The 57,671-nt window shown below is 46.4% G+C and carries 49 protein-coding genes, 7 tRNA genes, 3 rRNA genes and 1 pseudogene (1 of these 60 running past the window's edge); 54 read left to right on the forward strand and 6 right to left on the reverse strand.

Translation table 11 applies throughout. From position 1 onward, the window contains the following. Window positions 1-32 precede the first annotated feature (32 nt). From dnaA to priA, 26 genes are all read left to right on the forward strand, one after another. Complete coding sequence (gene dnaA, locus A8O14_RS00005; RefSeq protein WP_068949628.1) at window positions 33-1,460, forward strand: chromosomal replication initiator protein DnaA; 1,428 nt, start codon at window positions 33-35, stop codon at window positions 1,458-1,460. Window positions 1,461-1,724: 264 nt separating this feature from the next. Next, a complete protein-coding gene (gene dnaN / locus A8O14_RS00010; protein WP_068947653.1) occupies window positions 1,725-2,840 on the forward strand; it encodes a DNA polymerase III subunit beta in 1,116 nt (371 codons plus the stop codon). Window positions 2,841-2,851: 11 nt separating this feature from the next. Further along, complete coding sequence (gyrB, locus tag A8O14_RS00015) at window positions 2,852-5,350, forward strand: DNA topoisomerase (ATP-hydrolyzing) subunit B (protein WP_068947654.1); 2,499 nt, start codon at window positions 2,852-2,854, stop codon at window positions 5,348-5,350. Between the two features lie 2 nt (window positions 5,351-5,352). After that, window positions 5,353-5,847 (forward strand): SET domain-containing protein, encoded by a 495-nt coding sequence (locus A8O14_RS00020; protein ID WP_068947655.1) that lies wholly within the window; start codon window positions 5,353-5,355, stop codon window positions 5,845-5,847. A gap of 14 nt (window positions 5,848-5,861) precedes the next feature. Beyond that, a complete protein-coding gene (locus A8O14_RS00025; RefSeq protein ID WP_068947656.1) occupies window positions 5,862-6,086 on the forward strand; it encodes a DUF3717 domain-containing protein in 225 nt (74 codons plus the stop codon). Between the two features lie 93 nt (window positions 6,087-6,179). Next, the gene (locus tag A8O14_RS00030; RefSeq protein ID WP_191904663.1) at window positions 6,180-6,947 is read left to right on the forward strand and encodes an ABC transporter ATP-binding protein; all 768 of its coding nucleotides are present in this window, start codon (window positions 6,180-6,182) and stop codon (window positions 6,945-6,947) included. Continuing rightward, a complete protein-coding gene (locus A8O14_RS00035) occupies window positions 6,944-7,645 on the forward strand; it encodes an ABC transporter ATP-binding protein (protein WP_068947657.1) in 702 nt (233 codons plus the stop codon). The genes A8O14_RS00030 and A8O14_RS00035 overlap by 4 nt, the downstream gene beginning before the upstream one ends. A gap of 22 nt (window positions 7,646-7,667) precedes the next feature. After that, a complete protein-coding gene (locus A8O14_RS00040) occupies window positions 7,668-8,891 on the forward strand; it encodes an ABC transporter substrate-binding protein (RefSeq protein ID WP_068947658.1) in 1,224 nt (407 codons plus the stop codon). A 17-nt stretch (window positions 8,892-8,908) separates the two neighbouring features. Beyond that, window positions 8,909-9,829: a branched-chain amino acid ABC transporter permease gene (locus A8O14_RS00045; RefSeq protein WP_068947659.1), complete on the forward strand. Its 921-nt coding sequence runs from the start codon at window positions 8,909-8,911 to the stop codon at window positions 9,827-9,829. A 2-nt stretch (window positions 9,830-9,831) separates the two neighbouring features. After that, on the forward strand, window positions 9,832-10,761 hold the full coding sequence (locus A8O14_RS00050; RefSeq protein WP_068947660.1) for a branched-chain amino acid ABC transporter permease: 930 nt from the start codon (window positions 9,832-9,834) through the stop codon (window positions 10,759-10,761). 122 nt (window positions 10,762-10,883) lie between these two features. After that, a complete protein-coding gene (locus tag A8O14_RS00055; RefSeq protein WP_068947661.1) occupies window positions 10,884-11,621 on the forward strand; it encodes a sulfite exporter TauE/SafE family protein in 738 nt (245 codons plus the stop codon). A 106-nt stretch (window positions 11,622-11,727) separates the two neighbouring features. Continuing rightward, window positions 11,728-13,647, forward strand: coding sequence for a tRNA uridine-5-carboxymethylaminomethyl(34) synthesis enzyme MnmG (gene mnmG / locus A8O14_RS00060; protein ID WP_068947662.1), 1,920 nt, complete (start codon window positions 11,728-11,730; stop codon window positions 13,645-13,647). Beyond that, a complete protein-coding gene (rsmG, locus tag A8O14_RS00065) occupies window positions 13,644-14,312 on the forward strand; it encodes a 16S rRNA (guanine(527)-N(7))-methyltransferase RsmG (RefSeq protein WP_068947663.1) in 669 nt (222 codons plus the stop codon). Before mnmG ends, rsmG begins: the two co-directional genes overlap by 4 nt. 19 nt (window positions 14,313-14,331) lie before the next feature. Next, window positions 14,332-15,102, forward strand: coding sequence for a ParA family protein (locus A8O14_RS00070; protein ID WP_068947664.1), 771 nt, complete (start codon window positions 14,332-14,334; stop codon window positions 15,100-15,102). A 21-nt stretch (window positions 15,103-15,123) separates the two neighbouring features. Further along, window positions 15,124-16,017, forward strand: coding sequence for a ParB/RepB/Spo0J family partition protein (locus A8O14_RS00075; RefSeq protein ID WP_068947665.1), 894 nt, complete (start codon window positions 15,124-15,126; stop codon window positions 16,015-16,017). Continuing rightward, window positions 16,004-16,528: an ATP synthase subunit I gene (locus tag A8O14_RS00080; RefSeq protein ID WP_145915325.1), complete on the forward strand. Its 525-nt coding sequence runs from the start codon at window positions 16,004-16,006 to the stop codon at window positions 16,526-16,528. The genes A8O14_RS00075 and A8O14_RS00080 overlap by 14 nt, the downstream gene beginning before the upstream one ends. Window positions 16,529-16,559: 31 nt before the next feature. Then, window positions 16,560-17,450, forward strand: coding sequence for a F0F1 ATP synthase subunit A (atpB, locus tag A8O14_RS00085; RefSeq protein ID WP_068947667.1), 891 nt, complete (start codon window positions 16,560-16,562; stop codon window positions 17,448-17,450). A 42-nt stretch (window positions 17,451-17,492) separates the two neighbouring features. Continuing rightward, entirely contained in the window at window positions 17,493-17,759 is a 267-nt protein-coding gene (gene atpE, locus A8O14_RS00090; protein WP_028818346.1) for a F0F1 ATP synthase subunit C, read from the forward strand. A 63-nt stretch (window positions 17,760-17,822) separates the two neighbouring features. After that, entirely contained in the window at window positions 17,823-18,293 is a 471-nt protein-coding gene (locus tag A8O14_RS00095; protein ID WP_068947668.1) for a F0F1 ATP synthase subunit B, read from the forward strand. 1 nt (window position 18,294) lies between these two features. After that, window positions 18,295-18,831, forward strand: a complete 537-nt coding sequence (locus tag A8O14_RS00100) for a F0F1 ATP synthase subunit delta (RefSeq protein WP_068947669.1) — start codon at window positions 18,295-18,297, stop codon at window positions 18,829-18,831. 45 nt (window positions 18,832-18,876) lie between these two features. Further along, window positions 18,877-20,418: a F0F1 ATP synthase subunit alpha gene (gene atpA / locus A8O14_RS00105; protein WP_068947670.1), complete on the forward strand. Its 1,542-nt coding sequence runs from the start codon at window positions 18,877-18,879 to the stop codon at window positions 20,416-20,418. A gap of 15 nt (window positions 20,419-20,433) precedes the next feature. Beyond that, window positions 20,434-21,303, forward strand: a complete 870-nt coding sequence (gene atpG / locus A8O14_RS00110; protein WP_068947671.1) for a F0F1 ATP synthase subunit gamma — start codon at window positions 20,434-20,436, stop codon at window positions 21,301-21,303. 54 nt (window positions 21,304-21,357) lie between these two features. Then, window positions 21,358-22,758, forward strand: coding sequence for a F0F1 ATP synthase subunit beta (gene atpD / locus A8O14_RS00115; RefSeq protein WP_068947672.1), 1,401 nt, complete (start codon window positions 21,358-21,360; stop codon window positions 22,756-22,758). A 12-nt stretch (window positions 22,759-22,770) separates the two neighbouring features. Beyond that, window positions 22,771-23,187: a F0F1 ATP synthase subunit epsilon gene (locus tag A8O14_RS00120; protein WP_068947673.1), complete on the forward strand. Its 417-nt coding sequence runs from the start codon at window positions 22,771-22,773 to the stop codon at window positions 23,185-23,187. A gap of 9 nt (window positions 23,188-23,196) precedes the next feature. Next, complete coding sequence (hemE, locus tag A8O14_RS00125) at window positions 23,197-24,315, forward strand: uroporphyrinogen decarboxylase (RefSeq protein ID WP_068947674.1); 1,119 nt, start codon at window positions 23,197-23,199, stop codon at window positions 24,313-24,315. 267 nt (window positions 24,316-24,582) lie between these two features. Continuing rightward, a complete protein-coding gene (priA, locus tag A8O14_RS00130; protein WP_068947675.1) occupies window positions 24,583-26,721 on the forward strand; it encodes a replication restart helicase PriA in 2,139 nt (712 codons plus the stop codon). Between the two features lie 3 nt (window positions 26,722-26,724). Here priA and gcvH read toward each other — a convergent pair whose 3' ends face one another. Beyond that, entirely contained in the window at window positions 26,725-27,117 is a 393-nt protein-coding gene (gene gcvH, locus A8O14_RS00135; RefSeq protein WP_068947676.1) for a glycine cleavage system protein GcvH, read from the reverse strand. A gap of 70 nt (window positions 27,118-27,187) precedes the next feature. Between gcvH and A8O14_RS00140 the strand changes: the two genes are divergently transcribed. Then, window positions 27,188-27,826, forward strand: coding sequence for an MBL fold metallo-hydrolase (locus A8O14_RS00140; RefSeq protein WP_068949630.1), 639 nt, complete (start codon window positions 27,188-27,190; stop codon window positions 27,824-27,826). A 19-nt stretch (window positions 27,827-27,845) separates the two neighbouring features. Here the strand turns inward: A8O14_RS00140 and A8O14_RS11885 are convergent, their stop codons facing one another. The 3 genes from A8O14_RS11885 to A8O14_RS00150 form a co-directional block, all read right to left on the reverse strand. Then, on the reverse strand, window positions 27,846-28,031 hold the full coding sequence (locus tag A8O14_RS11885) for a hypothetical protein (RefSeq protein ID WP_143070006.1): 186 nt from the start codon (window positions 28,029-28,031) through the stop codon (window positions 27,846-27,848). 41 nt (window positions 28,032-28,072) lie between these two features. Beyond that, window positions 28,073-29,215: a fatty acid desaturase gene (locus tag A8O14_RS00145; protein ID WP_071608661.1), complete on the reverse strand. Its 1,143-nt coding sequence runs from the start codon at window positions 29,213-29,215 to the stop codon at window positions 28,073-28,075. A gap of 82 nt (window positions 29,216-29,297) precedes the next feature. Beyond that, a tRNA-Arg gene (locus A8O14_RS00150) sits at window positions 29,298-29,373 on the reverse strand. A 102-nt stretch (window positions 29,374-29,475) separates the two neighbouring features. Between A8O14_RS00150 and A8O14_RS00155 the strand changes: the two genes are divergently transcribed. Then, entirely contained in the window at window positions 29,476-29,967 is a 492-nt protein-coding gene (locus tag A8O14_RS00155) for a c-type cytochrome (RefSeq protein ID WP_068947677.1), read from the forward strand. A gap of 44 nt (window positions 29,968-30,011) precedes the next feature. Here the strand turns inward: A8O14_RS00155 and rsmI are convergent, their stop codons facing one another. Continuing rightward, window positions 30,012-30,911, reverse strand: coding sequence for a 16S rRNA (cytidine(1402)-2'-O)-methyltransferase (gene rsmI, locus A8O14_RS00160; RefSeq protein WP_068949632.1), 900 nt, complete (start codon window positions 30,909-30,911; stop codon window positions 30,012-30,014). Window positions 30,912-31,017: 106 nt separating this feature from the next. On the opposite strand from rsmI, the gene A8O14_RS00165 reads away from it, so the two are divergent. Genes A8O14_RS00165 through A8O14_RS00175 form a run of 3 tightly spaced genes read left to right on the forward strand, consistent with a single transcriptional unit; the run spans window position 31,018 to window position 32,671 of the window. After that, entirely contained in the window at window positions 31,018-31,620 is a 603-nt protein-coding gene (locus A8O14_RS00165) for a phosphoheptose isomerase (RefSeq protein ID WP_068947678.1), read from the forward strand. A gap of 28 nt (window positions 31,621-31,648) precedes the next feature. After that, entirely contained in the window at window positions 31,649-32,299 is a 651-nt protein-coding gene (locus A8O14_RS00170; RefSeq protein ID WP_068947679.1) for a BON domain-containing protein, read from the forward strand. Window positions 32,300-32,317: 18 nt separating this feature from the next. Further along, on the forward strand, window positions 32,318-32,671 hold the full coding sequence (locus A8O14_RS00175; RefSeq protein ID WP_068947680.1) for a c-type cytochrome: 354 nt from the start codon (window positions 32,318-32,320) through the stop codon (window positions 32,669-32,671). A 19-nt stretch (window positions 32,672-32,690) separates the two neighbouring features. Here A8O14_RS00175 and A8O14_RS00180 read toward each other — a convergent pair whose 3' ends face one another. Next, window positions 32,691-33,347: a GNAT family N-acetyltransferase gene (locus A8O14_RS00180; protein WP_068947681.1), complete on the reverse strand. Its 657-nt coding sequence runs from the start codon at window positions 33,345-33,347 to the stop codon at window positions 32,691-32,693. 477 nt (window positions 33,348-33,824) lie between these two features. On the opposite strand from A8O14_RS00180, the gene A8O14_RS00190 reads away from it, so the two are divergent. From A8O14_RS00190 to rpsJ, 23 genes and pseudogenes are all read left to right on the forward strand, one after another. Beyond that, a 16S ribosomal RNA gene (locus A8O14_RS00190) occupies window positions 33,825-35,356 on the forward strand. A 59-nt stretch (window positions 35,357-35,415) separates the two neighbouring features. Continuing rightward, window positions 35,416-35,492, forward strand: a tRNA-Ile gene (locus tag A8O14_RS00195). A 32-nt stretch (window positions 35,493-35,524) separates the two neighbouring features. After that, window positions 35,525-35,600 (forward strand) — tRNA-Ala (locus A8O14_RS00200). Window positions 35,601-35,869: 269 nt separating this feature from the next. Next, a 23S ribosomal RNA gene (locus tag A8O14_RS00205) occupies window positions 35,870-38,743 on the forward strand. A gap of 106 nt (window positions 38,744-38,849) precedes the next feature. Further along, window positions 38,850-38,963 (forward strand): 5S ribosomal RNA (gene rrf / locus A8O14_RS00210). The 16S, 23S and 5S rRNA genes sit together here with 5 tRNA genes alongside, the layout of an rRNA operon. Before the next feature lie 104 nt (window positions 38,964-39,067). Continuing rightward, window positions 39,068-39,152: transfer RNA gene (locus A8O14_RS00215), tRNA-Tyr, on the forward strand. Window positions 39,153-39,157: 5 nt separating this feature from the next. After that, a tRNA-Gly gene (locus tag A8O14_RS00220) sits at window positions 39,158-39,231 on the forward strand. 19 nt (window positions 39,232-39,250) lie between these two features. Continuing rightward, window positions 39,251-39,325: transfer RNA gene (locus A8O14_RS00225), tRNA-Thr, on the forward strand. 65 nt (window positions 39,326-39,390) lie between these two features. Continuing rightward, window positions 39,391-40,581 carry an elongation factor Tu gene (gene tuf, locus A8O14_RS00230; protein WP_068947683.1) on the forward strand — a complete coding sequence of 397 codons (1,191 nt, stop codon included), beginning with the start codon at window positions 39,391-39,393 and terminating at the stop codon, window positions 40,579-40,581. 13 nt (window positions 40,582-40,594) lie between these two features. Further along, window positions 40,595-40,670, forward strand: a tRNA-Trp gene (locus A8O14_RS00235). A gap of 20 nt (window positions 40,671-40,690) precedes the next feature. Continuing rightward, window positions 40,691-41,068 (forward strand): preprotein translocase subunit SecE, encoded by a 378-nt coding sequence (gene secE, locus A8O14_RS00240; RefSeq protein ID WP_068947684.1) that lies wholly within the window; start codon window positions 40,691-40,693, stop codon window positions 41,066-41,068. Between the two features lie 7 nt (window positions 41,069-41,075). Continuing rightward, window positions 41,076-41,648: a transcription termination/antitermination protein NusG gene (nusG, locus tag A8O14_RS00245; RefSeq protein ID WP_068947685.1), complete on the forward strand. Its 573-nt coding sequence runs from the start codon at window positions 41,076-41,078 to the stop codon at window positions 41,646-41,648. A 165-nt stretch (window positions 41,649-41,813) separates the two neighbouring features. Further along, entirely contained in the window at window positions 41,814-42,245 is a 432-nt protein-coding gene (rplK, locus tag A8O14_RS00250; protein ID WP_011901890.1) for a 50S ribosomal protein L11, read from the forward strand. Between the two features lie 2 nt (window positions 42,246-42,247). Then, window positions 42,248-42,949: a 50S ribosomal protein L1 gene (gene rplA / locus A8O14_RS00255; protein WP_068947686.1), complete on the forward strand. Its 702-nt coding sequence runs from the start codon at window positions 42,248-42,250 to the stop codon at window positions 42,947-42,949. A gap of 237 nt (window positions 42,950-43,186) precedes the next feature. Further along, window positions 43,187-43,714: pseudogene (gene rplJ, locus A8O14_RS00260) on the forward strand (50S ribosomal protein L10); the annotation flags it as partial. A gap of 156 nt (window positions 43,715-43,870) precedes the next feature. Further along, on the forward strand, window positions 43,871-44,248 hold the full coding sequence (gene rplL, locus A8O14_RS00265; RefSeq protein ID WP_068947688.1) for a 50S ribosomal protein L7/L12: 378 nt from the start codon (window positions 43,871-43,873) through the stop codon (window positions 44,246-44,248). Between the two features lie 227 nt (window positions 44,249-44,475). Next, the gene (gene rpoB, locus A8O14_RS00270) at window positions 44,476-48,576 is read left to right on the forward strand and encodes a DNA-directed RNA polymerase subunit beta (RefSeq protein WP_068947689.1); all 4,101 of its coding nucleotides are present in this window, start codon (window positions 44,476-44,478) and stop codon (window positions 48,574-48,576) included. A 1-nt stretch (window position 48,577) separates the two neighbouring features. Beyond that, on the forward strand, window positions 48,578-52,840 hold the full coding sequence (gene rpoC / locus A8O14_RS00275; protein WP_068947690.1) for a DNA-directed RNA polymerase subunit beta': 4,263 nt from the start codon (window positions 48,578-48,580) through the stop codon (window positions 52,838-52,840). Window positions 52,841-53,017: 177 nt separating this feature from the next. Then, window positions 53,018-53,398 (forward strand): 30S ribosomal protein S12, encoded by a 381-nt coding sequence (gene rpsL / locus A8O14_RS00280; RefSeq protein ID WP_068947691.1) that lies wholly within the window; start codon window positions 53,018-53,020, stop codon window positions 53,396-53,398. A gap of 158 nt (window positions 53,399-53,556) precedes the next feature. Continuing rightward, on the forward strand, window positions 53,557-54,027 hold the full coding sequence (rpsG, locus tag A8O14_RS00285) for a 30S ribosomal protein S7 (RefSeq protein WP_068320103.1): 471 nt from the start codon (window positions 53,557-53,559) through the stop codon (window positions 54,025-54,027). A gap of 27 nt (window positions 54,028-54,054) precedes the next feature. Then, entirely contained in the window at window positions 54,055-56,157 is a 2,103-nt protein-coding gene (gene fusA, locus A8O14_RS00290; protein WP_068947692.1) for an elongation factor G, read from the forward strand. 50 nt (window positions 56,158-56,207) lie between these two features. Beyond that, window positions 56,208-57,398 (forward strand): elongation factor Tu, encoded by a 1,191-nt coding sequence (tuf, locus tag A8O14_RS00295; protein ID WP_068947683.1) that lies wholly within the window; start codon window positions 56,208-56,210, stop codon window positions 57,396-57,398. Between the two features lie 134 nt (window positions 57,399-57,532). After that, window positions 57,533-57,671, forward strand: the start of a protein-coding gene (rpsJ, locus tag A8O14_RS00300; RefSeq protein WP_011901899.1) for a 30S ribosomal protein S10. The gene runs 173 nt beyond the window's last position; only the first 139 of its 312 coding nucleotides appear in the window; the start codon lies at window positions 57,533-57,535; the stop codon falls past the right edge of the window.

A 57,671-nucleotide genomic window follows, 5' to 3' on the forward strand; every position in this document is an offset into this window, starting at 1 on the left:
TGGGGGATGGCTACAATGGATCCTCCAAAAATATGAGCAACTTACAAAATCCCGCCGCCTTGAATTCAACTAGCCCTTTGGGTTTTTGGGATAGCGCTTTAGGCGCCCTTTCCCGTGAACTGTCGCCCCAGCAATTTAAAACCTGGATACAGCCTTTGACGCTAGTATCTTTTGAGGAGAGTAATCACTCACTAACCTTGGGCGCTCCCAACCGATTTAAGCTGGATTGGATTAAAAAAACATTTGCAGATCGTTTTCACGAGCTTGCATCACAGTATTTTGGTGTTCCTATTAATGTTGGTTTTGTGCTTGCTATAGATGGCACATCAGCGCCCATAACGGGCACAGCCCCAAAAGAGGCTCAGTCTAGCGAACCAGAAATGGCAAATGAGGCTGAGCCTGTTGTTTCAACAGAAGATCAATCCTTTGAGATTGAGGATCACTCAAAACTCAACCCAAACCTTACATTTGAAACCTTTGTTACTGGCAAGGCCAATCAACTTGCTAGGGCAGCCTCTATTCAGGTTGCCCACAACCCAGGAACCTCTTACAACCCCATGTTTTTGTATGGCGGCGTTGGTTTGGGCAAAACCCATTTAATCCACGCTATTGGTAACCATCTGTTAAAAGAAAAGCCCAACGCTCGGATTCGATATATACATGCCGAACAATATGTATCCGATGTGGTTAGGGCTTATCAACAAAAGGCATTCGATCGCTTTAAGCGCTACTACCACTCCTTAGATCTCCTACTAATTGACGATATTCAGTTTTTTAGTGGCAAATCTAGAACCCAAGAAGAGTTTTTTTATGCTTTTGAGGCTTTACTGAGCAACAAGTCTCAAGTCATTATTACTAGCGATACCTACCCCAAAGAAATGGCTGGGATCGATGATCGTTTAATTTCCCGGTTTGACTCTGGACTCACGGTAGCAATTGAGCCCCCTGAGTTGGAGATGCGGGTGGCTATTTTGATGAAAAAAGCCGCAAGCGAAGGAATACCAATGAGCGAAGATGTTGCTTTCTTTGTGGCTAAACACCTACGCTCAAATGTTCGAGAATTAGAGGGGGCTTTACGGAAGATTTTGGCTTTTGTCCGCTTTCATGGCCGTGATGTGACGATTGAGGTAGCTCGAACAGCTCTAAAAGATTTGCTTTCCATCCAGAATCGCCAAATATCGGTTGAAAACATCCAAAAGGCAGTTGCTGATTTCTACAGTATTAAGGTTGCCGACATGTACTCTAAGAAGCGGCCCGCCAATATTGCTAGACCACGCCAAATTGCTATGTTTATGGCCAAGGAGTTGACGCAAAAAAGCCTCCCTGAGATTGGTGAGTTGTTTGGCGGTAGAGACCACACAACTGTGTTGCATGCTGTTAGAAAGATTGCTGACGAGCGTGCGCATGATAGTCAACTGAACCACGAAATTCACGTTATTGAGCAAACCTTAAAAGCTTAGGTTTTTGCCTGTGGATAAGGTTGTGGGTAACACTGGGGATAAGTTTGGGGATTAAGTGTGGATAAATTGTGGAAAGTCTGCGCTTCATGCAAAAATAGGGTGTTACACAAAGGTTATCCAGTTTTTATGCAGGGCTTATACATAAGTTCTCCACAGGTTTTTAGACGTTTAATGTGTTGTTTTGTTTGAGGTTTTTGAGTTATCCACGGAAAAACGAAGCCTTATTACTATTACTACTAAGATATATACAAGGATTTAAAAGCAATGCAACTTGTTAACACCTCGCGCGATAATTTATTGAAACCACTACAGGTGGTAAGTGGGATTGTTGAGCGTCGACACACACTGCCAATTTTGGCCAACCTTTTGTTTAAAAAGGTTGGTGAAAAAGTATCTTTTGTTTCTACCGATATTGAGATTCAAATTACTACCAATGCGAACTTTGGTGTTGGTAGCGAGGATGTCACAACTACAGTTGCAGCGAGGAAGCTGCTTGATATTCTGAGAGCTTTACCTGAGGGGCCAGTCTCTTTAAATCTTAAAGATAACAAGATGGTTGTTCAGAGTGGTAAAAGCCGTTTCTCTTTGCAAACTTTATCTGCTACAGAGTTCCCAGTAATGCAGGGCGTTGGTGAGGTTACTGCAGCTTGGAAGATGTCTCAAAAAAGTTTCCGCCAGCTGATTAGTCAGGTTCACTTTTCAATGGCTCAACAAGACATTCGTTATTATTTAAATGGAATGTTGCTTGTTGTTGAGGGTAAAGAGGTGGTTGCGGTTGCAACAGATGGCCATCGTTTGGCGTTTTCACAAGTAGAGCTTACCGAGCCACCATCTGGTTCAGGTCAGAGACAAGAAATCATTATTCCCCGTAAAACCATCCTTGAGTGCCAACATTTACTTGAAGACTCAGATGAACCGATAGAAATTAGTTTGACTGCAAATCAAGTGAAATTTGCTTTTGGTGATATTGAGCTCATTTCTAAATTGGTTGAAGGTAAGTTCCCAGACTTCCAAAGAGTTATTCCAAAAGGACATAAAAACTCCCTAACGGTTGGTCGTGACGTTTTGCAAGCAGCACTACAACGCGCCGCAATTTTGACTACCGATAAGTTCAAGGGTGTACGTTTTTCGCTGTCTCCAAATCGCATTACCGTTCAATCAACCAACGCCGAGCAAGAAGAGGCGCAGGAAGAGATTGAGACCGAATACGGCGGAGATGCGGTTGAGATTGGTTTTAATGTGAGCTATTTGTTAGACGTTCTTGCCAACCTAAAAAATGAAAAAATTCAAATCAGCTTGGGTGATGCAAACAGTAGCGCTGTTATTACATTACCAGGCTCAGAAAGCTTTAAGTATGTTGTAATGCCAATGCGCATTTAATTTAGAAAAAAATGACTGAAGAAAAAAAAGTGGTTGAGCAGTACGGTGCCGCATCGATTCAAATCTTAGAAGGTCTTGAGGCTGTTCGTAAACGTCCTGGTATGTACATTGGAGATACCTCTGATGGTACGGGTCTTCATCATCTTGTATTTGAAGTTTTAGATAACTCTATTGATGAAGCATTAGCAGGCTATTGCTCTGAAATTACCGTTGTTATTCAAACAGACAACTCCATTTCTATTGTTGATAACGGGCGCGGTGTTCCAACCGGCATTAAGTACGACGACAAACATGAGCCAAAAAGAAGTGCGGCTGAAATAGTGATGACCGAGTTACATGCCGGAGGCAAGTTTGATCAAAACAGCTACAAAGTGTCTGGTGGTTTGCATGGTGTAGGTGTTAGTTGTGTAAATGCGCTTTCAAAATGGCTAAAACTAACCATTCGTCGCGACGGTAAAGCACACTACATGGAGTTTGCGCGCGGCGTTATACAAAACCGCAACATTCAAGAGGAGAATGGCGTTGCTATTTCCCCCATCACCGTAACCGGCGACACAGAACTCTCTGGTACAGAGGTTCACTTTTTAGCTGACGAAGAGATTTTTGGAAATGTAGAATTCCATTACGAGATTCTTGTAAAACGTATCCGCGAACTCTCGTTCTTAAATAACGGCGTACACATTAAGTTAATTGACCAACGCACTGGTCAAGAAGAAGACTTTGCTTTCTCTGGCGGCGTTAAGGGATTCGTTGAATACATAAACCAAACGAAAAATGTTTTACACCCAAATATTTTTTATGCTGAAGGGGTTCGTCCATCAGACTTAGGTGGACAAATTACTGCTGAAGTATCAATGCAATGGAATGATAGTTTTAGTGAACAAGTGCTTTGCTTTACAAACAACATTCCTCAGCGCGATGGTGGCACCCATTTAACGGGATTACGCGCCGCGATGACGCGCGTTATTAATAAGTATATTGATGAAAACGAAGTTGCCAAGAAAGCCAAAGTAGAGATTTCTGGTGACGACATGCGCGAAGGCCTTGCGTGCGTTTTGTCAGTAAAAGTACCTGAGCCAAAATTCTCCAGCCAAACAAAAGATAAGCTGGTTTCTAGCGAAGTACGTGGCCCCGTAGAAGAGATTGTTGCCGAAGCACTATCCGCTTATCTTCAGGAGCGCCCGGCAGATGCAAAAATCCTTTGTGGAAAAATCGTCGACGCTGCACGCGCTCGAGAGGCTGCACGAAAAGCTCGTGATATGACAAGGCGTAAGGGTGCTTTGGACGGCTTGGGCTTACCTGGTAAGTTAGCAGACTGTCAAGAAAAAGATCCAGCCAAATCTGAATTGTTTATTGTCGAGGGCGACTCCGCAGGCGGCTCTGCAAAACAGGGACGCGACAGACGCTTTCAAGCAATTCTTCCTTTAAAGGGAAAAATTCTCAATGTTGAGAAAGCGCGCTTCGACAAGATGCTGGCCAGTCAAGAGGTGGTGACACTCATTACGGTTTTGGGTACTGGCATTGGCATTGAAGAATACAAGGCCGACAAACTACGTTATCACCGCATCATTATTATGACCGACGCGGACGTAGACGGAAGCCATATTCGCACCCTCTTGCTAACCTTCTTCTATAGACAGATGCCGGAGTTGATTGAGCGTGGCCATATTTACATTGCTCAACCGCCGCTTTACAAGGTGAAGTTTGGTAAGAGCGAGCAATATATTAAGGACGACGCTGAACTTAACCAGCTTTTGTTAAAGATTGCGCTTGAAACCGCCTCTTTACAGACACCAAACGGTGAATTGATTGAGGGTGAGTCTTTAAATGAGTTGGCAAAACACTATCAAGTGATTCAATCTATTGTTGATCGCCTGTCTCGCACAATTGATGAAGATGCGTTGCGTGCAATTGCCTCTGGAACCCAATTAAATTTAGATACAGAAAAATCTGCCAACGAATCCGCCGATCGCTTAAGGCTGGCTCTCGCCGACTCTTTAAATCCATTGGCACTACCACCAGAAATCATTGTGCAAAAGGAAGACCGTACGGAGCGATTCCGTTTGTTGTTGTCGCGTCGAATCCACGGTAATCTTAAGTTATCAACCATTAACTCTGATTTCGTTCATGGCGACGATTATCAGAGTCTTGCTAATGCCGCAGCCGTTTTGTCTGGCAAAGTCTTGTCTGGCACAAAGGTTCGGCGAGGTGATCCAGATAAAAACCAAAAAGAGCAAACCATTAATGACTTTAGGGGCGCATTCTCCTGGTTGTTGTCCGAAGCCGAGCGTGTATTGAGTCGTCAGCGTTACAAGGGTCTTGGTGAGATGAATCCATCGCAGCTTTGGGAAACCACAATGGATGCCGGTTCGCGCACCTTATTGCAGGTAAAAATTGAAGATGCAATTGCTGCAGACCAAGTCTTCACAACGCTAATGGGTGATGAGGTTGAGCCCCGTCGCGCGTTTATTGAAAAGAATGCACTTATTGCTCGTAACCTAGACGTATAAACATGGCATCCAAAAAACTCAAACCACCAAAGGTGGACAGATCTTCTATTGTTGTTAAGTCTTCGCCAATTCATGGCAAGGGCGTGTTTGTTGCTAAGCCAATTAAAAAAGGGCAAGCCATTATTGAATACAAGGGTGAGCGAATTAGCTGGAAGCTTGCACAGAAGCGTCACCCACACGACCCCAAAGATCCAAACCATACTTTTTATTTTTCTTTGGATGATGGTCGCGTTATTGATGCCAAATACGGCGGTAATGCTGCTCGCTGGATTAATCATTCCTGTAAGCCAATCTGTGAAACCCGCGAAGATACTTTTGGTGGCAAACCTCGCGTCTTTATTTATGCCAAGCGCAATCTCAAGGTTGGCGAAGAGTTGTTCTATGACTACTCTTTGGACATTGAGGGCCGCATTACCAAGCAAATGAAAAAAGATTACGAGTGTCGTTGTGGTGCCAAGAAGTGCCGCGGCACGATGCTTGCGCTTCAGGATAAGTAAACCAAACACTTCTAATGCTGTACGTCACAATTCAAGAACTTGAGGCCGCCATTAACTATTGGCGCAATCAATCTCCAGCTGAAGGCGACGAGTTGCGTTTGTGTGCCGAGGCCTCGGCGCTTGCAAAACCTTATGCCTTAATGATTGTTCAAGGGTCACAACGAATACCCATGGATGTTTTGGACGATCTTGCTAAAACAGCCATTCAAAAATTTATTAAAGCCTCACAAAATCCTTAGGCTATAAACACCCTCAATTTAGGGTTATCGCTATATATAAGGCAGGCATCTTGAGTTATCCTCAATGTCTTGCCCCAAGAGGGGGTAGAGGGTATGAGCTTGCAAGAAAAAATCTTAAAAACAATTGGACTCGGAAAGTCTTTTAAAGGATTTTCGGCGGTAAGTGACGTTAACTTAGACGTCACCAGAGGAACCATTCACGCTTTAATTGGCCCTAATGGCGCTGGCAAAACAACTTGCTTTAATTTACTAACAAAATTTTTGGAGCCCAGTAGCGGCCAAATTCTGTTTAATGGGATTGATATCACCAAAGAGGCTCCAGCTCAAATTGCGAGACGCGGCGTTATTCGCTCATTTCAAATTTCCGCAGTTTTCCCGCACTTAACGGTGTTGGAGAATGTTCGTGTTGCACTGCAGCGAGGATTGGGCACGGAGTTTCATTTTTGGAAGTCCGGTGACTCCTTAAATGTCCTCAATGATCGTGCATTAGCGCTTTTGCACGAAGTGGGGTTGGAAAGTTTTGCCAACGAAGACACAATGAATCTCGCCTATGGCCGAAAAAGGGCCCTTGAAATCGCCACTACATTAGCGATGGAGCCAGAGTTGATGCTCTTGGATGAGCCCACCCAGGGCATGGGCCATGAGGATGTGGAGCGCGTTACGGAGTTAATTGATCGTGTAGCCAAGGGCCGCACGATTCTCATGGTTGAACACAATATGAAGGTGGTTTCTTCAATTGCAGACCGTATTACCGTATTGCAGCGTGGTTCCGTATTGGCCGAGGGCTCATATACCGAAGTCTCAAACAACCCCTTGGTTGTTGAGGCTTATATGGGTAGTCATGGGGGAGATGCACTATGACCATGGCGCTTGAAGTAAAGAATTTAGAGTCCTGGTATGGTGAGTCACACATTTTGCATGGCGTGAATTTTGCTGTCCGTGATGGTGAGGTGGTTACCTTATTGGGTAGAAACGGCGCGGGTCGTAGCACCATCCTGAAAACGATTTTAGGCTTGACCAGCAAAAGAACTGGTTCGATAGAAATATATGCAACTGAAACTATTGCAATGCCTACATACAGAATTGCTCGCCTCGGCGTAGGTTTTTGCCCAGAAGAGCGCGGCATTTTTGCAAGCTTAAGTACAGAAGAAAATTTATTGCTTTTGCCAGAGATTGCATCGGGCGGCATGGGTTTGGACGAAATCTACGAGATGTTTCCAAACCTATACGAAAGACGCAACAGTCCGGGTACACGCTTATCTGGTGGTGAGCAGCAAATGTTGGCCATGGCGCGCATCTTGAGAACAGGCGCAAAACTGTTGCTATTGGATGAAATTACCGAAGGTTTGGCACCAGTCATTGTGCAAAAGCTGGGTGAGGTTGTTACAAGCCTACGTAACAAGGGTTTCACGATCGTATTGGTTGAACAGAATTTCCGCTTTGCTGCACCACTGGCAGATCGGCATTATGTGGTTGAGCACGGTAACGTAGTTGAAGTGGTGCAACAAAGTGAGCTTGCTGAAAAAGCGGCTCTATTAAATGAGTATCTTGGTGTTTAGTGGTTTTCTATAGGAGATAGGAATGAAGTTAAAGCAAATAACCGCATCACTGGTTGCCGCGACGATGTTTGCGTCAAACCCAGTTTTTGCACAAGCAGGATCCAAGGTAAGTGGTGATGTAGTCAAGATCGGAGTGTTAACTGATTTGTCTTCCACCTATTCTGATTTGGCTGGTCCGGGCGCAGTGATTGCTGCAAAAATGGCAATTGCTGATTTTTCTAAAGACGGGACCGTCATTGGCAAAAAGATTGAGCTTGTAAGCGCTGATCATCAGAACAAAGCTGATATTGCCGCCAATAAAGCGCGCGAATGGTATGACAAAGACGGCGTTGATGTAATTGTCGAGTTAGTTTCTACCAACGTTGCGCTGGCCGTAATGGAAGTTGCTGAGCAAAAGAACAAAATCACTTTGGTTTCTGGGGCTGGATCTTTACCAATTACCAATGAAAAATGTACTGCCAACAACGTGCATTGGGCATATGACACTTATGCCCTATCAAATGGTACGGGTAAGGCGGTTGTAAAGCAGGGCAAAAAGAATTGGTACTTCATTACCGCTGACTATGCTTTTGGCGCAGCACTTGAAAAAGATGCAACAGCAGTTGTTACCGCTAATGGCGGTAAGGTATTGGGTACTAGCAAGCACCCATTCCCCAACAGTGACTTCTCTTCATATCTTTTGAAGGCACAAGCTAGCGGTGCAGACGTAGTTGCTTTGGCTAACGCCGGTCAAGATACCATCAACACGGTAAAGCAAGCTTCTGAGTTTGGTATCAACAAAAAACAAACCGTTGTTCCTTTGTTGATGTTTATCTCTGACGTGCACTCCTTAGGCTTGCCTGCTGCACAGGGTATGTACCTTACAGAAGGTTTTTATTGGGACAAGGATGACAAGACTCGTGCATTCTCCAAACGCTTTATCTTGCAACACAAACGCATGCCAACCATGGTTCAAGCCGGCGTTTACTCATCCGTTCTTGCTTATTTGAATGCGGTTCAAAAGGCTGGCACAGACGATACACAAGCTGTAATGAAGGCGCTTAAATCGACCAACATTGATGACGGTCTCTTTAAAGGCAAGATTCGTGCCGACGGTAAGTTTGAACATGATATGTATTTGCTTGAGGTGAAGAAGCCTGCGGACTCTAAGAGCCCATGGGATTACTACTATGTTCGCGCGACGATCCCTGCCGCCGAAGCTACTTTGCCGCTTTCACAATCGAAGTGCAAATTAGTTAACAAGTAAGTAAATAGAAATCAAGAATGTTTGAACTTCTCGGAATTACCCCTCAAGGGCTGGTGGCCCAGCTCTTGGTGGGGCTTATTAATGGCTCGTTCTATGCCATATTGAGCTTGGGATTGGCCATTATTTTTGGCCTTCTCAACATCATTAATTTTGCCCATGGTGCCCAGTACACCATGGGTGCTTTTATTGCGTGGATTGGTTTAACTCAGATTAGTCAATGGCTGGGCTTTCCAGACCTAACAATTAATTATTGGTTTGCATTAATTGTTGTACCGCTAGTACTGGCGGGCTTCGGTTTAATTCTGGAGCGCACAATGCTACGACGCCTTTATCACCTAGACCATTTGTATGGCCTACTGCTCACCTTTGGTTTGGCATTAATTATTGAGGGCATGTTCCGTCATTGGTATGGCATCTCCGGTGAGAGCTATCCAGCCCCAGAGTTGCTTCAAGGCGCTATCCCACTGGAGTCCATTGGAATCATCCTTCCTAAATACCGTTTATGGGTGGTGGTAATTTCTTTGGCCGTTTGTTTCTCCACCTGGTATGTGATTGAGCGAACCAAATTGGGCGCGTATTTGCGCGCAGGAACCGAAAATCCAAAATTACTCCAAGCATTTGGAATCAATGTTCCGTTGATGATTTCTTTGGCTTACGCCTATGGCGTTGGCTTGGCTGGTTTTGCCGGTGTATTGGCCGCACCAATTTTCCAAGTAAATCCGTTGATGGGCTCAAACCTCATCATCGTAGTTTTTGCTGTGGTGGTTATTGGCGGCATGGGCTCTATCATGGGCGCGATTTTGACTGGCTTAGCCTTGGGCTTAATCGAGGGCCTTACTAAAGTCTTTTACCCAGAGGCGTCAGGGGTTGTGATTTTTGTGATCATGGCAATTGTTCTATTGCTTCGTCCTGCTGGACTTTTTGGGCGGGAAAAATAATCATGAATTCAAAAACAAAGCTGCTTTACGGTGTCTTGGTTTTAATCGCCCTATTATTGCCGTTCCAGGATTTTATTTATTTAGTGTTTGCAATGAAGGTGCTGTGTTTCGCCCTTTTTGCTTGCGCATTCAATCTGCTTTTGGGTTTTACTGGCTTGTTGTCTTTTGGACATGCAGCGTTCTTTGGAACCGCGGCGTACATAACCGCATACTTTTGCAAAGAAGCTGGCCTCTCCCCTGAGCTAGGAATTTTGTTTGGTGTTGCGGGCTCCGGCGTGCTCGGCTTTTTGATAGGCTCCTTGGCGATTCGTCGTCAGGGCATTTACTTTGCGATGGTTACTTTAGCGCTCTCGCAAATGGTGTATTTCTTGGCAGTTCAGCTTCCCTACACGGGAGGCGAGGACGGCATTCAAGGTGTTCCTCGTGGTATGTTGTTTGGTCTGATTGATCTAAAAGATGATGTTGCCATGTACTATTTTGTCTTGGCCGTTTTCTTATTTGGGTTCGCTCTTATCATGCGCGCTGTGAACTCCCCTTTTGGGCAGGTCTTGAAAGCCATTCGTGAAAACGAGCCCCGTGCGATTTCTTTGGGCTATGACGTCGATCGATTTAAGCTCATGTCTTTTGTAATTTCTGCTGCTCTATCTGGTTTGGCAGGATCAATGAAGTCCTTGGTATTCCAGCTAGCAACCTTGACTGATGTTCATTGGCACATGTCTGGTGAAGTTGTATTGATGACTTTGCTTGGCGGCATGGGAACAATTCTTGGTCCAGTAGTTGGCGCTGGTATCGTCGTTGGTTTGCAAAACTATCTTGCGAACATTGGCTCATGGAGCACTATTGCAACAGGATTTATTTTTGTAATTTGTGTTTTAGCATTCCGTCGCGGGGTTGTTGGTGAAATCGCTGCGCACTTTAAAAACAAAAACTAGTTTTTGTTTTCCTTTTATTATTTGATTTTAGTACGGCGCCAATTTTTAATTGCGCCGTACTCATTTAAATAAAAGAGACTCTCATCGAATTTTCAATATATATCTGGCCACTGCTTTTGGCGATGGCTTTTTTTGCCGGCCTAGTTGATGCTGTTGCTGGCGGCGGCGGCCTGATACAGGTGCCTGCATTGTTTGCCGCCTATCCTGAAGCGCCTCCCGCAACCCTGCTTTCAACCAATAAAGTATCGGCGGTTGGCGGAACTTTAAATGCCGCACGCAGATATCTGCGCCATGTCTCTCTTCCATGGGCTATTGTCGGCCCTGCAATTGTTGCTGGTTTTATTGGCTCTCTAATGGGTGCAAATGCAGTCAGCAATTTTCCAGCTGAGCCCTTGCGGAAAGCCTTACCTTTTGTTTTGTTATTCCTATTGCTATATACCTGGTTTCAGCCCTCACTTGGAGAGGTCCATGCTCCCAAAGCGGTTGGTCGTCATCAACAATTTAAGGGAATTGTTCTCGGCTTAACAATAGGCTTTTACGATGGCTTCTTTGGGCCTGGCACTGGCAGTTTTTTATTGTTTGGTTTTGTGCGCTTTTTTGGCTTTGATTTTTTGCACGCCTCTGCTGCAACGAAGTTGGTGAATGTTGCTACGAATTTAGCGGCAATCCTGATGTTGGCAAGTCTTGGCCAAATTAATTGGTCCCTAGGTTTTGCCATGATGGTGGCCAATATTGCGGGGAGTCAATTCGGTAGCCGCTTGGCGATTAAGCATGGCAGTACTTTTGTAAGAAAAGCTTTCTTGGTTATTGTGACTACGCTGATTCTGAAGTCCGCATGGAACGCGTATTTCATCAATTAAATCAATTACTTATAAAAAAATAGTTAGCTTTTCTAAGAATTTCTTAAGTTTTGTTTCACGTGAAACAAACAAAATGCTATGATCATCGCCCTATCTAAGGCAAATCATGCGTTATTCCAAAAGTTTCGATGTCATTGTTGTCGGTGGCGGCCACGCTGGGACTGAGGCTGCCCTCGCATCGGCACGCATGGGTTGTGACACTCTATTAATTACTCATAGCATTGAAAATTTAGGGGCAATGAGTTGCAACCCCTCAATTGGTGGCATTGGTAAAGGCCACTTGGTTAAAGAGATTGATGCCATGGGTGGCGCCATGGCAGCTGCGACTGATGAGGCGGGAATCCAGTTCCGAATTCTGAACTCAAGCAAAGGACCTGCGGTCCGTGCGACTCGCGCCCAAGGGGATCGTGTCTTATATAAGGCAGCAATTCGTCGTCGTCTAGAAAACCAGCCTAATTTGAGCCTTTTTCAGGCTGCTGTAGATGACCTTTTGGTTAAGGGCGATGATGTTTATGGGGTAGTCACCCAAATGGGCCTGAAGTTTATGGCCAAAAAAGTAGTTCTGACTGCAGGAACCTTTTTGGACGGCAAAATACATGTTGGCTTAAATAACTATGCTGGTGGTCGTGCAGGTGATCCTGCCGCTATATCCCTTTCTGCCCGCTTAAAAGAATTAAAACTTCCCCAGGGAAGACTAAAGACGGGAACTCCCCCGCGCATTGATGGCAGAACAATTGATTTTTCAGTCATGCTCGAACAGCCTGGGGATCTAGACCCAGTGCCGGTATTTTCATATCTGGGGCGCCCAGAGCAACACCCAAAGCAGGTCCCTTGCTGGATTTCTCATACAAATGAAAAGACGCACGACATTATTCGTGGTGGTTTAGATCGCTCTCCTATGTATACGGGCGTAATTGAAGGTGTTGGCCCCCGCTACTGCCCTTCCATTGAAGACAAAATACACCGCTTCGCCTCTAGAAATAGTCACCAAATCTTTTTGGAACCGGAGGGCTTAACGACTAACGAGTTTTATCCCAACGGGATTTCAACTAGTCTGCCCTTCGATGTTCAATGGGACTTAGTCCGTAGCATCCGCGGCTTAGAGTCCGCCGTAATTGTGCGTCCTGGCTATGCCATTGAATATGATTTCTTTGACCCACGCCAGCTTCGCCATAGCCTAGAGACTAAGGTTATCGGCGGACTATATTTTGCTGGCCAAATTAATGGCACAACCGGATACGAAGAGGCCGCTGCTCAGGGCATGTTGGCCGGTATTAATGCTGGATTAGCGGCCCAAGGTAAAGAGCCATGGATGCCAAAGCGCAGCGAATCTTATATAGGCGTCTTGGTTGATGACCTCATTACTAGAGGCGTCCAAGAGCCCTATCGCATGTTTACTAGTCGTGCAGAATACCGCTTAAGCTTGCGTGAAGATAATGCTGATATGCGCTTAACAGGCATTGGGCGCGAGCTTGGTTTGGTTGACAACCATCGCTGGGAAGTTTTTTGCAGAAAACAAGAGGCTGTTTCACGTGAAACAGCCCGCCTGGAAGAGATCTGGATTGGCCCAAAGCATGAGGCTGCGCCATTGGTTTCTCAATTACTAGGACAGGATTTGTCGCATGAATGCAATTTAACCGAGCTATTAAGGCGTCCCGGAGTTACTTACGAAGCAATTACTTCCTTGGGTAAGGGTTTGTGGTCACCGGGTATTTTGGACGAAGATCTTGGTTTAGCGGCGCAAATTAGCGATCAAGTAGAGATTTCAGTGAAATACCAAGGCTATATTGATCGCCAGGCTGTAGAAATTGCCCGTCAAGAACATAACGAGAGCTTTCCGCTCCCAGAGTCTCTTGACTACACTCAGGTTCTTGGTTTGTCTAAAGAGGTTCAGCAAAAACTCAATCTACATAAACCTGCAACTTTGGGCCAGGCCGGCAGGATTTCTGGGGTAACTCCAGCAGCGCTTTCCCTGCTCTTAGTGCATCTCAAAAAAGGTTTGGGGCGCACCCAAGAGCCAGCATGACCGAAGCCCTGCTTTCTATGGGAATTGAAGAGCTTGGACTTAATTTAAGCGAAGCCAATATTGCCGGCCTTGAGCTTTTTTTGCAGGAAATGGGTCGCTGGAATCAGGTCCACAACCTTACTGCAATCGAGGGCGAAAAAGAGTCCATTCGCCTACATCTGATTGATTCCATTGCGGTTTTGCCAGTTTTGAGAGAGTTTTTAAAAGCCCAAAATCCAGCGATAGCTGATCTGGGTTCGGGCGGCGGTCTCCCGGCAATTCCGATTGCTATTGTCCAGCCAGAATGGCGCTTAACCTTGATTGAGGCTATCCGCAAGAAAACGGCTTTTTTGCAGCATGTGCGAGGCAAGTTGAAGCTGAAAAACATTGAAGTGCTTAGCGAACGAGTCGAAAATGTTGCGCTGCAGCAAACTGGCCAATTTGATGCTGTTATTTCACGAGCGTTTACGAATTTAGCGCGATTTTTGGAGTTATCACTTCCATTGCTAAAGCCCGGTGGGCTGGTATTCGCAATGAAATCAAAGCGCGCAGATGAAGAAATGAAAGATGTCTGCAAAGACGACTGGCGTTTATTGGCAGACGAGGCCTTATTTATACCCAACCTATCGGTGGAGAGACGCCTTTTAGTCCTGACCCCCGTGAGAAAATCGTTAGTTACCCCTTAAGTAAATTAAAAAAGTAGCCATGGCAAAAATATTCTGTATCGCAAATCAAAAAGGCGGTGTAGGCAAGACCACCACAGCGGTGAACTTGGCTGCAGGCTTGGCAGGCCTTCGTCAACGTGTTTTGCTAGTAGACCTTGATCCTCAAGGCAACGCCACCATGGGGTCGGGAATTGAAAAGGCGGACTTAAATACTAGCGTCTACCAAGTGTTGATTGGCCTTGCTTCTGCAAAAGATTGTGCACAGCGTTGCGAGAGCTCTGCTTACGATGTGCTGCCAGCAAATCGCGATTTGGCTGGCGCAGAAATTGAGTTGGTGGATATTGATGCGCGTGAATCTCGTTTGAAAGATGCGCTTGCAGAAGTCGCTGATGATTACGATTTTATTTTGATCGATTGCCCTCCTGCTCTGTCACTGTTAACGCTTAATGGTTTGTGTGCGGCCAATGGTGTAATCGTGCCAATGCAGTGCGAGTACTTTGCATTGGAGGGTCTCTCGGATCTCGTGAATACCATCAAGCAAGTGCACGCAAATTTAAATCCAGATCTTGTCATCATTGGTTTGTTGCGCGTGATGTTTGATGCACGCATGACATTGCAACAACAAGTATCAGACCAACTGCTTGAGCACTTCGGCGACAAAGTATTTAAGACCATTATTCCGCGCAACGTACGCCTTGCAGAGGCCCCATCATACGGGCTTCCTGGTGTGGCTTTCGATAAATCATCACGTGGTGCAAAAGCCTATTTAGAGTTTGGTGCAGAGATGGTTGAGCGTATCAAACAAATGTAATTTTTTGGAAGAATAAAGAACATGGTTGCAATTAAGAAAAAAGGTTTAGGTAGAGGGTTGGAAGCGCTACTCGGTGAGAAAGCTCAACAAGCAAATTCAAGCGCAGAAATAAATCGTTTGCCATTAACAGCATTGCAGGCGGGCAAATATCAACCGAGACAAAAAATGGAAGCGGGCGCTCTGCAGGAATTGGCGGAGAGCATTCGCGAGCAGGGAGTAATGCAGCCATTGTTGGTGAGACTGGTTGCGCCTGGTAAGTACGAAATTATTGCTGGCGAAAGACGCTTTCGTGCAGCCACTATTGCCGGCCTGAAAGAGGTACCGGTTTTAGTTTCTAGCGCTGATGATCAGGCCGCTGCGGCTATGGCTTTGGTTGAAAATATGCAGCGCGAGGATTTAAATCCTCTGGAAGAGTCTCAAGGTCTGGCTAGATTGATTGAAGAGTTTGGCTTTACTCATGAGCAAGCTGCAAAAGCGGTAGGAAAATCCCGCAGCGCCATTACTAATTTATTGCGCTTAGCGCAGCTGGCAAAGCCTGTACAGGCAATGCTTTTAGCTGGTGATATCGATATGGGCCATGCTCGTGCCTTATTACCTTTACCTGGTGCTAGCCAGGTTGCTTTGGCCCAAAGAATTGCCGCTCAAGGCCTTTCTGTGCGTGAGGCAGAAAAAATGTCAGCAGCATTGGCTATCGCTGGTGGTCATATTGGGGACAAAAAGTCGAAAACCCAGGCAGGCACTAGTGCGCCAAGCCGCGACCCCGATATGCGCCGCCTTTCTCAGGAAATCGCCGATTTGATTGGTTTAAATGTGGAATTTAAGTTCAAAGGCAAAGGTGGCGAGATCCGAATTGGCTTTAGCCAGTTTGACGAGCTAGATTCCTTATTAAAAAAGTTGGGTATTGCTGCCGATTAACACCCCTTGTGGAATGAATTTTGTGAACAAACAGCAGCAGATAAGTACTCGTGAGTGGGATGAAATCGAGGAAGACACCTTTAAATCTCTCACCAAAGAGGAAATGGATGCATTGCGTAAAGCAAAGCCACGCAATTTTGCTTCCATCAATTCATGGTGGATTGTTTTAAGTCAGGTGGTGCTTACCCTAGCAATTGCAGGCGCTTGCTTCGTTTTTTCAAGTCAGGACGACAAAAGCGTTTATACTTATTCGGCTTTAGTAGGCGGTTTGATTGGATTTTTGCCTTCCGCGTTGTTTTTAATGCGCATAGAGGCGGCGAAAAAAAGTGTCAAATCCAGCCCCGGCGGCTTTTTGGCGGCAGTGGTTTCTGGCGAATTTATCAAAATCCTAGCAACTATTGTTTTGTTCATAGGCTTTGCCCTAAAGCAGCCTGATTTGAAATGGATCCCGTTGCTTGTTACTTATTTGGCTACCCTCAAATGTTATCTGTTGGGGTGGTTTTGGAAGTAGCAAGAAGCAAATAAACAAGGACAAGTAAGAGATGTCTAGCGAAGTTAACGCAGCAGCAGAAGTAGGCCACCACGCGGCCACCGAAGCGCTTACACCGACCGCTTATATTGCAGAGCATCTGCAAAACCTCAACAATATTGGGGGGCCACAGGCATCCATTATTGACTTCAGCGTTATTCACTTTGACACCATGTTTTGGACCACCTTGATGGGTTTGATAACGGTCCTTTTGTTGGTGATAGCTGCTCGTAGAGCTTCCCCTGGCGTACCCGGCCGCTTTCAGTGCTTGGTTGAAATGCTGGTTGAAATGGTTGAGACCCAATCAAAGGGAATTGTTCACGGCGACAGATCTTATATTGCGCCTTTGGCACTATTCGTTTTTTGCTGGATCATTCTTTTAAATACACTTGATTTAGTTCCAGTAGATTGGATCGTTGGCGTAAACCACTTCATCGAGGGTTATGGCGTGCATGTGCCACACCATAAAATTGTTCCAACTACTGATTTGAACGCCACCCTAGGCATGTCTTTCTCAGTGCTGTTATTGGTCTTCTTCTACAGCTTTAAGGTAAAAGGCTTTGGCGGCTTTATGCATGAGCTAGTCTCAGCCCCTTTCGGTGCAAAGTGGTATCTAGCCCCATTTAATTTAATCCTCAACATCATTGAGTATGTTGCTAAAGGCGTTTCTTTGGGAATGCGACTTTTTGGAAACATGTATGCGGGCGAATTGATCTTTTTGTTGATCGCCCTCTTAGGAAGCATGTGGACCTTTAATTTAGATTTGTACATGCTTGGCTTTGTGGGCAATGTGCTCGCTGGCTCTGCTTGGGCAATCTTCCACATCTTGGTCATTTTGTTGCAAGCTTTTATTTTCATGATGTTGACTTTGGTTTACATAGGCCAAGCTCATAGTCACCATTAACTTTTTTATTTTTAACCTCACCTTCAATACTTAGGAGTAAACATGCAAGCATTCTTAGCCAACATTCAAGGACTAACCGCTATCGGTATTGGCCTCATCATCGGCCTTGGCGCATTAGGAGCCTGTTTGGGCATTGGCCTTATGGGTGGTAAGTTCATTGAGGGCGCTGCCCGTCAACCAGAGCTCATCAACGAATTGCAAACCAAAATGTTCCTTTTGGCTGGTTTGATCGACGCTGCGTTTTTGATCGGCGTTGGTGTTGCAATGTTGTTTGCTTTCGCAAACCCACTGCTCGCAGTTATTAAGTAATTGTTTTGGCGTGGATGACCACCGGGTCATCCAACCGTACTCAACAATACTGAAAGGAATATCGTGAATCTGAACGCGACCCTATTCGCGCAAATGATCGTCTTCTTCGTCTTATGGTGGGTTGTTGCACGCTTTGTGTGGCCACCGCTGGTTAAGGCGCTAGATGAGCGTTCAACCAAAATTGCTGATGGTTTGGCTGCTGCCGAGCGTGGAAAAGAAGAATTGGCACTCGCTAACAATGCTGCTGAATTAGAGCTCTCAAAAGCTCGCCAAGAAGGCGTCCTGAGGGTAGCTGAGGCAGAAAAGCGCGCACAAATGTCAGCTGATGAAATCCGTGCTAACGCACAAGCTGAAGCAACGCGCATTATTTCTCAAGCTAAAGAAGATGCAGACCAACAGGTTACTCGTGCTCGTGAAGTTTTGCGTGCTGAAGTTGCTGTATTAGCCGTCAAAGGCGCCGAGCAAATTTTGCGTCGGGAAGTTGACGCTAAGGCTCACGGCGCATTGCTTGATCAACTTAAGGCAGAGCTTTGATATGGCTGAGTTAGCCACGATTGCTCGCCCTTATGCTGAGGCGCTTTTTCAAAGCGCTAAGCCTGCCGAACTTGCTTCAATATTGGAGCAACTAAATGAGTTGGCTCAGCTTGCTGCGCTACCTGAAGTTGCTGGTTTATCCAACAACCCCAAAGTTTCTGCAGATGACTTGACCAAGCTTTTATCTGGCATGGTGAAGACAAAGTTAGATGGAAAAGTAGCGAGCTTTTTAAGTCTTGTGAATCAAAGCCATCGCTTAGCAGCCATCCCTGAAATTGCTCATCAATTTGAAGCAATGAAGAATAAGAGCGAAGGCGCAGCAGAAGTAAACATTACCAGCGCATTCCCTTTAGAGGGTTCTGCGTTAAATGATTTGTTGTCAAGTTTGAAGAAGCGCTTTGGGGGTAAAGAATTGCGCCCAACTATTCAAGTTGACCCAACATTGATTGGCGGAGTTCGCATTCAAGTTGGCGACGAAGTAATGGATAGTTCTGTGAAAGCACAGTTAGCTCAAATGCAAGTAAGTCTTGGCGCATAAGTTATCCCTATTAAGAACATACGAAATAAGACCCAGGAGTAAGTAATGCAACTCAACCCTTCCGAGATCAGCGAACTGATCAAAAGCCGAATTAGCGAATTGGGCGTTGACTCCCAAGTTCGCAACGAAGGCACTGTTATTTCAGTGACCGACGGTATTTGCCGCGTACACGGTTTGTCTGGTGTGATGCAGGGCGAAATGTTGGAATTCCCAAACAACACTATCGGCCTCGCTTTGAACCTTGAGCGTGATTCTGTTGGTGCTGTGGTGTTGGGTGAATACACCCACATTAAAGAAGGCGACTCAGTGAAATGTACGGGCCGCATTTTGGAAGTTCCAGTTGGGCCAGAATTGCTTGGTCGCGTAGTAAACGCGCTCGGCCAGCCAATTGATGGCAAAGGCCCAATCAATACCAAGTTAACTGACTTTATTGAAAAAGTTGCTCCTGGCGTTATCGCACGTCAATCTGTTAGCCAGCCAGTTCAAACTGGTTTGAAGGCGATTGATGCGATGGTTCCAATTGGCCGTGGTCAGCGTGAGTTGATCATTGGCGACCGCCAAACTGGTAAGACAGCAGTTGCGGTTGACGCGATCATTAACCAAAAAGGTAAGGGCGTTTATTGCGTTTACGTTGCGATTGGTCAAAAAGCTTCCACTATTGCTAACGTTGTTCGCAAGCTCACAGAATTGGGCGCGATGGAGTATACCGTTGTTGTTGCAGCGAGTGCTTCTGAGTCTGCAGCGATGCAGTACCTCTCTGCCTACGCAGGTTGCACCATGGGTGAATACTTCCGTGATCGTGGCGAAGATGCATTGATTGTTTACGATGACTTGACCAAGCAAGCGGTTGCTTATCGCCAAATTTCCTTGTTGCTCCGCCGCCCACCAGGCCGCGAAGCTTATCCTGGCGACGTGTTCTACCTCCACTCACGTTTGCTCGAGCGCGCTGCTCGTGTAAATGCCGAGTATGTTGAGAAGTTCACTAATGGTGCAGTAAAAGGTAAGACAGGCTCATTGACAGCATTGCCAATTATTGAAACTCAAGCTGGTGACGTTTCTGCATTCGTTCCAACCAACGTGATTTCGATTACTGACGGTCAGATCTTCTTGGAAACAGACTTGTTTAACGCTGGTGTACGCCCTGCGATTAACGCCGGTATTTCTGTATCCCGTGTTGGTGGTGCAGCACAAACTAAGGTCATCAAGAAACTGTCTGGCGGTATTCGTACCGACTTGGCGCAATATCGTGAATTGGCAGCGTTTGCTCAGTTCGCATCTGATCTTGACGAAGCAACCCGTAAACAGCTCGAGCGCGGTCGTCGCGTTACCGAATTATGTAAGCAAGCTCAATACAAGCCGCTCCAAGTTTGGGAAATGGCTGCCTCACTCTATGCAGTTAATAATGGCTTCTTCGACGACCTCGAAGTGAAGAACGTATTGGCATTCGAAAAAGGCTTGCAAGATCATTTGAAATCTAAATATGCAGACTTAGTTGGACGCATTGAAGATACTAAAGATTTGAGCAAAGAAGACGAAGCCGCTTTGCGTGCTGCGATTGAGGACTACAAGCGTTCAGCAGCCTTCTAAGGACGCATAGAGATCATGGCCGGCACAAAAGAGATACGATCAAAGATCAAGAGCGTGCAAAACACGCGCAAGATCACGAAGGCAATGGAGATGGTCGCCGCATCCAAGATGCGTCGCGCCCAGGAGCGCATGCGTAATGCGCGACCATACGCTGAAAAAATTCGTGAAATTGTTGCCAATCTTTCTAAAGCAAATCCTGAGTATCGCCCTGCTTACATGGCGACTCGTGAAGTGAAGAAGGTTGGCACGATCTTGGTTACTACAGACAAGGGCTTGTGCGGCGGTTTAAATACCAACGTACTGCGTTTGGTCGCTAACCAAGTGCGCGAATTGCAAGAAAACAATGTTGAGATTGCGTATACCGCAATTGGTTCAAAAGGTTTGCAATTTTTGAATCGCTCAAAAGCAAAACTCATTTCTCAAACTATCCAAATTGGTGACACACCACATTTAGATGTGTTGATTGGTGCGATTACTGCCCAATTAGAAGCGTTTGAAAAAGGCGAGATTGATGCTGTTTATTTGGCATACACCCGCTTTGTAAATGCAATGAAACAAGAGCCTGTTTTGGAAAAGCTTTTGCCTTTGGAGCCAGCTGCTTTGACTCCAGAAGACAAATCAGGCCCATCTTGGGATTACATTTACGAGCCTGATGCTGAATCCATTTTGAATGGCTTATTAAAGCGTTACGTTGAGGCAATGATTTATCAGGCGGTTGCTGAAAACATGGCTTCCGAGCAATCTGCACGCATGGTCTCAATGAAAGCTGCGTCAGACAATGCTAAGAATGTGATCGGCGAATTGCAATTGGATTACAACAAAACACGACAAGCTGCTATTACCAAAGAGTTGTCTGAAATTGTTGGTGGAGCGGCTGCGGTTTAAGCGGTCAGCATTTAGGAATACGAAAGAATTCAAGAATTAAAAGCGGAGAAAGCGATGAGTAACGGAAATATCGTGCAATGTATCGGTCCAGTGGTGGACATTCAGTTCCCACGCGACAAAATGCCAAACATTTATGATGCGTTGACATTAGTTGAAAGTAACGAAAAATCATTTGCTGAAAAAGGTTTGACCTTTGAAGTTCAGCAACAAATCGGTGATGGCGTAGTTCGCGCTATTGCTATGGGTGCGAGCGATGGCTTGCGTCGTGGCATGGAAGTGAAATCTACCGGTAAGCCTATTTCTGTGCCAGTTGGCCCGGCAACACTTGGCCGCATTATGGACGTTTTGGGCCGCCCAATTGATGATGCTGGCCCGATTGCCACTGAAGAGCGTCGCGCTATTCACCAACCAGCTCCAAAGTTTGATGAACTCTCCCCATCCGTTGACTTGTTAGAAACAGGCATTAAGGTTATCGACCTAGTTTGCCCGTTCGCTAAAGGCGGTAAGGTTGGCTTGTTCGGTGGCGCGGGTGTTGGTAAGACCGTGAACATGATGGAATTGATTAACAACATTGCTAAGCAACACTCAGGTTTGTCAGTGTTTGCAGGTGTTGGTGAGCGTACTCGTGAAGGTAATGACTTCTATCACGAGATGAAAGAATCTAACGTTATCGACAAAGTGGCGATGGTGTTTGGTCAGATGAACGAGCCTCCTGGCAACCGTTTGCGCGTTGCATTGACTGGTTTGACAATGGCGGAAGCGTTCCGTGACGAAGGTCGTGACATTTTGTTCTTCGTTGATAACATCTACCGTTATACATTGGCTGGTACTGAAGTTTCTGCGTTGCTCGGTCGTATGCCTTCTGCCGTAGGTTACCAACCTACCTTGGCTGAAGAGATGGGTAAATTGCAAGAGCGTATTACCTCTACTAAGACTGGTTCTGTTACATCTATTCAGGCCGTTTACGTTCCTGCCGATGACTTGACCGATCCGTCACCAGCGACAACCTTCTTGCACTTAGATTCCACTGTTGTGTTGTCACGTGACATCGCTGCATTGGGTATTTATCCAGCAGTTGATCCATTGGATTCAACCAGCCGTCAGCTCGACCCACAAGTGGTTGGCCAAGAGCATTATGAAGTGGCACGCGATGTACAGATGACATTGCAACGTTACAAAGAATTGCGCGACATTATTGCGATTTTGGGTATGGATGAATTGTCACCAGAAGACAAATTGGCTGTATCACGTGCTCGTAAGATTCAACGTTTCTTGTCACAGCCTTTCCACGTTGCTGAAGTGTTTACTGGTTCACCAGGCAAATACGTTCCATTGAAAGAAACTATCCGTGGTTTCAAAATGATCTGCAGCGGCGAATTGGATCACTTGCCAGAGCAAGCGTTCTACATGGTGGGTTCAATTGATGAAGCCATCGAGAAAGCCAAGAAGCTTTAATCTAGGGAAATTATGTCAACCATACGCGTCGATGTAGTAAGTGCTGAGCGATCCATTTTCAGTGGAGAGGCTAAATTTGTAGCCCTTCCTGGTGAAAGCGGCGAGCTCGGCATCTTGCGCGGCCACACTCCTTTGATTACACGCATTCGTCCGGGCTCAGTTCGTATTGAAAAGGCTGATGGTGATGAAGAGTTTGTTTTCGTTGCGGGTGGCTATTTAGAGGTTCAGCCAGATCACGTAACTGTATTAGCCGATACTGCTATTCGCGGCCATGATCTTGATGAAGCAAAAGCGATTGAAGCCAAGAAGCGTGCTGAAGAGGCTATGCAAAATCGTGGCACTGACTTTGATTTGGCCTTAGCCCAATCTGAGTTTGCAATGGCAGCGGCTCAGCTAGCCGCTATTGCACGTTTCCGTCGTAAAAAGTAATAGCCGGTCATCTCCTTGTTGTTAAATGATCGGTTTTTGAAGGCCTGCCTGGGCGAAGCGGTTGATCAAACACCGCTTTGGCTCATGCGACAAGCTGGACGTTATCTCCCAGAGTACAACGCTACTCGTGCCAGAGCCGGAAGTTTTCTCGGGCTCGCAAAAAATCCCGCATACGCTACTGAAGTAACTCTTCAGCCTTTGGATCGCTATCCATTGGATGCCGCAATTTTATTCTCTGATATTTTGACGATTCCCGATGCCATGGGATTGGGCTTGAAATTTACTGCTGGCGAGGGCCCAAGCTTTGATCACCCTCTTCGTACCGAAGATGCGGTCAAGAAATTACGGATCGCCGATATGAGCGAGCTGAAGTATGTATTTGAGGCGGTATCAGAAATTCGTAAGGCGCTAATACAAGATGGCAAGCAACGCATTCCATTGATTGGTTTCTCTGGAAGCCCATGGACATTAGCTTGTTACATGATTGATGGCTCTAGTTCGGATGATTTTCGTCATGCTAAAACCATGATGTTTAGTCGCCCAGACTTGTTGCAACATATTTTGGATATCAATGCCCAATCAGTTGCTGCGTATTTAACTGAACAAGTAAAAGCCGGCGCTCAAGCGCTGATGATTTTTGATACTTGGGGTGGCATGCTGCCAGACGGTTGGTATCAAAAGATGTCTTTGGCCTCTATGCAAAAAGTCATTGGCTTGTTACCAAGAGAGCACGAAGGCAGAAAAATTCCGGTGATCATGTTCACCAAGGGCGGCGCTATTTGGCTAAACGATATGGCTCAAGTAGGTGCTGATGTCATTGCAATGGATTGGACGATGTCGCTCAGTCGCGCACGCAAACAATTGCTTGCATTAAATAAGCCGCTGGCATTGCAAGGCAATTTAGATCCGCTGATTCTCTTTTCGGGCCCTGCAGAGATTGCAAAGCAAACAAGTATGGTTTTGGACGACCTTGCCAGTGCGCCGGCCTTAAAATCAGGCCTGCATCCTTTGGATGGCCACGTATTTAACCTGGGGCATGGAATTTCTCAATTCACGCCCCCAGAAAGCGTCACCGCTCTGGCCGAAACGGTCATTAACCACTCTAAGGCTCTTAGATCAAAGCAATAAAACTGAGTGATTGCTAGCTTGCATTTGAAAACCCTGGCAAAAGTTATGCACAGTTTTGGTTAAAAATGAAAATTCAGTGAGATTCCGATTAAAGATGAACTTTAACTTTCGGAAGACGTTGTAAGTAATTGATTTAAATAAATATTTATCAATAATGCTTTAAAAGAAGGTCTAAGCAGTTTACTGGTAAATTAGCTTATAAATCAGAGTTCTTGGATGATATCCACAGACTTATCCACAAGCAAAATAGAAAACACGAAGTAGATCATGGCCCCACCTATATTGGTTCAAGTAGTTGTTGATAAGCCCTTGGCACAGGGTTTTGACTATTTGTGGGACCAAGAAGCGCTGGGAGTAGCCCCTGAAATTGGGCATGTCGTTGAGATTCCTTTTGGCCGCTCAACGCTGGTCGGATTAGTAATTAAAGTAAGCGATCACTCTGAATATGAGATCAATAAATTAAAGTCAGTAACGAAGTTAGCCCCGTTACCGCCAATGGATGCAGCAGCACTTAGGCTAATGAATTTTGCAAGCCAGTACTACATCCATGGTCTTGGGGAAACGATTATTCCCACCATTCCACAGATGTGGAAAAAGTCATCGGACTGGGAAAAGACTCTGGAAAAGATAAATCCCTCCGAAGTAAAGAAACCCCAAAAGAAAAAAATTGAAGAGCCAGCGCGTAGCGAGGGCTACATCGATGAATCACAATTGAATGAGGCTCAAGAGAATGCCTTAAATCAACTCCGAGTGAGTGGCGTAGAAAACGAATTCAAGGCCACCCTATTGCAAGGGCAAACTGGCAGCGGCAAAACGGCTGTTTTCTTGAATTGGTTAAAAACTATTCTGAACGTTGAGGGTTCTCAAGCACTTATCTTGGTGCCAGAAATTAATTTGACGCCGCAATTAGAGCGCAGAGTACGCGCCTATTTCCCAAATAAAAAAATGGTGGTTCTGCACAGTGGCGTTAGTGAAAAAAAACGTGGGGTTGCTTGGTATGAAGCCATCACTGGAAAAGCACAAATCGTTTTGGGAACAAGATTGGCCGCTCTAACGCCAATGCCTAATCTTCGCGCGATTGTGGTTGATGAGGAGCATGACCCTTCGTATAAACAACAAGATGGCATCCGCTATTCTGCTAGAGATCTTGCGGTGTGGCGCGCTCATGATTTAAAGATTCCAATATTGCTCTCTTCGGCAACGCCCTCTCTAGAAACCTGGATGGCAGCCAAATCAGGGCGCTATCAATATCTCCGGCTAGATCAGCGTGCACAAGGAGCAAGCTTGCCCAAAGTGCATTTGATCAATACAAAAGATCCTCAAAATCAATTTAGCCCTGGTGATGCAAATAAGCCGGTAGCAAAGATTTCATTAAGCAAACCCCTTGTTAATGCCATTAACAAGAATCTACAAAACAAAAAGCAAAGTTTGGTTTTAATTAACCGCAGAGGCTATGCACCCGTGCTCAGTTGCAGCGCGTGTTCATGGCTATCCAAATGCCAGCAATGTAGCTCATACATGGTGATGCACAAAGCCGGCGCTTTGGGTCGAAAGCCGGTATTGAGCTGTCACCATTGCGGTTTGGTGAAAACTATTCCAACGCATTGCCCAGATTGCGGCAATGCAGACTTAAAAACCCTCGGGCAAGGGACCCAAAAGCTAGAGGACTCTATTGAAGAAGCCTGGTCAAGCGCAAGAGTTTTGCGAGTGGATACAGATTCCAGCCGTAAGAGCAAGGGTGCTGAAGAGTTGTTTCAAGAAATTCATGATGGGAATGTCGATATTGTGGTTGGTACCCAAATGATTGCCAAAGGGCATGACTATCAAAATATTGGCTTGGTTGCAGTGGTAGATGCCGACAGTCGTTTGTTCTCTCAGGACTTTCGTGCAGCAGAAAGATTGTTTGCTCAACTGGTTCAGGTTGCAGGCCGAGCTGGGCGTGCCAGCAAGGATGACGAGCAGAGTGGCGACATTTATATCGAGACGCAATTTCCTGAGGCGGCGGTATTTCAATATCTACTACGCCATGATGTGGATGGTTTTTTATCCCACATTGCTAATGAACGAGATGAAGCTAAATTGCCCCCCTTCTCCTACCAAGGAATGGTGCATGCAGAAGCAAAGAGTTTGGATAAGGCAATTCAATTTTTAAATGCCCTAAAGGGCCATTTAAAGACTCAAGGTCTTATTTCTCAGGGGTTGCGGGTCTATGACCCGGTCCCAAAAAGCATGGTTCGGGTTGCGGGAGTAGAGCGAGCTCAGCTAGTGCTGGAGTCCGATGATCGTAGGCAATTGCAGGATGTGCTTGAAGCAATTGATCTAGATTTACGTGATAGCTCGCAGGGGCGCATTAGTAAGAACGAGAAAGTTCGTTGGTTGATCGAGCGTGACCCAATCTCAATCTAATGCTCAAGCTCCTGGGCCAGAGTTATATTTTTCTATATTCAAGAGTTGATTTAAGTCTGATACAAGGCTCTCATCAGAAGCCGGTTTAATTTTGAATAACCAAACACCATAAGGCTTTTCATTTACCAATTCTGGTGATGCATCTACCTCTGCATTGAGCTCGACGATTTCACCACTTACTGGCGCATGAATATCGCTCGCCGCCTTGACGGATTCGATGACTGCAATTGCATCACCCTGCTTAACTTGTTGGCCAAGCTTAGGCGCCTGAAAGAACATCACATCACCCAGTGCCTCTTGGGCATGATTGCTAATGCCAACCCATACTAAGCCATCGTTTTCTAGATCGGCCCATTCATGAGTTTCTGCAAATTTAAATGTATCTTGGCTATTCATTGTTTATCCTTTGAGAACATTTTATGCTTAGTCCCTTAACTAGGTTTTCATACATTATTCATATATGCCAATTAAATTAGGAATTGTTCCCGTAACGCCTTTTGAGCAAAACTGCTCAATTCTAGTTTGCCAAGAGACTGGGGACGCTGCCGTTGTTGATCCAGGGGGTGATATCGACAAGATCCTTGGTGGCGTAAAGCAGATGGGTGGAAATGTAAAAAAGATTTTGCTTACTCATGGGCACTTAGACCATTGTGCGGCTGCAAAAGATTTAGCTGACCGTTTAAACATTCCAATTGAGGGTCCGCAAGAGGATGAGCGTTTTTGGATTGATCAGTTGCCAGAGCAAACTGTGCGCTTTGGTTTTGGTTATGCCAAAGTATTTGAGCCCAATCGTTGGCTTAATGATGGTGATCACGTTCAGGTTGGTAATGTAGATCTGGAAGTATTCCATTGCCCTGGGCACACGCCAGGCCACGTTATCTTTTTTGACAAAGAAGATCGCTTAGCAATTGTTGGCGATGTTTTATTTGCGGGCTCGATTGGTAGAACAGATTTTCCTCGCGGCAATCATGCTGATTTAATCAATGCAATTAAAACGAAACTTTGGCCACTAGGCGATGACGTACAGTTTGTGCCAGGGCACGGTCCCATGTCTACATTTGGCAAGGAACGAAAGACCAATCCCTATGTCGGGGATGGCGCTTAAAAATATAAAACTAAAGTTTTTAGGTTTTTGCAGAACCGGTACGGTGTGTGCGGTTGTAGAGACAGCTAGCGCAAATCCAGCGTTGCTTGCGATTACTTGTCGGAATCCATGTGCCGCCTTCAAGTCGTTTTTCGCGACTGCAAGAAGAGCAAAATTTAAGGCTCTGAGACGAATCTTGGGTGGCAGCTGGAGTCGAGGTAGTCATGTGCAATCCGGGTAAGGCAAATCTTTATACAGAGATCTATTTTACCCGTTTTGTCCTGCTGGTATTGGGGTTAAGACAACTCGGACAGAATCGGCCGTCTTATTACCATCAAAGTCCAGCCAAGCCTTGTTCTCAAAGTCATAGAGCTTACATTTACGGGCGGTATCGAAATACCAGTCCCATGAGAACTTCTGAATAAAAATACGTTCTGGAAGGATGGTTTCCAGGGTTTTTTGGGCCTCTGGCAGGCGGTAGAGCGGTACGCTCATGTCGACGTGATGGGCCGTATGTTCCATGATGTGGTGCATCAGGGAACCCCAAATCCAGTTAAATGTGAGGTGAACCGTGGTCGATACAAAAGGTTGGGCCCGGAGCCACTCAGATTTTTTGTCGTACCAAGAAACAGAAGGATGGGTATGGTGAACATAGACTACAAATCCAATCATGCCGTTCCAAAACAAGAATGGGACAGCAAAACCGGTCAGTAAGCCAACCCAAATGGATTGATCGGTAGCAATAGCACCAGCAATGAGGCAACCAATCCAAACAATCGCAAACGCAGTAACGAGCAAATTGTCTTTTAAGAAAATGGGACGATCACCAGGTTTGTTTTGAGCATTCGGGAAGTATTCGCGTCTCCACCAAATCTCAATCAAGTAGTAGAAAACAGGACCCCAACCGCTACGATAGAGGCGCTCCAAAGCCTTGCGGAATGAGGGTAGAGCGTCATATTCTGCTTTTGATAAAGGCGCCCAAACAAAGTCAAAACCTTTTAAGTTAGTTTGGCCATGGTGCACTACATTGTGACCAACATCCCACAAACTATATGGTGTGAGTGATGGCAAGAATGCAATTCGTCCGAGTACTTTATTGAGTTCGCGATTTGGGGTAAAGCTTTGATGGCAGGCATCGTGACCCAAAATAAAAATACGACCAGTAACAAATCCAGCAACTAGACCAAAAACGATTTTGAGCAAAATACTTTCAACAAATACAGTGCCGGCAATACAAGCAAGCCATAAGAACGAATCAATGAAGAGCAACATGATTGCTCGCCCTGTTTCCCCTTGGGCCATCGGAATTAACCAGCTCCGAATAATTTTGCGGTGCGGCAATGGGGCCTCAGGAGGCAAAGGGTTGGTCAGGGAGGGCTCTGAAAGGGCTGAATTTAGATGTGTAGACACGATAAGAATCAATAAGTTAGATGCAAATGATAGCGTTTTTCTCGATTTCCCGCATGATGTAGGTCAAAAACCCCTTCTGTTTTGGCGCGCCCGGCAGGAATCGAACCTGCGACCCTTGGCTTCGGAGGCCAATACTCTATCCACTGAGCTACGGGCGCTAAGGAAAACGGGATACCCCACTATTGTAAGTGCCTATAACCCTACTCTCTAGTTATAATCACCGCAAAACAACCCTAAAACCCGTCAAACGATAAATTCTTATGAGCAACGAGCACGGAAATCTGATTAAATCCCCAAAACAACTCATCATCATGGTGTTTGCAAGCTTTTTTGTGCCCTTGATCATTATTTTGTTATTGATGGTATTTGTAAATAATGGCAAGCGCAGTGATTCACCTGCTTCAGCAGAGGAGCTCATCAAGCCCGTTGCTCAGTTAAATTTTAAAGATGCTAGCGCTCCTAAGGAGTTGCAATCGGGCGAGCAAGTTTACAAAGCGGTATGTGCTTCTTGTCACGCCACTGGCGCAGCTGGCGCGCCAAAGTTTGGTGATGCTGGTGCATGGGCCCCCCGCATTGCTAAAGGTTATGACTCACTCATGACCTCAGTATTAAAGGGCAAAGGTGCTATGCCTGCGCGCGGCGGTTCTAATCCAAGCGATATTAGTGATTACGAGTTAGGTCGTGCCGTTGTTTATATGGCCAATGCTTCTGGCGGTAAATTGCCAGAGCCTAAGGCGCCTCCAGCCAAATAATTTTTCACTGCACCCATTCAAAAGCTGGCTACAGGCCAGCTTTTTTATTTACCACTTTCTTTTGCATCTAATGCAATTTGATAAGCATCCTTCTTTGCTAAGCCCAGAGTTTGTGAAAGCACTGCAGCGATTTCTTTGCTACCCAAGTAAGGGCTTAATGCAGTTGCCCAACGCATTAAGGTAGCATGCTCTGGAGCCTCGTCAGCACTGGTGTGGCGACCAGACACTAAGATGATGAATTCACCTTTAAGGCTCTCGGCATTCTCAATCCAAGATGAAATTTCTTGCGCTTGAATTGATACAAGTTGTTCAAATTTTTTAGTAAGCTCGCGACAAATAAAAACCTGCCGACCTCTTTCTAAATTATTTGCCAGCAAGAGAAGGGTTTCGCGAATGTGATGTGGCGACTCAAAGAAGACGCTCGTTTTTTTACTGTTTGCAATATCCTGTAAAAGAGCATCACGTTCTTTGGTTTTATGCGGCCAGAAACCGAGAAATTGAAATTGCCCATCTGAGTTGAACATAACGGAGCCAGAGGCAGAGATTGCGCAAGATACGGCGCTGGCGCCAGGAATGGGGATAACTCGAAAACCTGCCTTTTGCACTTCATCCACAAGGCGAGCTCCTGGATCTGAAACTCCCGGCGTGCCAGCGTCAGAAATATAAGCCCATCGCTCATTGTTCCTCAGATGTTGGATCACGGTTTGCGCGCCGCCAAGCTCGTTATGCGTATGCAAAGCTAAGCATTTCTTGTGAATATCAAATTGCTGTAATAATGCGGCGCTATGCCGAGTATCTTCACAAGCAATGCCATCCATTGCATTGAGAACATGCAATGCGCGTAAGGTAATGTCGCCCAAATTACCAATGGGTGTAGCAACCATATACAGGGACCCTGCAGGCAAGTCTTGCTGCTTTAAAAAATCGAATGTGCCGAGTTTCATGGGGATATTGTCTGCTGAAGGTGAATTAATAAGCAAGAGAATACGTTGCTTTTGAGTTAAGCTGATCACATCAGAATACGGGCTTGCTTTGGCGCATAATATTGTTATGGATAAAGACACTATTGAACGTTTGCGTAAACGCGCATCCCAACATTTTTTAGACAGCATTGCAGTAAAGCAAGAGGCTGAAAAAGTGCTGCCAGAAGCAGTAGCGCATGGCGTGCTAGCAATGGTCGATTGCTTAAAGTCCGGTGGCAAAGTAATGGCTTGTGGTAATGGCGGCTCTGCCGCTGACGCACAACACTTCGCTGCAGAATTGATTGGACGCTTTGAGCGAGAGCGTCAAGAGTTAGCCGCTATTGCTCTGACAACGGATAGCTCAATCTTGACTGCTGTTGGTAACGATTACAGCTACGACGAAGTATTTAGCAAGCAAGTGCGTGGCCTTGGTAAAAAAGGCGACATTCTATTGGGGATCTCCACTTCAGGCAACTCAAAGAATGTCATCAAAGCAATTGAAGCTGCAAAAAAAATGGGCATCAAAATCATTGCGCTTACTGGTAACGGCGGCGGAAAAATTGCTGGTCTTTTAGATAAAGACGATATTCATTTGTGTGCCCCTTCAACCCGTACTGCCCGCATCCAAGAAACCCATTTGGTTTTATTGCATGGTCTATGCGATGGTGTTGATCACGTATTGCTCGATTAACTTTTACATAAACAGTAAAGATACGTAAATGCAAATTCAATCCTTAAGTAAGTTAGTTATTGCTTTGGTTATTACAACTCAACTCTCTGCATGTGGAGTTCTCGCAGTAGGCGGCGTTGCTGCAGGTGCGAGCATCATGGCTGATAGACGTACGCCAGGCGTACAAGCAATTGACAACGGAATTGAGTTAGAGGCGAACGCAGCTCTTGCAAAACGATTTGGTGATAACGCCCACATCAACGTGACATCTTTCAATCAAAAAGTATTGTTGACGGGCGAAGTTAAAGATGCAGACATTAAAGGTGAAGCAGACGCGTATGTAAAAGCAATGAAGAATGCACGCACTGTGTTTAATGAATTAATCATTGGACCTAACAGCACCTACACTGCGCGTGCCAATGATTCTTATTTAGAGTCCAAAATTAAAGCGCAGATGATCTTTACAGACAAGCTACCGTCAAACTCTATGTCCATCTCTGCTGAGGGAACTAGCGTATATCTCATGGGTATTTTGACGCAGAGCGAAGCAGATCTTGCTAAGAAAGTTGCTAGTAATACCAATGGCGTGAAAGATGTTTACGTTTACTTTGACATCATTTCTGATGAAGAAAAAAATCGTTTAGAGAAGCAAGGCAAGGCTGATCAAACACAACCAAACTCACCTCCAAAATTTCAATAAATTTTTCGTAGATTTTTGATGTTTATATTGCGAGTGCATGTAAAAATAGTTCTCTTACTTACAGCGCTAGCTTATTTCATTCCTGCTGTACAGGCAAACAATGAAGATCAAAAAGCATTTGCGCTTGCTAAACAAAATGCCTGCTTAGGTTGTCACGCGATTGATAAAAAGATTGTTGGCCCAAGCTTTCAATCGGTTGCACAAAAATATAAAAATGATGCAAACGCGCAAACATTTTTGAAAAATAAAATTGCTAAGGGCGGTGCAGGCTCTTGGGGCGTTGTTCCGATGCCTGCAAACGCAAAGTTAAGCGATGCGGATTTATCTTTATTGACTGCTTGGATATTGCGCGGAGCTCCCCAGCAAAATTAATGACGAAAAGTTGCGCGGATTAACGTGCGTGACCAGGTCTTCCTAAGAACCACCACCAAGCTTGATTGGCAAGCTTCAAGTTTTCTTTTAGGACGTAATCAAAGTCTGCCCATTGTTCGTTAGCAGCCTCATTAACAATCGTTCCAGGGTTAGCTGGAGGTAATTTGAGGTATGCATCGGCATCGCCGTAAGCGTATTCAACCGTCATACCAGCCTTCTGAGCTAGATGCATCATTGCTTTGTTGTTGGCAAGGCAATGTACGTAGAGAGTTTGAATGTTGCTATTGCGGGAGTGGACTGCAGAGCGCTCTAGTAGCGCAGTTCCAATGCCCTGCCCCCTGCCCTCAGGCAGTACAGATACGCCAAATTCCGCCGCGTGGGGCTGGCCTTTGATTTCAGGCAAATAGGCTAAATGTGCCATACCAGTAAGGTTTAAATCAGCATCAAAGACGCCAAAAATCGCATCCCTATTGAAATCAAGGCCTTCAACGTAGTGATGAATGACTTCATCGGGGGTCTGAGTGCCAAAGCGCAGGCGACGATCTTCATCGCCGAGCATTAAAAGGTGACTCAGAATTTCTGACCTGTGTCCTGCGTGAAGTTCACGAACAGGTACAGCCAGCCCTGCCATGTAAGGCTTGGTAGGTAAGTGATTGTTCGCTAATTTATTGTGCATAGCAATATTTTAACAGAATACAAGGAAAATTTCAGGGTTTTCCCTAGGGTGTGGCTAATATGCAAATAAAGCATCAAAAATGCAGGTGAAGTTTTTTGGCGCCCTCGAAAAAAGCTCTAAAAAGCGAATATTTACAAAAAAAGTTGAAAATTTTTGAAAAATTTATCTCTTTGATTTCATTGGGTTTATTTTTAAAATCAGAAAAATATTCGCTTTTTTTAAGAAATAGACTACGAAAGGTGTTGACAAACCTATTCGGGTATGTCATAGTCTCGCTTCTTCGCTGAATGTTTTTCAAAAAACGATTCAGCCCTCTTTAAAAATTAGTCAACCGATAATTGTGGGTACTAAGTGAAAGCATCCAGTCCTTCGGGACAGATGTAAATAAATAGTACTCATAGACAGTAAAAAGATTTGGTTTTATTACCAAGTCAATTTCTTGAATGAGTGCGACGATCCGCAAGGATCACAGGAATTGAACTGAAGAGTTTGATCCTGGCTCAGATTGAACGCTGGCGGCATGCCTTACACATGCAAGTCGAACGGCAGCACGGGTGCTTGCACCTGGTGGCGAGTGGCGAACGGGTGAGTAATACATCGGAACGTACCTTATCGTGGGGGATAACGCAGCGAAAGCTGTGCTAATACCGCATACGCCCTGAGGGGGAAAGCGGGGGATCGAAAGACCTCGCGCGATTAGAGCGGCCGATGCCTGATTAGCTTGTTGGTGGGGTAAAAGCCCACCAAGGCGACGATCAGTAGCTGGTCTGAGAGGACGATCAGCCACACTGGGACTGAGACACGGCCCAGACTCCTACGGGAGGCAGCAGTGGGGAATTTTGGACAATGGGGGCAACCCTGATCCAGCAATGCCGCGTGAGTGAAGAAGGCCTTCGGGTTGTAAAGCTCTTTTGTCAGGGAAGAAACACCGGCTCTAACACAGTCCGGGAATGACGGTACCTGAAGAATAAGCACCGGCTAACTACGTGCCAGCAGCCGCGGTAATACGTAGGGTGCGAGCGTTAATCGGAATTACTGGGCGTAAAGCGTGCGCAGGCGGTTATACAAGACAGGCGTGAAATCCCCGGGCTTAACCTGGGAATGGCGCCTGTGACTGTATAGCTAGAGTGTGTCAGAGGGGGGTAGAATTCCACGTGTAGCAGTGAAATGCGTAGATATGTGGAGGAATACCAATGGCGAAGGCAGCCCCCTGGGATAACACTGACGCTCATGCACGAAAGCGTGGGGAGCAAACAGGATTAGATACCCTGGTAGTCCACGCCCTAAACGATGCTGACTAGTTGTTCGGGATTTACATCCTGAGTAACGTAGCTAACGCGTGAAGTCAGCCGCCTGGGGAGTACGGTCGCAAGATTAAAACTCAAAGGAATTGACGGGGACCCGCACAAGCGGTGGATGATGTGGATTAATTCGATGCAACGCGAAAAACCTTACCTACCCTTGACATGTCACTAACAAGTAGAGATACATTAGGTGCTCGTAAGAGAAAGTGAACACAGGTGCTGCATGGCTGTCGTCAGCTCGTGTCGTGAGATGTTGGGTTAAGTCCCGCAACGAGCGCAACCCTTGTCTTTAGTTGCTACGCAAGAGCACTCTAAAGAGACTGCCGGTGACAAACCGGAGGAAGGTGGGGATGACGTCAAGTCCTCATGGCCCTTATGGGTAGGGCTTCACACGTCATACAATGGTGCATACAGAGGGTTGCCAACCCGCGAGGGGGAGCTAATCTCAGAAAATGCATCGTAGTCCGGATCGTAGTCTGCAACTCGACTACGTGAAGCTGGAATCGCTAGTAATCGCGGATCAGAATGTCGCGGTGAATACGTTCCCGGGTCTTGTACACACCGCCCGTCATACCATGGGAGTGGGTTTTGCCAGAAGCCGTTAGCCTAACCGCAAGGGGGGCGACTGCCACGGCAGGGTTCATGACTGGGGTAAAGTCGTAACAAGGTAGCCGTATCGGAAGGTGCGGCTGGATCACCTCCTTTCTAGAGAAAAGATGCTGGAGCTATAGTGCCCACACTTATCGGTTGACAATAAAAGCCACGGGTCTGTAGCTCAGCTGGTTAGAGCACTGTGTTGATAACGCAGGGGTCGTAGGTTCAAGTCCTACCAGACCCACCATCAGCAGCAGTGATATGGACTTAGTGGACGTTGGGGGATTAGCTCAGCTGGGAGAGCACCTGCTTTGCAAGCAGGGGGTCGTCGGTTCGATCCCGTCATCCTCCACCAACATCTAAATGTCAAAACTAAGCGATTTAACGATTGTTTAGTTTTGCCATTTATGGCTGTTCTTTAAAAATTTGAGTAAGCAAAGTGTCAAATGTTTCTTTGAGAGGACATTTGACAATGTAATAAGAGTAAAGATTGAATCATCAATCAGTAATATCAAACGAGTTTTACAAAGTTCTTAACAAGTACTTACAGTTTGGATTACGGCAAACATGTCAGAAGTAGAAGTAAAAACCTATAACGGTTACTAGCAATGGTGCTCGTTATAGGATCAAGTGAATAAGTGCACATGATGGATGCCTTGGCGATTACAGGCGACGAAAGACGTTATAACCTGCGATAAGCCCCGGGGAGCTGGTAAATAAGCTTTGATCCGGGGATTTCTGAATGGGGAAACCCACCACTTTTGTGGTATCCATACCTGAATACATAGGGTATGAGAAGCGAACCTTGTGAACTGAAACATCTAAGTAGCAAGAGGAAAAGACATCAACCGAGATTCCCAAAGTAGTGGCGAGCGAAATGGGAAGAGCCTTCTAGTGATAGCTCAGTAATTAACAGAATGGAATGGAAAGTCCAACAATAAAGGGTGATAGTCCCGTATGTGAAAATTATTGAGTGGTACTAGGCTAGAGACAAGTAGGGCGGGACACGAGAAATCCTGTCTGAATATGGGGGGACCATCCTCCAAGGCTAAATACTCGTAATCGACCGATAGTGAACAAGTACCGTGAGGGAAAGGCGAAAAGAACCCCGGGAGGGGAGTGAAATAGATCCTGAAATTGTGTGCATACAAACAGTAGGAGCCTCGTAAGGGGTGACTGCGTACCTTTTGTATAATGGGTCAGCGACTTACATTCAGTAGCAAGCTTAACCGAATAGGGAAGGCGTAGCGAAAGCGAGTCCGAATAGGGCGCTAGTTGCTGGGTGTAGACCCGAAACCAGTTGATCTATCCATGGCCAGGTTGAAGGTGCGGTAACACGTACTGGAGGACCGAACCCACTAACGTTGAAAAGTTAGGGGATGAGCTGTGGATAGGGGTGAAAGGCTAAACAAAACTGGAAATAGCTGGTTCTCTCCGAAAACTATTTAGGTAGTGCCTCGTGTATCACTGTAGGGGGTAGAGCACTGTCATGGTAGTGGGGTCCATTGCGGATTACTGCGCCATAGCAAACTCCGAATACCTACAAGTGCAAGCACGGGAGACAGACATCGGGTGCTAACGTCCGGTGTCAAGAGGGAAACAACCCAGACCGCCAGCTAAGGTCCCTAATATATGCTAAGTGGGAAACGAAGTGGGAAGGCTAAAACAGTCAGGAGGTTGGCTTAGAAGCAGCCATCCTTTAAAGAAAGCGTAATAGCTCACTGATCGAGTCGTCCTGCGCGGAAGATGTAACGGGGCTAAGCATATAACCGAAGCTGCGGATCACAGCAATGTGATGGTAGGAGAGCGTTCTGTAAGCCTGTGAAGGTGTCTTGTAAAGGATGCTGGAGGTATCAGAAGTGCGAATGCTGACATGAGTAGCGATAAAGGGGGTGAAAAGCCCCCTCGCCGTAAGCCCAAGGTTTCCTGTTCAACGTTCATCGGAACAGGGTGAGTCGGCCCCTAAGGCGAGGCAGAGATGCGTAGCTGATGGGAACAAGGTTAATATTCCTTGACCATTGTTAGATGCGATGGGGGGACGGATCGCGGAAAGTTGTCCGGGTGTTGGATGTCCCGGTTCTTGCGTTGGAGATGGCTATTAGGTAAATCCGGTAGCGTAATTCAAGGGCGTGAGACGAGCGAATTTATTCGCGAAGCAATTGGAAGTGGTTCCAAGAAAAGCCTCTAAGCTTCAGTCTAACAAGACCGTACCGCAAACCGACACAGGTGGGCGAGATGAGTATTCTAAGGCGCTTGAGAGAACTCAGGAGAAGGAACTCGGCAAATTTGCACCGTAACTTCGGGATAAGGTGCGCCCTTGTAGTTTGACCGTGAACAACGGAAGGACGAAAGGGTTGCAATAAAAAGGTGGCTGCGACTGTTTAATAAAAACACAGCACTCTGCAAACACGAAAGTGGACGTATAGGGTGTGACGCCTGCCCGGTGCTGGAAGATTAAATGATGGGGTGCAAGCTCTTGATTGAAGTCCCAGTAAACGGCGGCCGTAACTATAACGGTCCTAAGGTAGCGAAATTCCTTGTCGGGTAAGTTCCGACCTGCACGAATGGCGTAACGATGGCCACACTGTCTCCTCCTGAGACTCAGCGAAGTTGAAATGTTTGTGATGATGCAATCTACCCGTGGCTAGACGGAAAGACCCCATGAACCTTTACTGTAGCTTTGCATTGGACTTTGAATCGGTCTGTGTAGGATAGGTGGGAGGCGTTGATAACAGGATGCTAGTTCTGTTGGAGCCAACCTTGAAATACCACCCTGATTTATTTGAGGTTCTAACCTTGGCCCGTTATCCGGGTCGGGAACAGTGCATGGTAGGCAGTTTGACTGGGGCGGTCTCCTCCCAAAGTGTAACGGAGGAGTACGAAGGTACGCTTGGTACGGTCGGACATCGTACCTAAAGTGCAATGGCAAAAGCGTGCTTAACTGCGAGACCGACAAGTCGAGCAGGTGCGAAAGCAGGTCATAGTGATCCGGTGGTTCTGTATGGAAGGGCCATCGCTCAACGGATAAAAGGTACTCTGGGGATAACAGGCTGATACCGCCCAAGAGTTCATATCGACGGCGGTGTTTGGCACCTCGATGTCGGCTCATCTCATCCTGGGGCTGTAGCCGGTCCCAAGGGTATGGCTGTTCGCCATTTAAAGAGGTACGTGAGCTGGGTTTAAAACGTCGTGAGACAGTTTGGTCCCTATCTGCCATGGGCGTTGGAGATTTGACGGGGGCTGCTCCTAGTACGAGAGGACCGGAGTGGACATTCCGCTGGTGTACCTGTTGTTTCGCCAGAAGCATCGCAGGGTAGCTATGAATGGAAGAGATAACCGCTGAAAGCATCTAAGCGGGAAACTTGCCTGAAGATGAGATCTCCCGTAGGTTTAACCTACATAAAGGGTCGTTGAAGACCACAACGTTGATAGGTCGGGTGTGGAAGTGCAGTAATGCATTAAGCTAACCGATACTAATTGCCCGTTAGGCTTGATCCTATAACCAGCACTATTGTGTTGGATGTTTGCCAGATTTAATCTGCATCCTTATTACATGCTTACTCAAATAGAGTTGTTGATTTATTCAGCAACTCAACCCTCTACGCCCGGTGACCATAGCGAATTGGAACCACTCCTTCCCATCCCGAACAGGACAGTGAAACGATTCTACGCCGATGATAGTGCGGATTACCCGTGTGAAAGTAGGTAACTGCCGGGCACCAATGCGACGCCCAGACCCTTTTAGGTCTGGGCGTTTTTACTTGTGAAAAGCGTTTGAGAGATTGACAGAAACTCCATTTGGAGTCAGAATATTGGGTTCGCGGAGGGGTGTCCGAGCGGCTAAAGGAGGCAGACTGTAAATCTGTTGGCTACGCCTACGTAGGTTCGAATCCTACCCCCTCCACCAGATGTGCGGGATTAGTTTAATGGTAAAACAGCAGATTTCCAATCTTCGGTCAAGAGTTCGATTCTCTTATCCCGCTCCAGATTTGTTGCGTTAAATTCGCCCATGTGGCTCAGTGGTAGAGCACTCCCTTGGTAAGGGAGAGGTCGGCAGTTCGATCCTGCCCATGGGCACCATGTTTGGTTTTATTAATTGTGTATTTCGTGTTTGGTTTAAGAGTTAACTAAAGGCAGATTAAAAAATGGCAAAAGAAAAGTTTGAGCGGACAAAACCGCACGTAAACGTAGGCACCATCGGTCACGTTGACCACGGTAAAACCACATTGACAGCAGCAATCGCAACCGTGCTCTCAAAGGCATTTGGTGGCGAAGCTAAAGCATACGATCAGATCGATGCTGCTCCAGAAGAAAAAGCCCGTGGTATTACGATTAATACAGCACACGTTGAGTATGAGACAGCGAATCGTCACTACGCTCACGTGGATTGCCCAGGACATGCTGACTACGTGAAGAACATGATTACTGGTGCTGCTCAGATGGACGGCGCAATTTTGGTTTGCTCTGCAGCTGACGGCCCAATGCCACAAACTCGTGAGCACATCCTCTTGGCACGCCAAGTAGGCGTTCCTTACATCGTTGTGTTCTTGAACAAGTGCGACATGGTCGATGACGCTGAATTGTTAGAGTTAGTTGAAATGGAAGTTCGTGAACTTCTGTCTAAATACGATTTCCCTGGCGATGACACTCCAATCATCCAAGGCTCTGCTAAGTTGGCTCTTGAAGGTGACGAAGGCCCATTGGGTAAAGAAGCCATCATGAAATTGGCTGAAGCATTAGATACTTACATCCCAACTCCAGAGCGTGCCATTGATGGTGCGTTCTTGATGCCAGTAGAAGACGTGTTCTCAATCTCCGGTCGCGGTACTGTGGTGACTGGTCGTATCGAGCGCGGCATCATCAAAGTTGGTGAAGAGATTGAAATCGTTGGTATCAAACCAACTCTCAAAACTACCTGTACTGGCGTTGAAATGTTCCGCAAATTGCTCGACCAAGGTCAAGCAGGCGATAACGTTGGTATCTTGTTACGCGGTACAAAACGTGAAGAAGTTGAGCGCGGCCAAGTATTGGCTAAGCCAGGCTCCATCACCCCACATACTCACTTTACAGCCGAGGTTTACATCTTGGGTAAAGATGAAGGTGGTCGTCATACTCCATTCTTTAACAACTATCGTCCACAGTTTTACTTCCGTACAACGGACGTAACCGGTTCAATCGAGTTGCCAAAAGACAAAGAAATGGTGATGCCTGGTGATAACGTAACCATTACCGTAAAACTCATCGCCCCGATCGCGATGGAAGAAGGTTTACGTTTTGCGATCCGTGAAGGTGGCCGTACTGTTGGCGCCGGCGTGGTTGCAAAGATTTTGGCTTAATAGTTTTTTATAAAGGGGTGTAGCTCAATTGGCAGAGCGTTGGTCTCCAAAACCAAAGGTTGGGGGTTCGATGCCCTCCGCCCCTGCCACGATTTGAACTGAAAGTGATATGTCTCAACAAACAGTAAGTCATTCTGAAGAAAAAAGTAGCTGGGTCTCTGGACTCGCTGCTTTAATCGTCGTTGCCGCGTTAGTTCTTTACTACACGCTCATCGATCAATCTTTATTGGTGCGCTTAGCAGTTTTGTTTGGCGGCATTGCAGCTGCAGTTTTGATTGTGGCGATTTCTCCCGATGGGCGTCGTTTTATCGCCTACGCAAAAGATTCTTGGTATGAAGTAAAAAAGGTTGTTTGGCCGACTCGCAAAGAGACCACCCAAATGACTCTAGTCGTATTTGGCTTTGTTCTGATCATGTCCCTATTTTTATGGATTGCAGACAAATTGATTGAATGGCTAGTTTTTTCAGTCTTTTTAGGCTGGAAGTGAGCAAAAAATGATTGATTCTGAAGTAGCAGCGAACCCACAAGCTACCGGCAATATGCGCTGGTATGTTATCCATGCTTATTCCGGCATGGAGAAGAGTGTTAAAAAAGGCCTTGAAGAGCGGATTGCGCGTTCTGGTATGCCTGAGAAATTTGGCCGTATTTTGGTCCCCTCAGAAGAGGTTGTAGAGATCAAATCCGGCGCCAAATCCGTTACTGAACGTCGTTTCTTCCCAGGATACGTCCTAATTGAGATGGAAATGACCGACGAAAGCTGGCATTTGGTGAAAAATACACCAAAAGTGACTGGTTTCGTAGGCGGTGTTCGTAATCGCCCAAGCCCGATTTCTACAGCAGAAGTCACCAAAATCATGGATCAAATGCAGGCTGGGGTGGATAAACCGAAGCCTAAGACCCTGTTTGAGGTGGGAGAGATGGTTCGCGTTAAAGAAGGCCCATTTACTGATTTCAACGGAAATGTCGAAGAAGTCAATTATGAGAAGTCAAGACTGCGCGTTTCTGTTACAATATTTGGCCGTGGTACCCCAGTTGAGCTGGAGTTCGGCCAAGTAGAAAAGATGTAAAAACAAGGACTTAGTCCTGTTTTGCAGTGCAGTAGTTTGTTTTAAGTGGTTATTTAGTTTTTTGTAATTAACCGAGGAGCGGAGCTAGAAAGCCAAAAACTAGCGAAGCGTTTACTCAACGGCGGTCTTTCCTAATGAGGTTAGGCGCGCTTTAAGGAGCAACACATGGCAAAGAAGATTATTGGCTTTATTAAGCTGCAGATTCCTGCAGGTAAAGCAAATCCATCACCACCCGTAGGCCCAGCATTGGGTCAACGCGGCCTGAATATTATGGAATTTTGTAAGGCATTCAATGCTCAAACTCAGAGCATGGAGCCTGGCCTCCCAATTCCAGTCGTGATTACAGCGTTCGCTGATAAGAGCTTCACATTCATCATGAAGACTCCTCCAGCAACCATCATGATTAAGAAGGCTGCGAAGATCGAAAAAGGATCACCACGTCCTCATACCGATAAGGTTGGAAAAATTACTCGTGCTCAAGCGGAAGAAATCGCTAAAGCAAAAATGCCAGATTTGACAGCGGCCGATATGGATGCAGCTGTTAGAACAATCGCTGGTAGCGCCCGTTCCATGGGCATCACTGTGGAAGGTCTCTAATCATGACTAAGTTATCTAAACGCGTTAAAGCAATTCAATCTAAAGTTGATCGCAACAAGTTCTACCCATTAGAGGATGCATTGAACCTCGTTAAAGAGTGTGCAACTGCAAAGTTTGATGAGTCTATCGACGTTGCTGTTCAGTTGGGTATTGATGCTAAGAAATCTGACCAAGTTGTGCGTGGCGCAGTAGTGCTCCCAGCTGGTACAGGCAAACATGTTCGTGTTGCTGTTTTTGCACAAGGCGAGAAGGCTGAACAAGCTAAAGCTGCTGGTGCAGAAATCGTTGGCATGGAAGAGCTTGCTGATCAAATTAAAGGCGGCAAAATTGATTTTGACGTTTTGATTGCATCCCCAGACACAATGAAAATTGTTGGTACTTTAGGCCAAGTATTGGGCCCACGCGGTTTAATGCCAAATCCAAAAGTGGGAACAGTTACACCTGACGTTGCTACTGCAGTTAAGAATGCAAAAGCTGGTCAAGTTCAGTTCCGTGTGGACAAAGCCGGCATCGTGCACGCAAGCATTGGCCGTCGTTCGTTCGAGCCAGCTGCATTGAAATCGAACTTGCTAGCATTGCTCGAGGCTTTGAATAAAGCAAAACCTCCTGCATCAAAGGGTGTTTATTTAAAGAAGGTTGCCGTAAGCAGCACCATGGGTGCAGGCGTACGTGTAGACCAAGCATCGTTACAGGCAGCTGCTTAAGTAGCTTGTAGCAAAAAAGAACTTTGGGTCGACTCACGCTCTTTGGGTGAGAGTCGAACATCAAAGACCGTTGGTGAGTTAGTTGCTTGTAAAGAGTTAATTCTTAATCGTTACGAAAGTAATAGCCAGCGCAGATGGCGACCCTGAAAAGATTTTCACAAGAGTCTTTGTGAACAAATGATCAGACGCTGGTGTGTAACCCCAACTGGAAACAGTTGGTTTTTATGGAGTTAAACCGTGCCTTTGAATGTACAAGACAAAAAAGCGATTGTTGCTGATGTCGGCGCTCAATTGGCTGGAGCCCAAACTGTCGTGCTCGCTGAATACCGTGGTATTCCAGTAGAGCAGTTGACAAAGCTACGTGCTAGCGCACGTGACCAAGGTGTATATCTTCGCGTTTTGAAGAACACATTGGCACGCCGTGCTGCACAAGGCACACAGTTTGAGCCTCTTGCTGATTCGATGGTTGGCCCCTTGATTTACGGCATCTCTGCTGATCCGATTGCTTCGGCAAAAGTATTGCAGGGCTTTGCTAAGACTCAAGATTTGCTAGTCATTAAAGCTGGCTTATATAACGGCAAGTTGTTAGACGTTGCAGGCGTAAAAGCCCTGGCAACCATTCCAAGCCGCGACGAGTTGTTATCTCAGTTGTTAGGTGTGATGTTGGCGCCTGTTTCTGCGATGGCTCGCGTATTGGGCGCAGTAGCAGCACAAAAGGCAGCTGGAGCACCCGCTCCTGTAGCCGAAGCTCCAGCACCTGCAGCAGAAGCAGCAGCCCCAGCAGCAGTCGCTGCTGAAGCCGCCGCTCCTGAAGCAGTCGCTGAGCCTGCAGCCGCAGCCCCAGAAGCTGGAACAGAAGCAAAAGAAACCCCTGCCGCTGAATAAGCGACAGATTAACTATTTAAGTATTAGGAGCTAAAAATGGCGATTACTAAAGAAGAAATCATTGAAGCAGTAGGTAGCATGTCCGTTATGGATTTGAATGACTTGGTTAAAGCATTCGAAGAGAAGTTTGGCGTTTCAGCTGCAGCGATGGCTGTTGCTGGTCCTGCTGGTGCAGGCGGTGGTGGTGCTGCTGCTGAAGAGCAAACAGAATTCACTGTGAACTTGCTCGAAGCTGGCGCAAACAAGGTTTCAGTAATTAAGGCGGTTCGCGAAATTACTGGTCTTGGCTTGAAAGAAGCTAAGGACTTGGTTGATGGTGCACCAAAGCCAATCAAAGAAGGCGTTGACAAGAAAACTGCTGAAGAAGCTAAGAAGAAGCTTGAAGAAGCTGGCGCTAAAGCAGAACTCAAGTAATACAAACTCCGCTAGCGCTTCTCAAAAAGGAGCGTTAGCCATGTTGGGTTTGACCATTAGTGGTCAAACCCGATTTCATTTCTGATTGAAATCGGGTTTGCCTTCTGATACGACTGCAGAATGCAAGTTTGGTCGGACACTAGATCTAAACGATTTAGTGTTGTCCGCCAGTGATTGGTAGTGGCCAATCGCCAAATCTTTGTACAGTCGCTGAATTCGGAGATGAAATGAACTATAGCTTCACCGAACGCAAGCGAGTCCGTAAAAGCTTTGCTAAGCGAGTAAATAACCACCAGGTTCCGTACCTGATCGCAACGCAGCTGGAATCCTACGCTAAATTTTTACAGGCTGATAAGCCGGCAATGTCTCGTCTTACCGAGGGACTTCAGGCTGCCTTTACATCAGCATTCCCAATTGTGTCTAACAACGGCTATGCACGTATGGAATACGTGTCTTACCAGTTATCACAGCCACCGTTTGATGTTAAAGAATGTCAACAACGTGGTTACACCTACCACTCTGCCTTACGCGCTAAAGTTCGCTTGATTATTTATGATCGCGAAGCGCCTACTAAGGTCAAAGAGGTAAAAGAGAGCGAAGTCTACATGGGTGAAATTCCACTCATGACAGAAAACGGCTCTTTTGTGATCAATGGTACTGAGCGCGTCATCGTTTCTCAGTTACACCGTTCCCCAGGCGTGTTCTTCGAACACGATAAGGGCAAGACACACAGTTCAGGTAAGTTGCTGTTCTCAGCACGCATCATTCCTTACCGTGGTTCATGGCTCGATTTTGAGTTTGATCCAAAAGATATTCTTTATTTCCGCGTTGACCGTCGTCGTAAGATGCCTGTCACTATTTTGCTCAAAGCAATTGGTTTAAACAACGAACAGATTCTTGCTAACTTCTTTAACTTTGACCATTTCTCATTGACTGCTAACGGCGGCTCAATGGAATTTGTGCCAGAGCGTTTGCGTGGTCAGTTGGCTAGCTTTGATGTGCTCGATAAGAATGGCGTTGTAGTCATTCAAAAAGATAAGCGTATTAATGCAAAGCATATCCGCGAACTCGAAGCTGCTAAGACAAAAACCATTGCTGTACCAGATGACTATTTAGTTGGTCGTGTTGTTGCACGCAACATTGTTGATCCAGATTCTGGTGAAATCTTGGCTTACGCTAATGATGAAATCACTGAAGAGTTGTTAGCAACATTGCGCGATGCTGGTATCAAGCAATTGGAAACTATCTACACCAACGATTTGGATTCTGGTGCATACATTTCTCAGACATTGCGTACCGATGAAACTGCTGATCAAACAGCAGCGCGTATCGCCATCTATCGCATGATGCGTCCTGGCGAGCCTCCAACAGAAGATGCTGTTGAAGCCTTGTTCCAGCGCTTGTTCTACAGCGAAGATACTTACGATTTATCTCGTGTTGGCCGTATGAAGGTCAATAGCCGTTTGAACCGTCCAGAAATGGAGGGTCCAATGGTTCTGTCGAACGAAGATATTCTCGACACCATTAAGTCCCTCGTAGATTTACGTAACGGCAAAGGCGAAGTAGACGATATCGATCACTTAGGTAATCGTCGTGTACGTTGCGTTGGCGAATTGGCTGAAAACCAATTCCGTGCTGGTTTATCACGGGTTGAGCGTGCGGTTAAAGAACGTCTCGGCCAAGCCGAAACAGAAAACCTCATGCCGCATGACTTGATTAACAGCAAGCCAATCTCTTCTGCGATTCGTGAGTTCTTCGGTTCTTCACAGTTGTCCCAGTTTATGGACCAAACTAATCCACTCTCAGAGATCACGCACAAGCGTCGTATTTCTGCATTGGGACCTGGTGGTTTGACCCGCGAGCGCGCAGGCTTCGAAGTGCGCGACGTGCATCCAACCCACTATGGACGTGTTTGCCCAATCGAAACTCCAGAAGGACCAAACATCGGTTTGATCAACTCACTCGCGTTATTTGCGCGTTTGAATGAGCATGGCTTCCTTGAGACTCCATATCGTAAGGTTTCCAATAGTAAGGTAAGCGATGAAGTGGTTTATCTCTCTGCCATTGAAGAAGCCAAGTATGTAATTGCTCAGGCAAATGCAACGATCGACAAAAACGGTAAGTTGGCTGACGAATTAGTTTCTGCTCGTCAAGCTGGTGAAACCATGATGGTTAGCCCGGAGCGCATCGATTTCATCGACGTTGCCCCTAGCCAGATCGTTTCTGCTGCTGCTTCACTCGTTCCATTCTTAGAGCATGATGATGCGAACCGTGCGTTGATGGGTGCGAACATGCAGCGTCAAGCAGTTCCTTGCTTGCGTCCAGACAAGCCATTGGTTGGAACCGGTTTAGAGCGCATTGTTGCGGTTGACTCCGGCACTGTTGTATTGGCTAACCGCGGTGGTATCGTGGATTACGTTGATGCAAACCGTGTCGTGATTCGTGTAAACGATGACGAAACAGCGGCAGGTGAAGTTGGTGTGGATATTTATAACCTCATCAAGTACACCCGTTCAAACCAAAATACCAACATCAATCAACGTCCAATCGTGAAGGTTGGCGATCGTGTAGCCCGCGGCGACGTTGTTGCTGACGGCGCATCGACCGATTTGGGCGAATTGGCTTTGGGTCAAAACATGACTGTGGCATTTATGCCATGGAACGGTTACAACTTCGAAGATTCAATCTTGATCTCTGAAAAAGTGGTTGCTGATGACCGTTACACCTCTATTCATATTGAAGAGTTGTCGGTTGTTGCTCGTGATACTAAGTTGGGTTCAGAAGAAATTACTCGCGATATTTCCAACTTGGCAGAGTCACAACTCTCCCGTTTGGATGAGAGCGGTATTGTGTACATCGGTGCCGAAGTAGAAGCTGGTGATGTGTTGGTTGGTAAGGTAACCCCAAAGGGTGAGACTACTCTCACCCCAGAAGAGAAACTCCTCCGCGCGATCTTCGGTGAAAAAGCATCTGATGTGAAAGATACTTCTTTGCGCGTTCCTTCAGGAATGATTGGTACCGTCATTGATGTTCAAGTCTTCACCCGTGAAGGTATTGAGCGCGATGCCCGTGCACAAGCAATTATTCAGGAAGAATTACAACGCTATCGTTTGGACTTAAACGATCAGCTACGTATTGTTGAGGGCGATGCCTTCATGCGTTTAGAAAAACTGCTGGTTGGCAAAGTTGCTAATGGCGGACCTAAGAAATTAGCTAAAGGCACCAAGATCGATAAGGATTACCTTGCTGATTTGGACAAATACCATTGGTTCGATATTCGTCCGGCGGATGATGAGGTTGCCTCACAAGTTGAAGCAATCAAATCTTCTATCGAAGCGAAACGCAAACAGTTTGATGAGGCTTTTGAAGAAAAGCGCACCAAACTTACCCAGGGTGATGATTTGCAACCTGGCGTAACGAAGATGGTGAAGGTTTACTTGGCAGTGAAGCGCCGCTTACAGCCTGGAGACAAGATGGCCGGTCGTCACGGTAACAAGGGCGTGGTTTCTAAGATTGCCCCTGCGGAAGACATGCCATTTATGGCTGACGGCCGCCCTGTTGACATCGTCTTGAACCCATTGGGCGTTCCTTCCCGTATGAACGTTGGTCAGATCTTGGAAACCCACTTAGGTTGGGCTGCTCAAGGTATTGGTAAGCGTATCGATGAGATGGTGCGTGAGCAGGCTAAGGTTGCTGAACTGCGTAAGTTCTTTAAACAGCTTTACAACGAGACCGGTCGCATTGAAGACATCGACAACTTCTCTGATGAGCAAATTACTGTTTTGGCTGAGAATCTCCGCCAAGGCTTGCCATTTGCAACACCAGTGTTTGACGGTGCTACAGAGGCGGAAATCGGTCGCATGCTCGAATTGGCTTATCCAGAAGATGTTGCTAAATCTTTGAAGATGACCCCATCACGTCAGCAAATGATTTTGTGCGACGGCCGAACTGGCGATCAGTTTGAGCGTCCAGTCACTGTTGGCGTAATGCACGTCTTGAAACTCCACCACTTGGTCGATGACAAGATGCATGCTCGTTCAACTGGACCTTACTCTTTAGTAACGCAACAGCCATTGGGCGGTAAAGCTCAGTTCGGTGGTCAGCGCTTTGGTGAGATGGAAGTCTGGGCCCTCGAAGCATATGGTGCTTCATATGTCTTGCAGGAAATGCTGACAGTGAAGTCCGATGACGTCGCAGGCCGTACCAAGGTTTACGAAAACATCGTCAAGGGCGAGCATACGATTGATGCTGGCATGCCCGAATCCTTCAACGTGCTGGTAAAAGAAATCCGTTCGTTGGGTATTGACATTGACATGGAGCGCAACTGATATGAAAGCATTGCTCGATTTATTTAAGCAAACGCAGGGTGATGAGCAATTTGATGTCATCAAGATTGGCCTTGCATCTCCTGAGAAAATTCGCTCATGGTCTTTTGGTGAAGTACGCAAGCCAGAAACCATCAACTATCGGACTTTTAAGCCCGAGCGTGATGGCTTGTTCTGCGCCAAGATTTTTGGACCAACTAAAGACTACGAGTGCTTATGCGGCAAGTACAAGCGCTTAAAGTTCCGTGGCGTAATCTGCGAGAAGTGTGGTGTTGAAGTTACTCTCGCTAAGGTACGTCGTGAGCGCATGGGTCACATTGAGTTGGCAGCCCCTGTAGCGCACATCTGGTTCTTGAAGTCCCTGCCATCCCGTTTGGGTATGGTTCTCGATATGACATTGCGTGATATCGAGCGTGTTCTTTACTTTGAGGCATATGTAGTCGTTGATCCTGGCATGACTCCTGAGGGTGCAATGAAGCGCGGTCAGATCATGTCTGAAGATGAATACATCGCTAAGACTGAAGAGTATGGTGACGGTGCATTTACTGCCATCATGGGCGCGGAAGGCATTCGTGATCTCTTGCGTTCGATTGATATCGATCGTGAAGTAGAGACTATTCGTGCTGAATTGAAAGCCACTGGTAGCGATGCCAAAATCAAGAAATACGCTAAGCGCTTAAAAGTGCTCGAGGCGTTCCAGACTTCAGGTATTAAGCCTGACTGGATGATTATGGAAGTGTTGCCAGTATTGCCACCTGAATTGCGCCCATTGGTGCCATTGGATGGCGGTCGCTTTGCTACTTCTGATTTGAACGACCTCTATCGTCGTGTGATCAACCGTAACAACCGTTTGAAGCGTTTGTTAGAGTTGCGCGCACCAGAGATTATCGTTCGTAACGAAAAACGGATGTTGCAAGAAGCGGTTGACTCATTGCTCGACAACGGTCGTCGCGGTAAGGCGATGACTGGCGCTAACAAGCGTCCTCTCAAGTCCTTGGCTGAGATGATTAAAGGTAAGAGCGGTCGTTTCCGTCAAAACTTGTTGGGTAAACGCGTTGACTACTCAGGTCGTTCAGTCATCGTGGTTGGTCCTACATTGAAATTGCATCAGTGCGGCTTACCAAAATTGATGGCTTTGGAATTATTCAAGCCATTCATTTTCAACAAGCTTGAGACTTTGGGAATTGCAACCACGATTAAGGCTGCGAAGAAAGAAGTTGAAAGCCAGACTCCAATCGTTTGGGACATTCTCGAAGAAGTGATTCGTGAACATCCAATCATGCTCAACCGTGCGCCTACATTGCACCGTCTCGGTATCCAGGCTTTCGAGCCAATGCTGATTGAAGGTAAAGCAATCCAATTGCACCCATTAGTTTGCGCAGCATTTAACGCGGACTTTGACGGTGACCAAATGGCGGTTCACGTTCCTTTGTCGCTCGAAGCGCAAATGGAAGCACGTACATTGATGTTGGCTTCGAACAACGTATTGTTCCCAGCTAACGGCGAGCCATCCATTGTTCCTTCGCAGGACGTGGTGTTGGGTCTGTACTACGCTACACGCGACAAGATCAACGGTAAAGGCGAAGGCATGGTTTTCGCCAACATTACTGAAGTAGTGCGCGCATACGAGGCAGGTCAAGTTGAATTGGCTTCTCGTGTTGCTGTGCGTATTACTGAGTATGAGATCGTGGACAAGAAAGCAGAGGGCGATGCCCGTTTTGCTGAGAAGACCAAGATTTATCACACATCAGTTGGCCGCGCCATCTTGTCTGAGATTTTGCCTAAAGGCATGTCTTTCGAGGAAATTAACAAGCCTTTGAAGAAAAAAGAAATCTCACGTTTGATCAATACATCATTCCGTAAGTGCGGCTTGCGCGAGACAGTCATTTTTGCTGATCGTCTCTTGCAGTCCGGCTTCCGTTTGGCGACCAATGCTGGTATTTCTGTTGCGATTGACGATATGTTGATCCCAACCTCTAAAGACCGCATCATCACCGAAGCTTCTTCCAAGGTTAAAGAGTATGACAAGCAATTTATGTCAGGCCTCGTAACCAATCAAGAGCGTTATAACAACGTGGTTGATATCTGGGGTGCTGCTGGTGACCAAGTTGGTAAGGCGATGATGGATGAGTTGTCACACGTTGACGTACTTGACCGTAACGGCAAGACTGTGCGTCAAGAATCCTTTAACTCCATCTACATGATGGCGGATTCTGGTGCGCGTGGATCTGCAGCGCAGATTCGTCAGTTGGCTGGTATGCGTGGTTTGATGGCGAAGCCTGATGGCTCCATCATTGAAACCCCAATTACTGCGAACTTCCGTGAAGGTTTGAACGTGTTGCAGTACTTCATCTCAACCCACGGTGCTCGTAAAGGTCTAGCCGATACAGCGTTGAAGACAGCAAACTCTGGTTACTTGACACGTCGTTTATGCGACGTAACTCAAGACCTCGTGGTGATTGAAGAGGATTGCGGCGCAACTTCTGGCGTAACGATGAAGGCGCTTGTTGAAGGCGGCGAAATTATCGAAGCATTGCGCGACCGTATTTTGGGTCGTGTGTGTATCGGTGACATCGTTCATCCTGACACACAAGAAGTCATCGTTCCTAACGATACATTACTTGATGAGGATCATGTTGATCAGATCGTTGCATTAGGTATCGACGAGGTTAAAGTGCGCACAGTATTGTCTTGCTTAACTCGCTTTGGCTTGTGCGCCAAGTGCTACGGTCGTGATCTAGGTCGCGGTGGTTTGGTCAACGTTGGTGAAGCAGTTGGTGTGATCGCTGCTCAGTCCATCGGTGAGCCAGGCACGCAGTTGACTATGCGCACCTTCCACATTGGTGGTGCAGCATCACGTGCATTGGTTGCAAGCAATATCGAAGCTAAATCTAACGGTGCTTTGAAGTTCTCTGGCACGATGCGTGTTGTGAAGAACGCGAAGGGTGAGCAGATCGTGATTTCACGTTCTGGCGAAGCCTTGATTGTTGACGAGAATGGCCGTGAGCGCGAGCGTCATAAAGTGCCCTACGGCGCAACTCTCTTGTTGAAAGAAGATGCAGCGGTTAAAGCTGGCGCAAGCTTAGCAACCTGGGATCCGTTAACACGTCCGATTATTTCTGAGTATGCTGGTATCGCTCGCTTTGACAACGTTGAAGAAGGTGTAACCGTTGCTAAGCAGGTTGACGAAGTGACTGGTCTTTCCACTTTGGTGGTGATTGATGGTAAGCGTCGTTCCGCAGCAAGCAAAGGCGTTCGCCCAGTGATCAACTTGATTGATGACAAGGGTAATGACGTCATGATCGCCGGTACTGATCACCCAGTGAACATTGGCCTCCAAGTAGGCGCTTTGATTACTGTTAAAGATGGTCAAAAGGTCGAAGTGGGCGAAGTATTGGCGCGTATTCCAATCGAATCACAGAAGACTCGCGATATTACCGGCGGTTTGCCACGCGTTGCAGAATTGTTCGAAGCACGTTCACCAAAAGACGCAGCTGTCTTGGCGAAAGTTACTGGAACCGTTTCCTTCGGTAAAGAAACCAAAGGTAAGCAGCGTTTGGTGATTACCGATATGGATGGCGAAGCTAATGAATTCTTGATTCCTAAAGAGAAGCAAGTTCTCGTTCACGACGGTCAAGTTGTGAATAAGGGCGAGATGATTGTGGAAGGCCCTGCCGATCCACATGACATCTTGACCCTCAAAGGTATTGAAGAGTTGGCAATCTACATCGTTGACGAAGTTCAAGACGTTTATCGTCTCCAGGGTGTGAAGATTAATGACAAGCACATTGAAGTGATCGTGCGTCAGATGTTGCGTCGTGTTCAGGTAACTGATCCAGGCGATACATCCTTCATCACTGGTGAGCAAGTTGAGCGTTCTAAGCTGTATGACGCAAACGATGCTGTGATTGCTCAAGGCAAGCACCCAGCTCAATTCGACAACGTATTGCTTGGTATTACTAAGGCATCCTTGTCGACCGACAGCTTCATTTCAGCGGCTTCTTTCCAAGAAACCACCCGTGTATTGACCGAAGCCGCAATTATGGGCAAGACCGATACCCTCCGTGGCCTCAAGGAAAACGTCATTATTGGTCGCCTGATCCCTGCTGGTACCGGCTTGTCTTACCGCCGTGCACGCAAGGTCAGAGAGCAATTCGAGCGTGATCGCGCTCAAATGATTGCTGCCGAAGAGGAAGCATTGGCTAACGCCCCTGTAGAAATTGAGGCTGAAGTCGTTGCTCCTGCTGGGGAGACTGATCCGAGCTAATTTGGTAAATCTGGCCAGAAATGGCCAGCTTTTTCCCCATTAGGTTGACGGAAAAGGCTGGTCAGGCTAGAATGCTGAGTTCTACTGATTCAGAAGAGGGTCTTTTTGACCTAGAAATTCTCTAAGTCATTGATTTTCTTGAAGAAAGCAACAAAGAAGTACTAACCGAGCTATTTTATGCCAACAATTAATCAATTATTACGCAAGCCAAGAACAAGGCTTACCGTTAAAAGCAAGAGCCCTGCGCTGCAAAACAGCCCGCAGCGCCGTGGTGTTTGTACACGTGTGTACACCACTACTCCTAAAAAGCCTAACTCTGCGCTCCGTAAGGTAGCCAAAGTTCGCTTAACCAATGGTTTTGAAGTGATTTCATACATTGGCGGTGAAGGCCATAACCTCCAGGAGCACTCAGTAGTGTTGATCCGCGGTGGTCGTGTTAAGGATTTGCCAGGTGTGCGTTATCACATCGTTCGCGGTTCTTTGGACTTACAAGGCGTTAAAGATCGTAAGCAAGCCCGTTCTAAGTACGGCGCTAAGCGTGCCAAGAAAGCTGCTTAATTTTTAATGAAGCAGCTGTAGTTTTTGCAGTAAGTCGTTGTTTGTCAGACTTAAAAGACAAGTAAGTGGCTGTTCCGTTTGGAAATTTTTCTAAATAGTAGGACAGCCGGAGCGGGTGATCCAGGTGGGCCACCCCTAACTGAACTGAAGGAGTAGTTATGCCACGTCGTCGTGAAGTTCCCAAACGGGAAATTTTGCCGGATCCAAAATTCGGCAATGTAGAAGTCGCTAAATTCATGAACGTCCTGATGTTGGACGGCAAGAAATCGGTTGCAGAGCGTATCGTTTACGGTGCCTTTGATCACATCGAGAAAAAAGCAAACAAAGAACCACTCGAAATTTTTTCAACAGCCATGGGCAACGTTAAGCCAATGGTTGAGGTAAAGAGCCGTCGCGTTGGTGGTGCTAACTATCAAGTTCCTGTTGAAGTTCGTCCATCACGCCGTTCCGCTTTGGCAATGCGCTGGTTGCGCGAAGCTGCTAAGAAGCGCGGCGAAAAATCGATGGCTCAACGTTTAGCCAACGAATTATTAGAAGCTGCTGAAGGTCGTGGCGGCGCAATGAAGAAGCGTGAAGAAGTTCACCGTATGGCAGAAGCTAACAAAGCTTTCTCACATTTCCGCTTCTAATCCAATAGTTAAGAAAAGGCACCAACAGTGGCACGTAAAACCCCCATCGACAAATACCGTAATATTGGTATTTCTGCGCACATTGACGCAGGTAAGACAACAACTACAGAACGCGTTTTGTTCTACACCGGCGTTAATCACAAGATTGGCGAAGTACATGATGGCGCAGCTACCATGGACTGGATGGAGCAAGAGCAAGAGCGTGGTATCACGATTACTTCTGCTGCTACGACCACTTTCTGGAAGGGTATGGCGGGCAATATGCCTGAGCACCGTATCAATATTATTGATACTCCAGGACACGTAGACTTCACGATTGAAGTTGAGCGTTCAATGCGCGTGTTGGATGGTGCTTGCATGGTTTACTGTGCGGTAGGTGGTGTACAGCCCCAATCTGAAACTGTTTGGCGTCAAGCGAACAAGTATCAAGTTCCACGTTTGGCATTCGTAAACAAGATGGACCGGACTGGCGCGAACTTCTTCAAGGTTTATGACCAAATGAAGACTCGTCTCAAAGCCAACCCAATCTTGATTCAAATTCCAATCGGCGCAGAAGAAAATTTCAAAGGTGTTGTGGATTTGGTAAAGATGAAGGCTATCTATTGGGATGAGGCTTCACAAGGTACTAAGTTTACTTACGAAGATATCCCTGCTGAATTACAAGCATCTGCTGAAGAGTGGCGCGAGAAAATGCTCGAAGCTGCTGCAGAGAGTTCAGAAGAGTTGATGGAAAAATATCTCGGCGGTGAAGGCTTAACCGAAGAAGAAATTAAAGGCGCATTGCGTCAACGTACTATCGCTAACGAAATCGTTCCAATGTTGTGTGGAACTGCGTTTAAGAATAAGGGTGTTCAGGCGATGTTGGATGCAGTGGTTGAGTTGTTGCCATCTCCATTAGACGTTCCACCAGTTCCATGTGAATTGGAAGACGGTACACCTGCAGAACGTAAAGCTGCTGATGATGAGAAGTTCTCCGCATTGGCATTTAAGATCATGACTGATCCATTCGTTGGCCAGCTGATCTTCTTCCGCGTTTACTCAGGTGTAATGAAGTCTGGCGACACCATCTACAACCCAATTAAGGGCAAGAAAGAGCGTGTTGGTCGTTTGTTGCAGATGCATGCAAACCAACGTGAAGAAATTAAAGAGGTTTACGCAGGCGATATCGCTGCTGCAGTTGGTCTAAAAGATGCAACCACCGGTGAAACATTGTGTGATCCAGATAGCATCGTGATTTTGGAGCGCATGGTATTCCCAGAGCCAGTGATTTCACAAGCTGTTGAGCCAAAGACAAAAGCTGACCAAGAAAAAATGGGTCTTGCTTTGAATCGTTTGGCACAAGAAGATCCTTCTTTCCGTGTGAAGACTGACGAAGAGTCAGGCCAAACCATTATTTCCGGTATGGGCGAGCTCCACTTGGAAATTTTGGTTGATCGTATGAAGCGTGAGTTCAGCGTTGAAGCAACTGTTGGTAAGCCACAAGTTGCCTATCGTGAAACGATTCGTAAGGTTTGTGAAGAGATCGAAGGTAAATTCGTTAAACAGTCTGGTGGTCGCGGCCAATACGGTCACGTGGTATTGAAGTTAGAACCACAAGCCCCAGGTAAAGGTTTTGAATTCGTTGACGCTATTAAGGGCGGTGTAGTTCCACGTGAATACATCCCTGCAGTTGAAAAAGGCATCATCGAAACATTGAACTCCGGTATTTTGGCTGGCTATCCAGTTGTAGATATCAAGGCGACATTGTTCTTCGGTTCATACCATGACGTTGACTCCAACGAAAACGCATTTAAGATGGCAGGCTCAATGGCGTTCAAGGATGGTATGCGTAAAGCATCACCAGTATTGCTTGAGCCAATGATGGCTGTTGAAGTTGAAACACCAGAAGATTTCATGGGTAACGTAATGGGTGACCTCTCATCACGTCGCGGTATTTTGCAAGGTATGGATGACATTCCAGGCGGCGGCAAGATTGTTCGCGCTGAAGTGCCATTGGCAGAGATGTTTGGTTACTCAACTGGCTTGCGCTCGTTGACCCAAGGACGCGCTACCTACACCATGGAATTTAAGCATTATTCCGAAGCACCTAAGAACGTTGCTGAAGCAGTTATGGCTGCTAAAGCGAAGTAATTTATCCACATCATTTTGAATATTGACTAGCTAAAGAAGGCAGATTAAAAATGGCAAAAGAAAAGTTTGAGCGGACAAAACCGCACGTAAACGTAGGCACCATCGGTCACGTTGACCACGGTAAAACCACATTGACAGCAGCAATCGCAACCGTGCTCTCAAAGGCATTTGGTGGCGAAGCTAAAGCATACGATCAGATCGATGCTGCTCCAGAAGAAAAAGCCCGTGGTATTACGATTAATACAGCACACGTTGAGTATGAGACAGCGAATCGTCACTACGCTCACGTGGATTGCCCAGGACATGCTGACTACGTGAAGAACATGATTACTGGTGCTGCTCAGATGGACGGCGCAATTTTGGTTTGCTCTGCAGCTGACGGCCCAATGCCACAAACTCGTGAGCACATCCTCTTGGCACGCCAAGTAGGCGTTCCTTACATCGTTGTGTTCTTGAACAAGTGCGACATGGTCGATGACGCTGAATTGTTAGAGTTAGTTGAAATGGAAGTTCGTGAACTTCTGTCTAAATACGATTTCCCTGGCGATGACACTCCAATCATCCAAGGCTCTGCTAAGTTGGCTCTTGAAGGTGACGAAGGCCCATTGGGTAAAGAAGCCATCATGAAATTGGCTGAAGCATTAGATACTTACATCCCAACTCCAGAGCGTGCCATTGATGGTGCGTTCTTGATGCCAGTAGAAGACGTGTTCTCAATCTCCGGTCGCGGTACTGTGGTGACTGGTCGTATCGAGCGCGGCATCATCAAAGTTGGTGAAGAGATTGAAATCGTTGGTATCAAACCAACTCTCAAAACTACCTGTACTGGCGTTGAAATGTTCCGCAAATTGCTCGACCAAGGTCAAGCAGGCGATAACGTTGGTATCTTGTTACGCGGTACAAAACGTGAAGAAGTTGAGCGCGGCCAAGTATTGGCTAAGCCAGGCTCCATCACCCCACATACTCACTTTACAGCCGAGGTTTACATCTTGGGTAAAGATGAAGGTGGTCGTCATACTCCATTCTTTAACAACTATCGTCCACAGTTTTACTTCCGTACAACGGACGTAACCGGTTCAATCGAGTTGCCAAAAGACAAAGAAATGGTGATGCCTGGTGATAACGTCACGATTACCGTAAAACTCATCGCGCCAATCGCGATGGAAGAAGGTTTACGTTTTGCGATCCGTGAAGGTGGCCGTACTGTTGGCGCCGGCGTGGTTGCAAAGATTTTGGCTTAAGTAGTAACTAGATTTAAAGCAGTAGAAGTAATTAATATTTAGCGGTTTGCTAACCGGTGACATCAGTGCTGCTGATGTCACCGTGCTCTTTAGATGTATAACGTGGCAGCACCACACCGCTCTTTGGAATTAATATGCAAAACCAAAAAATTCGTATTCGCCTCAAAGCATTTGATTACCGTTTGATCGACCAGTCAGCAGCTGAAATCGTTGATACAGCTAAGCGCACTGGTGCAGTTGTTAAGGGTCCAGTACCTTTGCCTACTCGTATTG

This window comes from Polynucleobacter wuianus, from assembly GCF_001659725.1.
Lineage (GTDB): Bacteria > Pseudomonadota > Gammaproteobacteria > Burkholderiales > Burkholderiaceae > Polynucleobacter > Polynucleobacter wuianus.

What these genes read in the sequence shown, in the direction of transcription:
- rpoC (WP_068947690.1), top strand. Translation starts at nt 48,578, where the DNA reads ATGAAAGCATTGCTCGATTTATTTAAGCAAACGCAGGGTGATGAGCAA.
- A8O14_RS11885 (WP_143070006.1), bottom strand. Translation starts at nt 28,031, where the DNA reads ATGACTACCTCGACTCCAGCTGCCACCCAAGATTCGTCTCAGAGCCTT.
- A8O14_RS00120 (WP_068947673.1), top strand. Translation starts at nt 22,771, where the DNA reads ATGTCAACCATACGCGTCGATGTAGTAAGTGCTGAGCGATCCATTTTC.
- A8O14_RS00040 (WP_068947658.1), top strand. Translation starts at nt 7,668, where the DNA reads ATGAAGTTAAAGCAAATAACCGCATCACTGGTTGCCGCGACGATGTTT.
- A8O14_RS00045 (WP_068947659.1), top strand. Translation starts at nt 8,909, where the DNA reads ATGTTTGAACTTCTCGGAATTACCCCTCAAGGGCTGGTGGCCCAGCTC.
- mnmG (WP_068947662.1), top strand. Translation starts at nt 11,728, where the DNA reads ATGCGTTATTCCAAAAGTTTCGATGTCATTGTTGTCGGTGGCGGCCAC.
- priA (WP_068947675.1), top strand. Translation starts at nt 24,583, where the DNA reads ATGGCCCCACCTATATTGGTTCAAGTAGTTGTTGATAAGCCCTTGGCA.
- atpB (WP_068947667.1), top strand. Translation starts at nt 16,560, where the DNA reads ATGTCTAGCGAAGTTAACGCAGCAGCAGAAGTAGGCCACCACGCGGCC.
- rplA (WP_068947686.1), top strand. Translation starts at nt 42,248, where the DNA reads ATGACTAAGTTATCTAAACGCGTTAAAGCAATTCAATCTAAAGTTGAT.
- gcvH (WP_068947676.1), bottom strand. Translation starts at nt 27,117, where the DNA reads ATGAATAGCCAAGATACATTTAAATTTGCAGAAACTCATGAATGGGCC.
- rsmI (WP_068949632.1), bottom strand. Translation starts at nt 30,911, where the DNA reads ATGAAACTCGGCACATTCGATTTTTTAAAGCAGCAAGACTTGCCTGCA.
- atpG (WP_068947671.1), top strand. Translation starts at nt 20,434, where the DNA reads ATGGCCGGCACAAAAGAGATACGATCAAAGATCAAGAGCGTGCAAAAC.
- A8O14_RS00075 (WP_068947665.1), top strand. Translation starts at nt 15,124, where the DNA reads ATGGTTGCAATTAAGAAAAAAGGTTTAGGTAGAGGGTTGGAAGCGCTA.
- rplK (WP_011901890.1), top strand. Translation starts at nt 41,814, where the DNA reads ATGGCAAAGAAGATTATTGGCTTTATTAAGCTGCAGATTCCTGCAGGT.
- tuf (WP_068947683.1), top strand. Translation starts at nt 56,208, where the DNA reads ATGGCAAAAGAAAAGTTTGAGCGGACAAAACCGCACGTAAACGTAGGC.
- atpD (WP_068947672.1), top strand. Translation starts at nt 21,358, where the DNA reads ATGAGTAACGGAAATATCGTGCAATGTATCGGTCCAGTGGTGGACATT.
- A8O14_RS00055 (WP_068947661.1), top strand. Translation starts at nt 10,884, where the DNA reads ATGGCTTTTTTTGCCGGCCTAGTTGATGCTGTTGCTGGCGGCGGCGGC.
- A8O14_RS00175 (WP_068947680.1), top strand. Translation starts at nt 32,318, where the DNA reads ATGTTTATATTGCGAGTGCATGTAAAAATAGTTCTCTTACTTACAGCG.
- A8O14_RS00030 (WP_191904663.1), top strand. Translation starts at nt 6,180, where the DNA reads ATGAGCTTGCAAGAAAAAATCTTAAAAACAATTGGACTCGGAAAGTCT.
- A8O14_RS00180 (WP_068947681.1), bottom strand. Translation starts at nt 33,347, where the DNA reads ATGCACAATAAATTAGCGAACAATCACTTACCTACCAAGCCTTACATG.
- A8O14_RS00165 (WP_068947678.1), top strand. Translation starts at nt 31,018, where the DNA reads ATGGATAAAGACACTATTGAACGTTTGCGTAAACGCGCATCCCAACAT.
- nusG (WP_068947685.1), top strand. Translation starts at nt 41,076, where the DNA reads ATGATTGATTCTGAAGTAGCAGCGAACCCACAAGCTACCGGCAATATG.
- atpE (WP_028818346.1), top strand. Translation starts at nt 17,493, where the DNA reads ATGCAAGCATTCTTAGCCAACATTCAAGGACTAACCGCTATCGGTATT.
- A8O14_RS00050 (WP_068947660.1), top strand. Translation starts at nt 9,832, where the DNA reads ATGAATTCAAAAACAAAGCTGCTTTACGGTGTCTTGGTTTTAATCGCC.
- A8O14_RS00100 (WP_068947669.1), top strand. Translation starts at nt 18,295, where the DNA reads ATGGCTGAGTTAGCCACGATTGCTCGCCCTTATGCTGAGGCGCTTTTT.
- atpA (WP_068947670.1), top strand. Translation starts at nt 18,877, where the DNA reads ATGCAACTCAACCCTTCCGAGATCAGCGAACTGATCAAAAGCCGAATT.
- A8O14_RS00070 (WP_068947664.1), top strand. Translation starts at nt 14,332, where the DNA reads ATGGCAAAAATATTCTGTATCGCAAATCAAAAAGGCGGTGTAGGCAAG.
- rplL (WP_068947688.1), top strand. Translation starts at nt 43,871, where the DNA reads ATGGCGATTACTAAAGAAGAAATCATTGAAGCAGTAGGTAGCATGTCC.
- dnaA (WP_068949628.1), top strand. Translation starts at nt 33, where the DNA reads ATGAGCAACTTACAAAATCCCGCCGCCTTGAATTCAACTAGCCCTTTG.
- rpoB (WP_068947689.1), top strand. Translation starts at nt 44,476, where the DNA reads ATGAACTATAGCTTCACCGAACGCAAGCGAGTCCGTAAAAGCTTTGCT.
- rpsG (WP_068320103.1), top strand. Translation starts at nt 53,557, where the DNA reads ATGCCACGTCGTCGTGAAGTTCCCAAACGGGAAATTTTGCCGGATCCA.
- rsmG (WP_068947663.1), top strand. Translation starts at nt 13,644, where the DNA reads ATGACCGAAGCCCTGCTTTCTATGGGAATTGAAGAGCTTGGACTTAAT.
- dnaN (WP_068947653.1), top strand. Translation starts at nt 1,725, where the DNA reads ATGCAACTTGTTAACACCTCGCGCGATAATTTATTGAAACCACTACAG.
- A8O14_RS00170 (WP_068947679.1), top strand. Translation starts at nt 31,649, where the DNA reads ATGCAAATTCAATCCTTAAGTAAGTTAGTTATTGCTTTGGTTATTACA.
- rpsL (WP_068947691.1), top strand. Translation starts at nt 53,018, where the DNA reads ATGCCAACAATTAATCAATTATTACGCAAGCCAAGAACAAGGCTTACC.
- A8O14_RS00155 (WP_068947677.1), top strand. Translation starts at nt 29,476, where the DNA reads ATGAGCAACGAGCACGGAAATCTGATTAAATCCCCAAAACAACTCATC.
- gyrB (WP_068947654.1), top strand. Translation starts at nt 2,852, where the DNA reads ATGACTGAAGAAAAAAAAGTGGTTGAGCAGTACGGTGCCGCATCGATT.
- tuf (WP_068947683.1), top strand. Translation starts at nt 39,391, where the DNA reads ATGGCAAAAGAAAAGTTTGAGCGGACAAAACCGCACGTAAACGTAGGC.
- A8O14_RS00025 (WP_068947656.1), top strand. Translation starts at nt 5,862, where the DNA reads ATGCTGTACGTCACAATTCAAGAACTTGAGGCCGCCATTAACTATTGG.
- A8O14_RS00035 (WP_068947657.1), top strand. Translation starts at nt 6,944, where the DNA reads ATGACCATGGCGCTTGAAGTAAAGAATTTAGAGTCCTGGTATGGTGAG.
- A8O14_RS00020 (WP_068947655.1), top strand. Translation starts at nt 5,353, where the DNA reads ATGGCATCCAAAAAACTCAAACCACCAAAGGTGGACAGATCTTCTATT.
- secE (WP_068947684.1), top strand. Translation starts at nt 40,691, where the DNA reads ATGTCTCAACAAACAGTAAGTCATTCTGAAGAAAAAAGTAGCTGGGTC.